This is a genomic window from Streptomyces sp. NPDC007346 (assembly GCF_040703535.1).
In the GTDB taxonomy this organism is placed as follows: Bacteria; Actinomycetota; Actinomycetes; order Streptomycetales; family Streptomycetaceae; genus Streptomyces.
The window spans coordinates 1-52359 of sequence record NZ_JBEYKR010000033.1; the positions used below are offsets into that span (position 1 = coordinate 1).

At 72.1% G+C, this 52359-nt stretch carries 47 protein-coding genes; 30 read left to right on the plus strand and 17 right to left on the minus strand.

The window, feature by feature from the left end; genetic code table 11:
* Positions 1 to 164 precede the first annotated feature (164 nt).
* From AB0917_RS11985 to ssuE, 3 genes are read left to right on the plus strand one after another with little or no spacing between them, the layout of a single operon-like run.
* The gene (locus tag AB0917_RS11985; protein ID WP_366819378.1) at positions 165 to 2246 is read left to right on the plus strand and encodes a molybdopterin oxidoreductase family protein; all 2082 of its coding nucleotides are present in this window, start codon (positions 165 to 167) and stop codon (positions 2244 to 2246) included.
* On the plus strand, positions 2243 to 3766 hold the full coding sequence (locus tag AB0917_RS11990) for an FAD-dependent oxidoreductase (protein WP_366819379.1): 1524 nt from the start codon (positions 2243 to 2245) through the stop codon (positions 3764 to 3766). The genes AB0917_RS11985 and AB0917_RS11990 overlap by 4 nt, the downstream gene beginning before the upstream one ends.
* A 16-nt stretch (positions 3767 to 3782) precedes the next feature.
* Positions 3783 to 4316: an NADPH-dependent FMN reductase gene (gene ssuE / locus AB0917_RS11995; RefSeq protein ID WP_366819380.1), complete on the plus strand. Its 534-nt coding sequence runs from the start codon at positions 3783 to 3785 to the stop codon at positions 4314 to 4316.
* A 279-nt stretch (positions 4317 to 4595) separates the two neighbouring features.
* Here ssuE and AB0917_RS12000 read toward each other — a convergent pair whose 3' ends face one another.
* Positions 4596 to 5789, minus strand: a complete 1194-nt coding sequence (locus AB0917_RS12000; protein ID WP_366819381.1) for an MFS transporter — start codon at positions 5787 to 5789, stop codon at positions 4596 to 4598.
* A gap of 53 nt (positions 5790 to 5842) precedes the next feature.
* Here AB0917_RS12000 and AB0917_RS12005 point away from each other — a divergent pair, with 53 nt between their 5' ends.
* A complete protein-coding gene (locus tag AB0917_RS12005; protein ID WP_366819382.1) occupies positions 5843 to 6598 on the plus strand; it encodes a helix-turn-helix transcriptional regulator in 756 nt (251 codons plus the stop codon).
* Here the strand turns inward: AB0917_RS12005 and AB0917_RS12010 are convergent.
* From AB0917_RS12010 to AB0917_RS12035, 6 genes are all read right to left on the minus strand, one after another.
* The gene (locus AB0917_RS12010; RefSeq protein ID WP_366819383.1) at positions 6556 to 7257 is read right to left on the minus strand and encodes a 4'-phosphopantetheinyl transferase superfamily protein; all 702 of its coding nucleotides are present in this window, start codon (positions 7255 to 7257) and stop codon (positions 6556 to 6558) included. The genes AB0917_RS12005 and AB0917_RS12010 overlap by 43 nt on opposite strands.
* A gap of 8 nt (positions 7258 to 7265) precedes the next feature.
* Positions 7266 to 8054: an IclR family transcriptional regulator gene (locus tag AB0917_RS12015; protein ID WP_366819384.1), complete on the minus strand. Its 789-nt coding sequence runs from the start codon at positions 8052 to 8054 to the stop codon at positions 7266 to 7268.
* 240 nt (positions 8055 to 8294) lie between these two features.
* On the minus strand, positions 8295 to 9689 hold the full coding sequence (locus AB0917_RS12020) for a pyridoxal-dependent decarboxylase (RefSeq protein ID WP_366819385.1): 1395 nt from the start codon (positions 9687 to 9689) through the stop codon (positions 8295 to 8297).
* A gap of 255 nt (positions 9690 to 9944) precedes the next feature.
* Entirely contained in the window at positions 9945 to 10337 is a 393-nt protein-coding gene (locus AB0917_RS12025) for a hypothetical protein (RefSeq protein WP_366819386.1), read from the minus strand.
* Positions 10338 to 10566: 229 nt separating this feature from the next.
* On the minus strand, positions 10567 to 10971 hold the full coding sequence (locus AB0917_RS12030) for an FKBP-type peptidyl-prolyl cis-trans isomerase (protein ID WP_366819387.1): 405 nt from the start codon (positions 10969 to 10971) through the stop codon (positions 10567 to 10569).
* A gap of 109 nt (positions 10972 to 11080) precedes the next feature.
* The gene (locus AB0917_RS12035; protein WP_366819388.1) at positions 11081 to 11503 is read right to left on the minus strand and encodes a YjbQ family protein; all 423 of its coding nucleotides are present in this window, start codon (positions 11501 to 11503) and stop codon (positions 11081 to 11083) included.
* Between the two features lie 74 nt (positions 11504 to 11577).
* Between AB0917_RS12035 and AB0917_RS12040 the strand changes: the two genes are divergently transcribed.
* The 6 genes from AB0917_RS12040 (at position 11578) to AB0917_RS12065 (ending at position 17183) form a co-directional block, all read left to right on the plus strand.
* On the plus strand, positions 11578 to 11679 hold the full coding sequence (locus AB0917_RS12040; RefSeq protein WP_311586523.1) for a putative leader peptide: 102 nt from the start codon (positions 11578 to 11580) through the stop codon (positions 11677 to 11679).
* A gap of 259 nt (positions 11680 to 11938) precedes the next feature.
* Positions 11939 to 12826: an ABC transporter permease gene (locus AB0917_RS12045; RefSeq protein ID WP_366819389.1), complete on the plus strand. Its 888-nt coding sequence runs from the start codon at positions 11939 to 11941 to the stop codon at positions 12824 to 12826.
* Entirely contained in the window at positions 12799 to 13638 is an 840-nt protein-coding gene (locus AB0917_RS12050; RefSeq protein WP_366819390.1) for an ABC transporter ATP-binding protein, read from the plus strand. Before AB0917_RS12045 ends, AB0917_RS12050 begins: the two co-directional genes overlap by 28 nt.
* A 59-nt stretch (positions 13639 to 13697) precedes the next feature.
* Entirely contained in the window at positions 13698 to 14729 is a 1032-nt protein-coding gene (locus tag AB0917_RS12055) for an ABC transporter substrate-binding protein (RefSeq protein WP_366819391.1), read from the plus strand.
* Complete coding sequence (locus tag AB0917_RS12060; protein ID WP_366819392.1) at positions 14726 to 15934, plus strand: LLM class flavin-dependent oxidoreductase; 1209 nt, start codon at positions 14726 to 14728, stop codon at positions 15932 to 15934. The genes AB0917_RS12055 and AB0917_RS12060 overlap by 4 nt, the downstream gene beginning before the upstream one ends.
* 151 nt (positions 15935 to 16085) lie before the next feature.
* Positions 16086 to 17183 (plus strand): NAD(P)-binding domain-containing protein, encoded by a 1098-nt coding sequence (locus tag AB0917_RS12065; RefSeq protein ID WP_366819393.1) that lies wholly within the window; start codon positions 16086 to 16088, stop codon positions 17181 to 17183.
* A gap of 12 nt (positions 17184 to 17195) precedes the next feature.
* Here AB0917_RS12065 and mltG read toward each other — a convergent pair whose 3' ends face one another.
* Positions 17196 to 18047: an endolytic transglycosylase MltG gene (mltG, locus tag AB0917_RS12070; protein WP_366819394.1), complete on the minus strand. Its 852-nt coding sequence runs from the start codon at positions 18045 to 18047 to the stop codon at positions 17196 to 17198.
* A gap of 420 nt (positions 18048 to 18467) precedes the next feature.
* Positions 18468 to 20285: an ABC transporter ATP-binding protein gene (locus tag AB0917_RS12075; RefSeq protein WP_366819395.1), complete on the minus strand. Its 1818-nt coding sequence runs from the start codon at positions 20283 to 20285 to the stop codon at positions 18468 to 18470.
* A gap of 199 nt (positions 20286 to 20484) precedes the next feature.
* Here AB0917_RS12075 and AB0917_RS12080 point away from each other — a divergent pair, with 199 nt between their 5' ends.
* The 5 genes from AB0917_RS12080 to AB0917_RS12100 all read left to right on the plus strand — a co-directional run bounded on the left by AB0917_RS12080 (position 20485) and on the right by AB0917_RS12100 (position 29588).
* Positions 20485 to 20904 carry a MarR family transcriptional regulator gene (locus AB0917_RS12080; protein WP_366819422.1) on the plus strand — a complete coding sequence of 140 codons (420 nt, stop codon included), beginning with the start codon at positions 20485 to 20487 and terminating at the stop codon, positions 20902 to 20904.
* A gap of 187 nt (positions 20905 to 21091) precedes the next feature.
* Positions 21092 to 24037, plus strand: a complete 2946-nt coding sequence (locus AB0917_RS12085; protein WP_366819396.1) for an FAD-binding and (Fe-S)-binding domain-containing protein — start codon at positions 21092 to 21094, stop codon at positions 24035 to 24037.
* A gap of 241 nt (positions 24038 to 24278) precedes the next feature.
* The gene (locus AB0917_RS12090) at positions 24279 to 25754 is read left to right on the plus strand and encodes a Gfo/Idh/MocA family oxidoreductase (protein ID WP_366819397.1); all 1476 of its coding nucleotides are present in this window, start codon (positions 24279 to 24281) and stop codon (positions 25752 to 25754) included.
* Positions 25755 to 25917: 163 nt separating this feature from the next.
* On the plus strand, positions 25918 to 27810 hold the full coding sequence (locus AB0917_RS12095; protein WP_366819398.1) for an ABC transporter ATP-binding protein: 1893 nt from the start codon (positions 25918 to 25920) through the stop codon (positions 27808 to 27810).
* Positions 27807 to 29588 (plus strand): ABC transporter ATP-binding protein, encoded by a 1782-nt coding sequence (locus AB0917_RS12100; protein ID WP_366819399.1) that lies wholly within the window; start codon positions 27807 to 27809, stop codon positions 29586 to 29588. Before AB0917_RS12095 ends, AB0917_RS12100 begins: the two co-directional genes overlap by 4 nt.
* A gap of 12 nt (positions 29589 to 29600) precedes the next feature.
* On the opposite strand, the gene AB0917_RS12105 is transcribed toward AB0917_RS12100, so the two are convergent.
* Positions 29601 to 31139, minus strand: a complete 1539-nt coding sequence (locus tag AB0917_RS12105) for a fused MFS/spermidine synthase (protein ID WP_366819400.1) — start codon at positions 31137 to 31139, stop codon at positions 29601 to 29603.
* A 173-nt stretch (positions 31140 to 31312) separates the two neighbouring features.
* Between AB0917_RS12105 and AB0917_RS12110 the strand changes: the two genes are divergently transcribed.
* Positions 31313 to 32338 (plus strand): aminoglycoside phosphotransferase family protein, encoded by a 1026-nt coding sequence (locus AB0917_RS12110; RefSeq protein WP_366819401.1) that lies wholly within the window; start codon positions 31313 to 31315, stop codon positions 32336 to 32338.
* A 126-nt stretch (positions 32339 to 32464) separates the two neighbouring features.
* Complete coding sequence (locus AB0917_RS12115; RefSeq protein WP_366819402.1) at positions 32465 to 33826, plus strand: FAD-dependent oxidoreductase; 1362 nt, start codon at positions 32465 to 32467, stop codon at positions 33824 to 33826.
* Positions 33827 to 33952: 126 nt separating this feature from the next.
* Here the strand turns inward: AB0917_RS12115 and AB0917_RS12120 are convergent, their stop codons facing one another.
* Entirely contained in the window at positions 33953 to 35488 is a 1536-nt protein-coding gene (locus AB0917_RS12120) for an ATP-dependent DNA ligase (RefSeq protein ID WP_366819403.1), read from the minus strand.
* 56 nt (positions 35489 to 35544) lie between these two features.
* Complete coding sequence (locus AB0917_RS12125) at positions 35545 to 36336, minus strand: metal-dependent hydrolase (protein WP_366819404.1); 792 nt, start codon at positions 36334 to 36336, stop codon at positions 35545 to 35547.
* Between the two features lie 137 nt (positions 36337 to 36473).
* On the opposite strand from AB0917_RS12125, the gene AB0917_RS12130 reads away from it, so the two are divergent.
* Together AB0917_RS12130 and AB0917_RS12135 are read left to right on the plus strand one after the other, a co-directional pair.
* On the plus strand, positions 36474 to 38987 hold the full coding sequence (locus tag AB0917_RS12130; protein WP_366819405.1) for a DUF3516 domain-containing protein: 2514 nt from the start codon (positions 36474 to 36476) through the stop codon (positions 38985 to 38987).
* 34 nt (positions 38988 to 39021) lie between these two features.
* Positions 39022 to 39894 (plus strand): acyl-CoA thioesterase II, encoded by an 873-nt coding sequence (locus AB0917_RS12135; protein ID WP_366819406.1) that lies wholly within the window; start codon positions 39022 to 39024, stop codon positions 39892 to 39894.
* A 1-nt stretch (position 39895) separates the two neighbouring features.
* Here AB0917_RS12135 and AB0917_RS12140 read toward each other — a convergent pair whose 3' ends face one another.
* Positions 39896 to 40132 carry a DUF6011 domain-containing protein gene (locus AB0917_RS12140; RefSeq protein WP_366819407.1) on the minus strand — a complete coding sequence of 79 codons (237 nt, stop codon included), beginning with the start codon at positions 40130 to 40132 and terminating at the stop codon, positions 39896 to 39898.
* Between the two features lie 97 nt (positions 40133 to 40229).
* Between AB0917_RS12140 and AB0917_RS12145 the strand changes: the two genes are divergently transcribed.
* Complete coding sequence (locus AB0917_RS12145) at positions 40230 to 40754, plus strand: GNAT family N-acetyltransferase (RefSeq protein ID WP_366819408.1); 525 nt, start codon at positions 40230 to 40232, stop codon at positions 40752 to 40754.
* A 51-nt stretch (positions 40755 to 40805) separates the two neighbouring features.
* Positions 40806 to 41294, plus strand: a complete 489-nt coding sequence (locus AB0917_RS12150) for a glutathione peroxidase (protein ID WP_366819409.1) — start codon at positions 40806 to 40808, stop codon at positions 41292 to 41294.
* A gap of 67 nt (positions 41295 to 41361) precedes the next feature.
* On the opposite strand, the gene AB0917_RS12155 is transcribed toward AB0917_RS12150, so the two are convergent.
* On the minus strand, positions 41362 to 42588 hold the full coding sequence (locus tag AB0917_RS12155) for an acyl-CoA dehydrogenase family protein (RefSeq protein ID WP_366819410.1): 1227 nt from the start codon (positions 42586 to 42588) through the stop codon (positions 41362 to 41364).
* A 187-nt stretch (positions 42589 to 42775) separates the two neighbouring features.
* On the opposite strand from AB0917_RS12155, the gene AB0917_RS12160 reads away from it, so the two are divergent.
* Complete coding sequence (locus AB0917_RS12160) at positions 42776 to 43459, plus strand: TetR family transcriptional regulator (RefSeq protein WP_366819411.1); 684 nt, start codon at positions 42776 to 42778, stop codon at positions 43457 to 43459.
* A gap of 15 nt (positions 43460 to 43474) precedes the next feature.
* Here AB0917_RS12160 and def read toward each other — a convergent pair whose 3' ends face one another.
* Entirely contained in the window at positions 43475 to 44020 is a 546-nt protein-coding gene (gene def, locus AB0917_RS12165) for a peptide deformylase (RefSeq protein WP_366819412.1), read from the minus strand.
* Positions 44021 to 44134: 114 nt separating this feature from the next.
* Here def and AB0917_RS12170 point away from each other — a divergent pair, with 114 nt between their 5' ends.
* From AB0917_RS12170 to AB0917_RS12200, 7 genes are all read left to right on the plus strand, one after another.
* Entirely contained in the window at positions 44135 to 45373 is a 1239-nt protein-coding gene (locus tag AB0917_RS12170; RefSeq protein WP_366819413.1) for a MurT ligase domain-containing protein, read from the plus strand.
* 34 nt (positions 45374 to 45407) lie between these two features.
* The gene (locus AB0917_RS12175; RefSeq protein WP_366819414.1) at positions 45408 to 46136 is read left to right on the plus strand and encodes a glutamine amidotransferase; all 729 of its coding nucleotides are present in this window, start codon (positions 45408 to 45410) and stop codon (positions 46134 to 46136) included.
* Between the two features lie 141 nt (positions 46137 to 46277).
* Positions 46278 to 47303, plus strand: coding sequence for a 6-phosphofructokinase (locus AB0917_RS12180; protein WP_366819415.1), 1026 nt, complete (start codon positions 46278 to 46280; stop codon positions 47301 to 47303).
* Positions 47304 to 47414: 111 nt separating this feature from the next.
* Positions 47415 to 48362: a cytochrome c oxidase assembly protein gene (locus AB0917_RS12185; RefSeq protein ID WP_366819416.1), complete on the plus strand. Its 948-nt coding sequence runs from the start codon at positions 47415 to 47417 to the stop codon at positions 48360 to 48362.
* Positions 48363 to 48428: 66 nt separating this feature from the next.
* The gene (locus tag AB0917_RS12190) at positions 48429 to 48587 is read left to right on the plus strand and encodes a hypothetical protein (protein WP_366819417.1); all 159 of its coding nucleotides are present in this window, start codon (positions 48429 to 48431) and stop codon (positions 48585 to 48587) included.
* A 195-nt stretch (positions 48588 to 48782) separates the two neighbouring features.
* Positions 48783 to 49499 (plus strand): lysophospholipid acyltransferase family protein, encoded by a 717-nt coding sequence (locus AB0917_RS12195; RefSeq protein ID WP_366819418.1) that lies wholly within the window; start codon positions 48783 to 48785, stop codon positions 49497 to 49499.
* Positions 49500 to 49585: 86 nt separating this feature from the next.
* Positions 49586 to 50617: an NAD-dependent epimerase/dehydratase family protein gene (locus AB0917_RS12200; RefSeq protein ID WP_366819423.1), complete on the plus strand. Its 1032-nt coding sequence runs from the start codon at positions 49586 to 49588 to the stop codon at positions 50615 to 50617.
* 69 nt (positions 50618 to 50686) lie between these two features.
* On the opposite strand, the gene AB0917_RS12205 is transcribed toward AB0917_RS12200, so the two are convergent.
* Both AB0917_RS12205 and ureG read right to left on the minus strand, forming a co-directional pair.
* Positions 50687 to 51475 carry an urease accessory protein UreD gene (locus AB0917_RS12205; RefSeq protein WP_366819419.1) on the minus strand — a complete coding sequence of 263 codons (789 nt, stop codon included), beginning with the start codon at positions 51473 to 51475 and terminating at the stop codon, positions 50687 to 50689.
* Positions 51472 to 52149: an urease accessory protein UreG gene (gene ureG, locus AB0917_RS12210; RefSeq protein ID WP_366819420.1), complete on the minus strand. Its 678-nt coding sequence runs from the start codon at positions 52147 to 52149 to the stop codon at positions 51472 to 51474. Before ureG ends, AB0917_RS12205 begins: the two co-directional genes overlap by 4 nt.
* Here ureG and AB0917_RS12215 point away from each other — a divergent pair.
* Positions 52148 to 52359 (plus strand): hypothetical protein (locus tag AB0917_RS12215; protein WP_366819421.1); only part of this gene is annotated, 212 nt, incomplete at its 3' end. The two genes, ureG and AB0917_RS12215, sit on opposite strands and share 2 nt — an antisense overlap.

The window sequence follows — 52359 nt, forward strand, 5'->3', positions numbered from 1 at the left end:
CAGGGCCAGCGCCGCGAGGGCGTTGGACTGGTTGTGCGCACCACGGATCTTCAGCTCGCGCACCGGCATCAGGGTCTGGAACTCGAACGCCAGGTCCCACCCGCCCGTCCCTCCGCTCCGGCCGGTACGTCGGCCGGAGCTGACCACCATGTGAGGAATTGAGGATGGTCAGGACACACTGCCCCTACTGCGCCCTCCAGTGCGGAACCAGACTCGAGGTCTCACCGCATGAGGGGGTCACGGTCCAGGCGGACGAGGACTTCCCGGTCAACGCGGGCCGTTTGTGCGCGAAGGGATGGACGGCCCCCCGACTGCTCTCCGTGCCGGACCGGCTGACCTCGCCCCTGCTGCGCCACGGCCCCCAGGCCGCCCACCGCCGGGTCAGCTGGCCGACCGCCCTGGACCACACCGCCGCACGGCTGCGCCGGATCGTCGACGCGTCAGGGCCGGATGCGGTGGCCGTCTTCGGCGGCGGCGGGCTGACCAATGAAAAGGCCTACATGCTGGGCAAGTTCGCCAGGGTCGCCCTGGGCACGTCGCAGATCGACTACAACGGCAGATTCTGCATGTCCTCGGCCGCGGCGGCCGGCGCCGCCGCCTTCGGCGTGGACCGAGGTCTTCCCTTCCCGGTCACCGATCTGGCGGCAGCGGATGTGGTCCTGCTCGCCGGTGCGAACGTGGCCGAGACGATGCCTCCGCTGATGCAGCACCTGGAGCGGGCCGATCTCATCGTGATAGACCCCCGGTACTCGGCCACGGCCGAGCGCGCGGCCCTCCACCTGCGCCCGGCGCCGGGTACGGATCTGGCTCTCGCGCTGGGTCTCCTCCACGCGGCCGTCGCGGACGGCCACCTGGACCGCTCGTACGTCGCACGCAGGACGACCGGCTTCGAGGAGGCGTGGCGCCGGGCCTCCGAGTGGTGGCCGGAGAGGGTCGAGCGGGTCACGGGCGTGCCCGTGGCGGACCAGTACACCGCGGTGAGGATGCTGGCCGCCGCCGAACGCCGCTACCTGCTCACCGGACGCGGCGCGGAACAGCACTCCAAGGGAACCGACACGGTGGCCGCCTACATCAATCTGGCGCTGGCGCTCGGCATGCCCGGACAGGAGGGGTCCGGCTACGGATGTCTGACCGGGCAGGGCAACGGCCAGGGCGGCCGGGAGCACGGGCAGAAGGCGGATCAGCTGCCCGGCTACCGCAGGATCACGGACCCGGCGGCCCGCGCCCACGTGGCCGGGGTGTGGGGCGTGGACCCGGGCGAGCTGCCGGGCGCGGGGCCCAGCGGCTACGAACTGCTGCGGTCCCTCGGCCGTCCCGGCGGGCCCCGGGCCCTGCTCGTGTTCGGTTCGAACCCGGTGGTCTCAGCTCCCGACGCCCGGCAGATCACCGCCCGGCTGGCCGCCCTCGACCTGCTCGTGGTCGCCGACTTCGTCCCCTCGGAAACGGCCGGGATGGCGGATGTGGTGCTGCCGGTCACCCAGTGGGCCGAGGAGGACGGCACGATGACCAACCTGGAGGGGCGAGTTCTTCGCCGCCGCCGCGCTGTCGACCCACCGGACGGCGTCCGCAACGACCTCTGGGTGCTGCGCGAACTCGCCCTCCGCCTGGGGCAGGCGCCTGAACGGTTCCCCGCCGAGCCCCGCGAGGTCTTCGCCGAGCTGCGGCGCGCCTCAGCCGGCGGCCCCGCGGACTACGGCGGCATCGACTTCGACGGTCTCGACGCTCCCGTGCACTGGCCCAGCCGAACCGAGGGCGAGTCCACACCGCGGCTCTTCCTGCACCGCTTCGCCCACGACGACGGCCGCGCCCGGTTTCGTACGGTGACCCACCGTGACGCCGCAGAGCTCCCCGACGCCACGTACCCGCTGCACGCCACCACCGGCCGGGTGCTGGCGCACTACCAGAGCGGCGCTCAGACACGGCGCGTCCCCGAGCTGGTGGCGGCCGCGGCTGAGGCGTTCGTCGAGGTCCATCCGGAGACCGCCCTGCGGGCCGGAGTCCACGACGGTCGCCTGGCCCGCGTCGTCTCCCGCCGGGGCGCAACCGTCGCACGGGTACGCACGATCGCCTCGTTGCGCACCGACACGGTCTTCCTGCCCTTTCACTTTCCCGGCGCCGGGCGAGCCAATTCGATGACCAACTCCGCCCTGGACCCCACATCGGGTATGCCGGAATTCAAGGTGTGCGCGGCGCGTCTGGAACCCATGGACGACGACCGCGGCATACCGGGAAGTGATCAGCTGTGAGCCGTCGCATCGTCATCGTCGGCAACGGGCCGGCCGGGCACCGCCTCGCCGAACTGCTCGGTGCGCGCGCCCCCGGCACCGACGTCACCGTTCTGGGCGCGGAGTGCGAACCGGCCTACAACCGGGTGCTGCTGCCCTCGGTCCTCGCGGGCCGGCTGACCGCCGAGGCGACGTACCTCGCACAGCACCCCGAAGGGAGGGTCCGGGTCCGCACCGGTGTGAGCGTGGCCTCCATCGACCGGCAGCAGCGGAACGTACGGACCGGCGAAGGCGTCGTCCTCCCCTACGACCATCTCGTTCTGGCGACCGGCGCGGCGTGCTTCCTCCCTCCGCTGAGGGGACTGGCCGACGAGGAAGGGCAGCCCGCCAAGGGGGTCGTCGCTCTGCGCACCCTGGCCGACTGCCGGCTCGTGGAGGACCGGCTGCCCGTGCGGGGCCGTATCGCCGTCCTGGGCGGCGGCGTGCTGGGTCTGGAGGTGGCTCGCGCCCTGACCGAGCGCGGGTACGGCGTCGAGGTCGTGCACGGCGGGGCCCATGCGATGGACCGTCAGCTGGGCCCCGCCGCCGGAGCGCTGCTGGAGGGGGCCCTCGACGGCCTTCGGGTACGTGTCCTCGCCGGGCGCACCGCCACTGCCTGGACCGGTGACCGGCTCGCCCTCGACGACGGTTCCTCCGTCCCGGCCGACCTGCTGATCGTCTGCGCGGGGGTCGTGCCGGAAACGTCACTGGCCCGCGATGCCGGGCTGCGGGTCGGACGCGGTGTCGTGGTGGACGAGTACCTGCGTACCAGCGACCCCCGTATCCACGCCCTGGGGGACTGCGCGGAGGTCGGCGGTGAGGTCAGCGGGCTCATCGCCCCGGCCTGGGAGCAGGCAGAGGTGCTCGCGGGGGTGCTCACCGGTGAACCGCGCCCCTACACCGGCACCCGTACGATCACCCGGCTCAAGGTCCGTGGCGTGGACCTTGCCGTCATCGGCGTGGGCGAACGTGAAGTCGCCGGCGCCGAGACCGTCGTCCTCACCGACCCCTCGCGTGGCCAGTACGCCCGGTTGTCGGTGCTGGACTCTCAGGTCGTCGGCGCTGTGCTGCTGGGCTTCCCTGACTCCGTCGCGGCTGTCGGTCAGCTCTTCGACTCCGGGGCCGCCGCGCCCAACGACCGCCTCTCCCTGCTGATGGGGCGCGCCGTGGCCGGCCCCGCGCCGGATCCGGGGGCCCTCCCCGGGCAGACCGTCATCTGCCGTTGCAGCAACGTCACCAAGAACGATCTCGCCACCGCTTGGCTGCGGGGCGCGCGTGAGGAGGCCGAACTCGCCCAGGCCACTCGGGCCACTACGGGCTGCGGGGGATGCCGCGGCTCGGTGCGGGAGATCTGCCAGTGGCTCCGTACGAAGCACGACCAGCCCGACGCCGACGCCGGGAGGACCGGCGAAGAGCCGGACCGTCCGGTGGACCGCCTCTCCCCGTCCCACCCGCGGCGGGACGCCCACCACGACCCGGTGCCGGAACTGCTGGCCCCCTGATACCCGAGGAGTGACTATGTCCAAGATTCTGGTGATCTCCGCAAGCCCGTCGCCCACCTCCAGGACGGAACGTCTGGGTGAACTCGTGGCGCAGCAGCTGGGCAGGTACGAATGGCATACCGAGCATCTGAAGGTACGCACCCTGCCGGCTGCGCCGCTGCTCGGCGCGGAAGTCGCGCATCCGGCGGTTTCCGCCGCGGTGGAGCAGGTCGCCCAGGCGGATGGGATCGTCCTGGCCACCCCCACCTACAAGGCCAGCTTCTCCGGCCTGCTGAAGACCTTCCTGGACCTGCTTCCCCAGTTCGGCTTCTCGGGAAAGGCCGTGCTCCCACTGGCCACCGGGGGCAGTACGGCACATGTGCTGGCTCTCGATTACGCGCTGCGCCCGGTGGCCCACTCGTTGGGGGCCCGCCATGTGGTGCAGAGCTTCTTCCTGCTGGACAAGCATCTGGACGTCAGCAGCGGAACGCTGCGCATTCTGCCGACGAGCACGGAGGGCCTCGAGGATGTGATGGAACAGTTCCGCAAGGCCTTACTGGCCCCTTCCTGACGCCCTCTCCTCTTCACGGCGCCCGCTCGTCCGGGATGAAGGCCGATAACTCGCCGTTGTGGAGAATGACCCTCGCCCCGCAGGAGCACCGGCAGTATTCGATCTCGCCCTGTGAGGTCGGGTGGGTGGACTCCAGCCGCCAGGAGGGCTGGGCCGGCGTGGCTCGGCATCCGCGATTGCGCAGCGGGCACGCGTCCCGCGCCGGTATCGCGTCGTGGTCCGCGCGGGTGTGTTCCCGTGCCGGTGCGACGTCCCTCCCGGAAGGGCGTGAGGAGGACATCAGCTCTTCACCTCCTCCGAGGCGGGGGTGGCGGTCGCCGCGGTGAGCCGATCGGGCGTCGCCGGCTCCGCGAGGGTCCAGAACAGCAGCCAGGCCAGACCTGGCAGGGCGATCAGCGGCATGAGGGCGGTCTGCAGGGAGGTGGCGTCGGCCAGACGTCCGATCAGCGGGCTGAACAGGCCACCGATGCTGATCGTCAGGCCCAGGGTGATGCCGCTGGCGGTGCCGACGCGGTTGGGCAGGTAGTCCTGGCCGAGCGTGACCTGCAAGGAGAAGGGGATGTAGAGCCCGGCGGAGGTCAGCGCCACGAACAGGTAGATGGCAGGGCCCGGTACGAGGACGAGCCCTGCCACGGCGACGACGGTCAGGAGGTACGACTGACGCACCACGGGGACGCGGTCCCAGCGGTCCGCCAGCTTGCCTCCGAGGACGGTGCCCACCGCGCCACCGAGATAGAGCACGAACAGCGCGGCCGTCCCGGCTGCCATGCCCCCGCCCGTACGCGCCCGTACGTAGAACGAGACGAAGGTGCTCAGGCCGATGAAGACGATCGACCGGCAGACCACGGCGAGAGCCAGTTTCGTGAAGGACGGCCAGTCGTCGCGCTGGGCGGGTGCCTGCGCCGGGGCGCCGGAGGTGGCGGCCGTACGTTCCAGCCCGCGCAGTACGGGAAGGCACAGGGCGCTGCCGATCAGGGCGGGAAAGATGAGCAGAGGGGAGAGCCCCAGGCCACCGGTTCCCACGACCACGGCGATCAGGATCGGGGCGAAGGCGAACCCGAGGTTGCCGCCCAGGGAGAACCAGCCCATGGCTGTGTTGCTGCCCTTGCTGGCGATGCGCGCCACGCGGGCGGATTCCGGGTGGTACGCGGCGACACCGATGCCGCCCACGGCGACGAAGACGAGGGTCAGGGCGTAGGAGCCGCTCAGTCCGCTCAGCGCGATGCCCAGGCCTCCCACGATCGTGCTCACGGGGAGCAGCCAGGGCATCGCACGCCGGTCGGTGAGCACCCCGAACAGAGGCTGCGCCACCGAGGACAGAAGCGATGCGGCGAGGACGATGCCTGAGGCCGCGGCATACGTGTACGCGCGTTCGGCTACGAAGTACGGGACCAGCGCGGCCACGGCGCCCTGGTACACATCGACGCAGGCGTGTCCGATCGACAGCAGAGTGATTGCTCGATTCTTTGCCACCGGACCATCGTCGCCCTGGACTCATCGGCGCGCTTCCGATAAAAGGACAAGTAATGAAGAATATTCGCCATGAGCCCATCGCTCCGACGCGCACCCAGTGGCTGGCGCCCGGAACGGACATCGACGCCCATCGTCATGATGATCATCAGATCATCTATGCCGCGCGCGGTGTTCTGGCCATCACGACGGACATCGGGACCTGGATCGCACCCGCGACCCGGGCGATCTGGGTGCCGGCGGGCACGGTGCACGCGCACCACGCCCACGGGGCGCTCGACCTGCGGCTGGTGGGTCTGCCCGCGACGGACAATCCGCTACGGCTGGACGCGCCGACCGTGTTGACGGTGAAGCCCCTCCTGCGCGAGCTGATCCTCGCCTACACACGTGATCCGGACGACGACGGTGCCGAGCGTCGCCGGCTGCGGGCGGTTCTGCTGGACCAGCTGGCGGCGTCCAAGCAGCAGGCACTGCATCTTCCGGCACCCACCGACACCCGCCTCAAGGAGATCTGCGACATCCTGCGGGCGAACCCCAGCGAACAGCGCACTCTGGCAGCGCTCAGCAAGGAGGCCGGCGTCAGTGCTCGCACGCTGTCCCGCCTGTTCACGTCCGACCTCGGCATGACGTTCCCTCAGTGGCGCACCCAACTGCGCCTCTACCAGGCCTTGGTGCTGCTGGCCGAGGACGTACCGGTGACGACGGTGGCACACCGGTGCGGCTGGTCCTCCGCCAGTGCCTTCATCGATGTCTTCCGCCAGGCCTACGGTCACACCCCGGGCAGGCACCGGGCAGGCGGCGCGAAGGCCTGACGACCGGTCCGGACCGCGACGGCCGCGGCGTAGCCCCGGGCCACGTCCAGGCTGGACAGCGCCCACCCCCGCGGGGAGGCCGCGGAAGCCCGCAGGCCGAGGTAGTCGGCGTCCAGCGCGCGGCTCAGCCCCGTGCCGATGCCTTTGAGGTAGGCCTCCTTCCTCGTCCAGATGCGGGCGAACGCCAGGGGCACGTCATCGTCCGCGGCGATCTCCGCCGCCTCCGCCGGATGCAGCGCACGGGCGAGCGTGCGCGCTCTCGCGGCCTCGGGTACGGGTTCGATGTCCACCCCCACCGGCTGGGCGGCGATCCCGATGAGCACGAGATCGCCGCCGTACGAGAGGGAGAAGTGGGTCCGTCCGGTCGGGTCGAGGACGGCCGGCCGGCCCTGCCGCGACCCGCTCCCCCCGGGGCCGGGTTCGCGGGTGAACCGGACGTTCGCGGCCGGAACCCCGATCCGCTCCCCCAGCAGCCGGCGCAGCCAGATGTGCGCGGCGGCGTACCGCACGCCGGTCCTGACGTCGCCGATCCGACGCAACGTACGGCGTTCCTCCTCGCTCAGGAGTGTGAGGTCGAGGGCCGGTTCGCCTGCCGCGTGGGGCTCCAGCAGCCAGGTCTCCGCCTCCTCGGCCGCCGGGGCGGAGGGCTGAGCCGGCACCCTTCGGATCACGGCGTGAGGGGCCGTTCGGCGCTCAGGCCGGCGTTGCGGGGGGCGCCGAGGTCACGGGAGAGGCTTCGGGCTATCTCCCGCGTGGCGATGGCTCCTTCGTGGTGTGCGGACTCGTCCAGGAAGCGCTCGACCGGGCCCACCAGCGCGATGGCGCCGGCCACTTGCCCGGTGTGGTCGAAGACCGGCGCCGCCACGGAGGCGTCCCCGAGGGTGGACTCCTGGCTGTCCAGCGCGTACCCGATCTCGCGTACGCCGGTGAGCTGCTTGTCCAGAACCTCCGGGTCATCGATGCTGGCTCCGGTCACCCGGGCCAGTTCCGCGCCCAGGAGGGCGGTGCGCTGCTCGGGCGGAAGGAACGCCACGATCGCCTTGCCCAGGGCGCAGGTGTTCCAGGGGAGGCTGGCTCCGGTGTCCAGGGTCTGGACGGCGGCACCGGGGCGGGAGGCGTGGTGGATCACGAGGACCTGCCGGTCCACCATGACCCCGACCCAGACCGCGGATCCCGTGCGGGTGGCGAGGATGTCCGCCCAGGTGACGGCCCGGATGCGCAGCTTGTGGGAGTCCAGGTAGGCGTTGCCCAGCGTGACGAGTCCGGGTCCCAGCTGGTACTTGCTGGTCTCCTCGTCCTGCGTGACCAGCCCCTCCGACTCCAGCGTGCGCAGCAAGGCATGGGCGGTGGGCTTGGCAACGTTGAGCCGGATCGCCAGCTCACTCACTCCGAGCCGTTGAGTCCCGGTCGCCAATTCCTTGAGTACCTGGACCGCTCGGTGCACCGCTTGAACCATGGATTTTCCCCTTGGAAGTCACAGCCGAACACGCCTACCGAATTTCTTTAATCCTGTTCGCACATGACTCTAGTTGTGCGCACTGCCGAAAGGGTACCGTTCGAATATCGTAGTGGTTACGAACAGCGTTCGGTCGGGGCGGTCTACCGCACAGAGAGCTGAGGTGCGAGAGGGCGCGCCGCACCGACCGGAGGCCGGGCAGTGCGCCCCCTCGTCGAAGGGCCGGCCCTCAAGGGCGCCTCATACCCCCGACGGGCCGTCAGGCACGCTTTCTCGCAGGGTTTCGAACACTGTACGAACGTCCGCTTCGGTGGTCCGCCAATTGCTGAACGCGGCACGCAACGCGGGAACACCCGCGTAGACGGTCGGGGTGAGGAAGGCGCGATCGGCCGCTTTCCGGGCGAGGGCGGCCAGCCGGTCAGCGGTGGGGTTCTCGGCGAGGGTGAAGCACACGACATTGAGCCGGACCGGAGCCAGCAGCCGCAGGTCCGGGCAGGCGTCGATGGACACGGCCAGGGAGCGCGCGCACGCCACGCACCGTTCGACGATCTCGCGGTGCCCGTCCCGCCCGTAGGCACGCAGGGTGAACCAGGCCGCCAGCGCGCGCAGCCGGTGGGAGTTCTCCGGTGTCTGGTGCACACGTTCGACCCCGTCCCCCACCGGGCCGAGGTAGGCCGCGGCGTTCTGGAAGACACGGACCTGAAGATCCTGACGGCGGGTGAACTGCACCGCGCTGTCGTACGGCACGTTCAGCCACTTGTGGAGGTCCACGCAGACCGAGTCGGCGCCATCCATGCCGTCCACCAGGTACGCCGACGCGGGTGAGAGCGCGGCGAACCCGCCGAAAGCGGCATCCACATGGAGCCAGAAGTCGTAGCGGCCGCGCAGCCGCAGGATGGCGCGGAGGTCGTCGAAGTCGCCCGAGTTGACGGTGCCCGCGTTCGCCACCACGATGCACGGGCCGTCGGCCTGCTCGAGTGCCGCCTCCAGCGCGAGAGGATCCACCGCCTCCCTCCCGGCCAGGGTGGGAACCAGGGCCAGCGACGCCCTGCCCAGGCCCAGCATCGACAGGCTCTTGGGCACACTGGAATGAGGGCTGCCCGACAGCACCCGCACGGTCCCCAGCACGCCCGCTCCCGCCTCGGCGGGCGAGACGCCGAGCTGCTCCCCGAGCCATTCCCGGGCTACGGCGAGGCCGACCATGTTGGACATCGTCGCCCCGCTGACCAACGTTCCCTCGTGCTCAGCGGAGAGCCCGAACAGATCGCGGAGCCAGGAGACCGTCTCCCGTTCGAGTTGCCGCCCCGCGCCGTCGAGCGACGAGATGGAGTTCTGGTCCACCGCGGCCGTCAGCCAGTCCCCCGCGAGAGCGGCCGGGGTCACGCCACCGGTGACGAAGCCCAGGTACCGCGGGCCCGCACTCGCCGAGAGACCGGGCTCCCAGCGCTCCGCGAAGTCCTCGAGCGCGGCCCGCAGTCCGCTCCCCCGTTCAGGAAGAACAGCGTCCTGCGGGACCTGAAACGACGGAACGACTTCCCGCTCCTCCAACCCGTCCAGGAAGGTCGTCACGTGCTCCCGGACGGACCGCAGGATCGAGGGGAGCCGCTCCAGATCCGCCGCCAGGTCAGGATGCACACTGCACTCCGTTCGTCACACCGAAAAGGTAACGGCCCTTGCACACCCAGCACATCCAGCGTGACCGGCTTCCCGGACACGGAACCGGAGCCCGCCGTCCGCCGGTCGGACCAACTCGTCCCAGCGGCTGAGTTGTTCGGCCTCTCCGGCCTACAGTCTCAGCCCGGCGCGGCGGGTGGCAATCGTGACACCCCGGTCCCGTCCCGGCCGCCGCCGGAACATCTGACGGAAGTTCTGCCGGCCCGGCAGGGGCGGTCAACTCCCGTCCTCGGACAGGCCGATGCCATAACGCCGCGGGATCAGGCAGGCTTCCGCAGCCGGGGCGAGATCGACGACCAGACGCTCCCCCACACCGGAGGCCGTGGTGGCGTCCGGGGAGAGGTAGCGGAGGCTGCGCAGCTCGCCGACCGCCTTGCGGAAGGCCTCGCGGCCCTCGGCAGCCAGACGCTCGTCGCGGGTGAGGGAGACCAGCTCACTGATCGTGGGTTCCTGCCCGGGGGTGTAGCCAACGGCAAGTTCGGCCAGGATCCCGCGGGCACGCCACGTCAGGCGCATGTCCCGCATCGCCCGCGCGAACAGGGCGGGGTCGTGGGCGGGCGGGGCGGGAGGTACCGGCCACCGCGGGGGGAGAGTGTCGGGGGTGCTCATGCGGATGGGGGTCCTTCGGTGAGGCTCATGACGTGTACTGGCCTGAGCTGCGGGGCGGTGCCCAGCAGGTGTCGGTGTGCGGCTCCGCTCTCCTCCCGCTTCGCTCTCCTTCCTCGATGACGACGGGAACCGCTCCTCGATGAGGTGTCTGTCGGTGAGTGCGTCTGTCCTTCCGTACGAGCAACGAGGTCCCCAGCCCTTGGGAAGCGCCGAGTTCAGGCCGATCCCGTCAAGCGGGGCCTCGCTCCGGCGGGCCGCCGACCACCGTGAGCAGGTCCACGACGAAGATCAGCGTCGAGCCCGCCGGGATCAGCGAAGAGGGTGACTGACTGCCGTAGCCGAGACGCGGGGGAACGATGATCTCGCGCCGGCCGCCGGCCTTCATTCCCCTGACGCCCCGGTCCCAGCCCTTGATGGCCCTGCCACCGCCCACGGCGAACTTGAACGGCCGGTCCCGCTCCCAGGAGGAGTCGAACTCCCTCCCGGACGCGAACGTCACCCCTACGTAGTGCACCTGGACGACCCTGCCCGGCCGCGCCTCGGGGCCGTCCCCGACCACGAGGTCCCGGATCGTCAGTTCGGTGGGCGCGTCACCCTCCGGAACCTCGACCACGGGTTTCGTCAGTTCGCTCATCACGGTCCCATCGCTCGCCACCGGATTCCCTCGCAGGGGCCGACCGGACACATGGACCTTCCATGCGGCAGGCGATCACGCTACGCCGGAGTTCCCCTCGGCCGTCCCCCTAACCGAGGAAGCTCAGCCGGACCTGGCGGTCGGCATTGTCCCTGTTGGTGTCCACCAAGCACACCGACTGCCAGGTCCCCAGCTCCAGCGCTCCCCCGATCACCGGCAGGGTGGCGTGGGGCGGGACGAGGGCGGGGAGTACGTGGTCGCGGCCGTGGCCCGGACTGCCGTGGCGGTGTTGCCAGCGGTCGTCCGCCGGGAGCAGGTGGTGGAGGGCGGCCAGGAGGTCGTCGTCGCTGCCCGCGCCCGTCTCCAGGACGGCGATGCCCGCGGTGGCGTGGGGGACGAAGACGTTCAGCAGGCCGTCCCGGCCGGCCGCCGCCCGGGTGAGGAACTCCTCGCACTCCCGCGTCAGGTCCGTGACGCTCTCGGCGGTACCCGTGGTGATGTTCAGGACAGTGGTGGTGAAGGAATCGGACATGCCTCCATCTTCCCTTTCAGGGGGCGAGATGACACGTCCACGCTCCGAGACACCATTGACCGTGTCCTGACCGGATGACTACGTTCATCGCCATGTTCCGATCAGCTCTGCTCACCTCGCGCGGTCACATCGACCTGCTGCGGGTGGCATCCGCCGCCTGTTGTCGCGGCTGCTGACGTTCCTTCAGCCCCATTCGGGCCACTTCTGACCGGGCCTTTGCGCCCGCTGCGCCCCATCGGCCGTGTCTTCCGCCCCGCACCTCCGTGCGGGCCGCTTCGGCCTGTCGACAGCCGGTTCCGACGCCTTTGATCCGTCGGCTCCGGCCTGCCGGTCCCCTGACACGTGTCCGGGTCACCCGGTGTGCCGCGACCCGGGGCGCCGAGGTGTGGCTCCGTTGCCGATCGCCACCTCCGTACGACCTCCCGTGGAGCCCTCGTGACCATCAGCCACGCACCACCCGACCTGCCCGTCGGCCTGGAGAAGACCCCGGCCCCCGGCAGCCGTACGCCACCCGCCCTGGAGCCGATCGTCCCGGCGTCCGTACGCCGGGTGCGGCTGCGGTCCGTGCCCCGGTGGCTGCGGCGCACCGTGGGGCCGTTGCTGCTGCTCGCCCTGTGGCAGGTCTTCAGCGCCACCGGGGTCCTGCACCCGGATGTGCTCGCCTCGCCGGGAACCATCGCCCGTGCGGGCGGCGGCCTGATCGCGGACGGAACGCTGCCGGCCGCCATGGGCGTGTCGCTCCAGCGGGTGGCCGTGGGACTGGTGCTCGGCGGAGTCGTCGGGACGGTGCTCGCGCTGGTCTCGGGGCTCTCGCGGCTTGGTGAGGACCTGGTCGACGCGACCGTGCAGATGCTGCGCACCGTCCCCTGGGTGGGGCTGATCCCGCTGTTCATCATCTGGCTCGGGATCGGCGAGGCACCGAAGGTGGCGCTCATCGCGCTCGGGGTCGCCTTCCATCTGTACGTGAACGTGTATGCGGGGATCCGTGGTGTGGACGCCCAACTCATCGAGGCGGGTGAGTCGTTGGGGCTCAGTCGCTGGGGGCTCGTACGCCATGTGGTGCTGCCGGGGGCGCTGCCCGGCGCCATGACCGGGCTGCGCTACTCGCTGGCCACCGCGTGGCTGGCGCTCGTCTTCGGTGAGTCCATCAACGCCGATGCCGGGATCGGGTTCCTGATGAACCAGGCCCGGGAGTTCTTCCGGACCGACGTGATCGTCGTCTGCCTCGTCGTCTACGCCTTCCTCGGCCTCACCGCCGACGTCATCGTCCGGACCCTCGAAAGGCTGCTGCTGCAATGGCGACCGACCTTCACCGGCCAGTGAGCGCACCGGTCCCCTCCCCGGCCGGGGCACCCGAGGCCGCCGTACGGGTCGAAGGGCTCACCCGGGCCTTCGACGGGCGTGCCGTCATCGACGGCCTCGATCTCACCCTCGGGACAGGGGAGTTCACCGCGCTGCTGGGGCGCAGCGGGTGCGGCAAGTCGACCCTGCTGCGGGTGCTGGCCGGTCTCGACCGCGAGATAGCGGGCACGGTCCTGGTGCCCCGACGGCGCGCCGTGGCCTTCCAGGCGCCGCGTCTGATGCCCTGGAAGCGGGTCTGGCGCAACGTCCTGCTGGGGCTGCCGGGGAAGCCCGAACGGGGCTTGGCCGAGAAGGCGTTGGCGGAGGTCGGGCTCACCGACCGGGCGGGCGCCTGGCCCAAGACGCTCTCCGGCGGCGAGGCCCAACGAGCCTCGCTGGCCCGCGCGTTGGTACGGGAGCCCGATCTGCTCCTGCTCGACGAGCCGTTCGGCGCGCTGGACGCCCTGACCCGGATCAAGGCGCAGCGGCTCGTGGCCGAGCTCTGGCAGCGGCGCGGCTGCGCGGTCCTGCTGGTCACCCATGACGTGGACGAAGCGTTGTTGCTGGCGGACCGGGTCCTGGTGATGCGGGAGGGGCGGATCGCGTACGACACGCCCGTCGCGCTGGACCGGCCGCGCGGTGTCGGTGCCGCCGGGTTCGCCTCCCTGCGTTCCCGTCTGCTGACCGAGCTGGGCGTCGAGGGCGGGCCCGATGCCGGTGCCGGTGCCGGTGCTGAGAGCAGCGCGCGGCAGGCAGCGGGGGTGGCCGCGCCTGCCGCAGCCCCGGGCGGTTGAGCCGCGCCCCCTTCCCCCGTAATCACCTCGCACGTACACCCTCATCACGGAGAACCGTCATGAAACGCCGCACCCTGCCCGCCCTGCTGCTTCCGCTCGCCCTGCTGCTGGCCGCCTGCGGTGGCGGCGCCTCCTCCACCGGGTCGGGTGGCGGCACCGACGGCAAGGGCAGCGTCACGCTCAACGTCGGTGACCAGAAGGGTGGTTACGAAGCCATCCTGCGGGCCTCCGGAGAACTCGACGACCTGGACTACCGCATCACATGGTCCACCTTCACCTCCGGCCCACCCTTGCTGGAGGCCGTGAGCGCCGGGGCCGTGGACATCGGAGGGGTGGGCAACACCCCTCCCGTCTTCGCCGCCGGGTCGGACTCGAACATCGTCGTCGTGGGCGCCAACCACGGTTCGTCGGCCGGTGAGGCCATCGTCGTTCCGAAGGACTCGCCGCTCAGGAAGCCCGAGCAGCTCAAGGGCCGGTCCATCGCCGTGGCGCAGGGCAGTTCGGCCCACTTCCAGCTGGTCGCCTCGCTCAAGAAGGCCGGTCTCTCCATCAAGGACGTGAAGCTCAACTACCTCCAACCGGCGGACGCCTTGGCCGCGTTCAGCCGCGGCAAGGTGGACGCCTGGGCGATCTGGGACCCGTACACCTCGCAGATCCTGCGGGCCGGGAACGCCCGGGTGCTGACCACCGGCGAGGGCGTCGTCAACGGCCTCGGTTTCCAGGTGGCTTCGCCCGCCGCGCTCAAGGACGAGCAGAAATCGCAGGCCATCGGTGATCTGCTCGTACGGCTGGAGCGGGCGCAGAGCTGGGTCTTCGAGCACCCGGAGGAGTGGGCGAAGGTGTGGGCGAAGGAGACCGGGCTCCCCTACGAGGTGGCGCTGGACGCGGTGAAGCTCACCTACGGCACCCGCGTCCCCGTGGCGATCGACGACGCCGCCATCGCCTCCGAGCAGGAGATCGCCGACACCTTCGCCGAACTCGAGCTGATCCCCCGGCGGTTCGACTTCAAGGACTACGTCGACACCCGCTTCAACCGCAACCTCCCCGCCTCCTCCACCGCACCCCGCTCGTACGGAAAGGCCTCGTCGTGAACGTACATCTGCACTGGTTCCTGCCCACCGGAGGTGACGGCCGGACGCTCGTGGACCGGCACGCGTACACCGACGGCGGGATCAAGCGCGACCGGATCACCCCGGTGAGCGGGGTGCGCGCCCCGGACATCGAGTATCTGGCGCAGATCGCCAAGGCGGCCGAACAGCTGGGATTCGAGGCCGTGTTGACGCCGACCGGTACGTGGTGCGAGGACGCCTGGCTGACCACGGTGGCGCTCGCCCAGCACACCGAGCGGCTGAAGTTCCTGGTCGCCTTCCGGCCGGGGGTCATCTCGCCCGTGCTCGCCGCCCAGATGGCCGCCACCTATCAGCGCATCACCCGGGGCCGGCTGCTGCTCAACGTGGTGACCGGGGGCGACTCGACCGAACAGCGGCGGTTCGGGGACCACTTGGACCACGACCGGCGTTACGCGCGCACCGCGGAGTTCCTGTCGGTGGTGCGGGGTGCGTGGAGCGGGCAACCGTACGACTTCGACGGCGAGCACTACCAGGTGGAGGGCGGGCTGACCGCGCTGCCGCCGGACCCGCTGCCCGAGATCTTCTTCGGCGGGTCGTCGGCGGCCGCCGGTCCGGTGGCGGCCGCCCATGCCGATGTCTACCTGACCTGGGGTGAGCCGCCGGCCGCGGTGAAGGAGAAGATCAACTGGATTCGGGGGCTGGCGCAGGAGCAGGGGCGTACGGTCCGGTTCGGCATCCGGCTGCACACCATCTCGCGGGACTCCTCGGCCGAGGCGTGGGCGACGGCCGACCGGCTGCTGGGCGACCTCGACGCGGACACGATCGCGGCGGCGCAGCAGGCGCTGGGGCGGAGCGAGTCGGTCGGGCAGCAGCGGATGCTGGCGCTGCACGGCGGTTCGCGGGACAGGCTGGAGATCGCGCCGAACCTCTGGGCGGGCGTCGGCCTGGTGCGCGGCGGGGCCGGGACCGCGCTGGTGGGCAGCCATGCGGAGGTCGCCGACCGGATCGAGGAGTACCACGCGCTGGGTGTGGAGCACTTCGTGCTCTCGGGCTATCCGCACCTGGAGGAGGCGTACTGGTTCGGTGAGGGCGTGACGCCCGAGCTGGCGCGGCGCGGACTGCTGTCGACCGTTCCGGCGTCCCCGCGGCTGGGGGCGCCCGGCGGCGAGAGGCGGGCGGCTCCGGCTCCCGGCGGGGCGCCGCTGCTGGTCGCCGGCGGGCGCTGAACCGCGCACCGGTGCGGGAGGCCGGGCGCCCTGGAAGGCCCAGGGCGCCCGCAGCGGCTCCCGGCGGGGCCGTCCCGGGCGTCCGGAACGGCCCCCTCGCGGGAAGAACTCGGGCGCCCCGCTAGTTGGTAGAAGCGTGAACATTACTGGGGTGCGCGAGCTGGACGTGGTCGTGATCGGCGCCGGGCAGGCGGGGCTGTCCGCCGCCCACCACCTGCGCCGCGTCGGTCTGGAGCCGGACCGCGACTTCGTGGTCCTGGACCACGCGCCCCGGCCGGGCGGGGCGTGGCAGTTCCGCTGGCCCTCGCTGACGTACGGCAAGGTCCACGGGATGCACGCGCTGCCCGGCATGGAGCTGACCGGCGCGGACCCCGACCGGCCCTCGTCCGAGGTGATCGGGGAATACTTCACGGCGTACGAGGAGCGCTTCGAGCTCCGCGTGCACCGGCCCGTCGAGGTCAGTGCCGTGCGGGAGGGAAGCGGCGGGCGGCTGCTGGTGGAGACCTCCGAGGGCAGGTACGCCCCTCGGGCGCTGGTCAACGCGACCGGCACCTGGGACCGGCCGTTCTGGCCGCGCTACCCGGGCCAGGAGACGTTCCGGGGGCGCCAGCTGCACACGGCGAACTACCCGGGGCCCGAGGAGTTCGCGGGGCGGCGCGTCGTCGTGGTCGGGGGCGGTGCCTCCGGTACGCAGCACCTGATGGAGATCGCCGAGTACGCCGCCGCGACCTTCTGGGTGACCCGGCGCGAGCCGATCTTCCGCGACGAGCCGTTCACCGAGGAGTGGGGGCGGGCCGCCGTGGCGATGGTGGAGGAGCGGGTACGTAACGGGCTGCCGCCGCAGAGCGTGGTGAGTGTGACCGGGCTGCCCGTCACCGACGCGGTGCGGCGCGCCCGTGAGCAGGGGGTGCTCGACCGGCTGCCGATGTTCGACCGGATCACCCCGACCGGGGTGGCCTGGGACGACGGCCGGAGCGTCGAGGCGGACGTGATCCTGTGGGCGACCGGCTTCCGGCCCGCGGTGGACCATCTGGCGCCGCTGAAGCTGCGCGAGCCGGGCGGCGGCATCCGCGCGGAGGACACCCGGGCCGTACGGGATCGACGCGTCCATCTCGTCGGGTACGGGCCGTCCGCCAGCACCATCGGCGCCAACCGGGCGGGGCGCACCGCCGTACGGTCGGTGCTGCGGCTGCTGGAGGAGACCGGTGGCCTGGACCGTACGCAGAAGGCCGGAGCGGCGGCCGTGTGACGGCCCCTCTCGTCAGCCCGTGGCCGCGCGGCGGTTGCTGTTGAACTCCTCGACATTTTTTTGCTGTTCGTCGTAGCTGTCGGTGAACCGGGTGTCCCCGGGCGCGACCGTGACGAAGTACAGCCAGGGGCCGGGTGTGGGGCTGATGGCGGCGCGCAGGGCCTCCTCCCCCGGGTTCCCGATGGGTGTGGGTGGCAGGCCCTTGCGCCGGTAGCTGTTGTAGGGGCTGTCCAGTTGGGTGTCGGCGGTCGTGGTGTCCAAGGTGGAGCGTTTCAGGGCGTAGTTGATGGTGGAGTCCATCTGCAACGGCATGTCCTTGAGCAGCCGGTTGTAGACGACCCGGGCGACCTTGCCCATGTCGGAGGCGGTGTCGGCCTCGGCCTGGACGATGCTGGCGATGGTGGCCGTCTCGTAGACGGTGACGTTGTTGCGCTGCGCTCCGGCGGTGATGTGGTCCGCCCCCAGCCGCTTGCGGGCGGTGTCCGCCATGTAGCGCAGCAGGCCGGCGGGCGTGGTCGTGGAGTCGAGCGGATAGGTGGCGGGGAAGAGGTACCCCTCGGGGTTGCCCTCGGCCTGCTCGGGCAGGCCCAGATCCACCGTCGCCGCGGTCTTGTGCGTGCTGCCGGGCTTCAGGCCGAGCGCCCGGTCGACGGCCGTGTACACCTGCGAGGCGCGCCAGCCCTCCGGGATCACCAGGGTGCTCTGCGGGCGCTCCTTCTTCTCCTCGTCCGAGCCGAGCAGGGAGAGCGGGACCAGCACGGCGGCCGACACGACGAGCAGCGCGGCGGCGACGAGGACGATCTTCCCGCGGCGGGTCGGGCGGAGTCTGCGACGGGGACGGGCGTCCGGGGACTCGTTCACCATGCGGGCACGTTAACCCGGGGTGCGGCCCCGGGCCGGTAGCCCGGCTGCGGCGTCGGCTCCGGCGACACGAACGCCGTACGCACGACCAGAACACACGAACAAGGGATCGGGTGTTCGCTGGAACGCGTGATCGTACGGGGATTCGTTGCTGATCTCCCCCGCCGGGCGTGATGATTGCAGAGCGCAGTCAACGGGCTGCAGACCGCTACCGCGCACGTCCCACACATGCACCACGCACAAGGAGAAGCACCAGATGAACATCCTGACCAACCTGCTGGCCGGCATCGTCCACTTCGTGGGTTGGCTCGTCTGACCATCGCTCCGCCCGGCGCCGTCGCTCCCCGTCCCACGGGAGCGGCGGCGCCGCTGCGTGTACGCCAGCCGGGGGGCGTCGGGGTCGTACGGTCGCGCTTCGGGGTCTCAGGAGGCCGGGACCGGGGCCTGGTGGGAGTCGCGGCGGATCAGGGCGGCGTAGCGGCCGTCCCGGCCGAGCAGCTCCTCGTGCGTACCGCGCTCGGCTATGCGGCCGCCGTCCAGGACGACGATCTGGTCCGCGTCGCGGACGGTGGAGAGGCGGTGCGCGATGGTGAGGGTGGTGCGTCCGGCGGAGAGTGCGTCGATCGCTTCCTGGACGGCGTGTTCCGTACGGGTGTCGAGGGCGCTGGTCGCCTCGTCGAGGATCAGCACCGGCGGGTCGCGGAGGATCGTGCGGGCGATGGCCAGGCGCTGCTTCTCGCCGCCCGAGAAGCGGTGGCCGCGCTCGCCGACGAGGGTGTCGTACCCGTCGGGCAGGGAAGCGATGTGGTCGTGGATCTGCGCGGCGCGGGCCGCGGCCTCGATCTCCTCGTCGGTCGCCTCCGGCTTGGCGAAGCGCAGGTTGTCGGCGACCGAGGCGTGGAAGAGGTAGGTCTCCTGAGAGACCACGCCGACCGCTCGGGCCAGCGTGTCGAAGTCCAGGTCGCGGACGTCGACCCCGTCGAGCGTGACCCGGCCGCCGGTGACGTCGTAGAGGCGGGGCACGAGATGGCTGAGCGTGGACTTGCCGGAGCCGGTGGGGCCGACGACCGCCAGGCTGTGGCCCGCGGGGACGGTCACGTCGATGGAGCTGAGCGTGGGGCCGCTCGTCTCGTCGTAACTGAAGTCGACGTCCTCGAAGGCGATCTCGCCGCGGATCCTCTCCAGCCGGACGGGCTTCTCCGGTTCGGTGATGTCCACCGTGAGGTCGAGGTATTCGAAGATCCGCTGGAAGAGGGCGAGGGAGGTCTGCATCTGCACGCCGGTGGAGAGCAGGCTCACCGCCGGGCGGAAGAGCCCCTGCTGAAGGGTGACGAAGGCGACCAGCGTACCGATGGAGACGGCGGAGCCGCCCGGCTGGAAGGTGAGGCCGGCGACCCAGTAGATGACGGCGGGCATGGCGGCCATCACGATGCCGATGGTCGACATCCGCCAGCGGCCGGCCATGTTGGAGCGCACCTCCAGGTCGACCAGGCGCTCGGACTCCTCGGCGAACCCCTTGGTGAGGGAGTCGGAGCGGCCCATCGTGCGGCCGAGGAGGATGCCGCTGACCGACAGCGACTCGGTCACCGTCGCGGCCATGGCGGCCATCTGCTTCTGGCGCTGGGTGGTGATCCTCTTGCGCTCCCGGCCGACGCGGCGGCTGATCGCGACGAACACCGGCAGCAGGAGCAGCGAGACGACGGTCAGGCGCCAGTCGAGCGCGAGCATGGCGACGACGGTGGCGATGACGGCGGTGAGGTTGGAGACGAGCGAGGTCGCGGTGGAGGTGACCGTCGCCTGCATCCCGCCGATGTCGTTGGCGATGCGGGACTGGACCTCACCCGTGCGGGTCCGGGTGAAGAAGGCGAGGGACATCCGCTGGAGCTGGGTGTACACGGCGGTGCGCAGGTCGTGCATGACGCGCTGGCCGACGGTGGTCGAGATCAGGGTCTGCAGGACACCGAAGACGCTGTTCATCACGGCGGTGAGGATCATGCCGAGGGCCAGCAGCGTCAGGAGCCCCGTGCGCCCCTGGGGAATCGCGGTGTCCAGGATCTCGCGGAGCAGGAACGGGGAGGCGACCGACACCAGGGAGGAGGCGCCGACCAGCAGCCCGACCACGGCGAGCCGGCCGCGGTAGGGACGGAAGAGGCGGAGGATGCGGCGCACCTCGCCGGGCGGCCGGTCGGAGGCGGCACGGGCATCGGGTGGGGGCGTCCACGTGAGTTCGTCGGGTTTCATGGGCTCCTTCAGGGGGCGTGAGGAACGGCCGGACCGGTCCGGATTTCAGAGCCTAGCTCATTGTTACCTATACTCACAATGAACGGTGTCCTGATATTGTTCCCGCATGGACGCCTCCGATTCCCTCGACGCCGACGCCGATGCCACGGACGCGGCAGCCGCCGAGCGGTCCCACGACCGTGACCGCGACTCCGACGGCATGCTCGCCGAGCAGCTGCTGCGGCTGACGCGCCGGCTGCACCGCATCCAGAGCCGCCAGCTGGGGCCGATCGGCATCACCCCGGCCCAGTTCCGGCTGCTGCGGACCGTCGCGAGCTACGACGCGGCCCCCCGGATGGCCGATCTGGCCCAGCGCCTGGATGTCGTCCCGCGCGCCGTGACGACGCTGGTCGACGCCCTGGAGGCGAGCGGGCGGGTCCGCCGCGCCCCCGATCCGGACAGCCGCCGGGTGGTCCGCATCGAGATCACCGACGAGGGACGCGCCACGCTGCGCTCCCTGCGCAACGCGCGCCGGGCGGCCGCAGAGGAGATCCTGGCTCCACTGACCGTCGGCCAGCGCGAGGTGCTCGGCGAGCTGCTCTCCGCGCTGGTCGACGGAATGCCGGAGCGCCACTGCTGAGACCGCGCGCCGGAGCCCGGACCAGGGGCACGGGTCTTCGGGGCCCGGAACCCGGGGGCCGGGCCTTCGGAGCCCGGCCCCTGGGGCCGGCTCCCAGGCCCCGGGACCTGGTGCCGGGACCCGTGACCGGGTACGAGCCACCGGGACCGTACGCCGACCCGTACCGACCGTCGAAGGGGACGCCGACATGCCGCTGCTGGAGCCCGACCCGGAAGCCCTCCGCCCCGGAACGGCACGGGAGCCCGCACCCGACCGGGTCACCGACCGGAGCGCGACCGGCACCCCGGAGCCCCTGCGCTCCGAGCTGACCGCCCTGCTCGGCGCCGACAAGGTGCTCTGGAAGATCTCCGACCTCGTGCGGTACGCCTCCGACGCCAGCCCCTACCGGTTCCTCCCGAAGGTCGTGCTGGTCCCCGAGGACATCGACGACGTCTCGGCGATCCTGTCGTACGCCCACGGCAAGGGCCGCGAGGTCGTCTTCCGGGCCGCGGGCACCAGCCTGAACGGCCAGGCGCAGGGCGAGGACATCCTCGTGGACGTCCGGCGTCACTGGACCGGCGTCGAGGTGCTGGACGACGGGGCGCGGGCCCGGATCCGCCCCGGCACCACCGTCATGCGGGCCAACACCACGCTCGCCCGCCACGGCAGGCTGCTGGGCCCCGACCCGGCGAGCGCCATCGCCTGCACGGTCGGCGGGGTCGTCGCCAACAACGCCTCGGGCATGACGGCGGGCACCACCCGCAACTCCTACCGCACACTGGCCTCGCTCACCTTCGTCCTGCCGAGCGGCACCGTCGTCGACACCGCCGATCCCGCCGCCGACGAGGAGCTGGCGCGGGCGGAGCCGGAGCTGTGCGCGGGGCTGCTGGCGCTCAAGGCGGAGATCGAGGCGGACGAGGAGCTGACGGCCCGCATCCGCGCCAAGTACGCGATCAAGAACACCAACGGCTACCGCCTCGACGCCTTCCTCGACGGAGCGACCCCCGTTCAGATCATGCGCGGGCTGATGGTCGGCTCCGAGGGCACGTTCGGCTTCATCTCCGAGACCGTCTTCGACACCCTGCCGCTGGACCGGCGGGTGACCAGCGCCCTGCTCTTCTTCCCCTCCCTCACCGCCGCCGCGGCCGCCGTGCCCCGGTTCAACGAGGCCGGGGCCATCGCGGTGGAGCTGATGGACGGCAACACCCTGCGCGCCTCGGTCAGCGTGCGGGGCGTTCCGGCGGACTGGGCCGCGCTGCCCCGGGGGACGGCCGCGCTGCTGGTGGAGTTCCGCGCCCCGGACGAGGCGGGCCAGGAGGCGTTCGAGGCGGCGGCCGCCGAGGTGATGCGGGGGCTGGACCTGGTGGTTCCGGCCCCGTCCGTCACCAACGCGTTCACCCGGGACGCGGGGACCATCGCCGGGTACTGGAAGGCGCGCAAGGCGTTCGTGACGGCGGTCGGCGGTTCGCGCCCCTCGGGTACGACGCTGATCACGGAGGACTTCGCGGTCCCGCCGGACCGGCTGGCCGACGCCTGCGAGGCGCTGCTGGAGCTCCAGTCGCGCCATGGCTTCGACGCGGCCGTGGCCGGTCACGCGGCCCACGGCAACCTGCACTTCCTGCTCGCCTTCGACGCGGCTGAGCCCGCCGACGTCGGGCGCTACGACGCGTTCATGCAGGAGTTCTGCGCCCTCGTCGTCGACCGTTTCGACGGGTCGCTGAAGGCGGAGCACGCCACCGGCCGCAATATCGCGCCGTTCCTGGAGCGTGAGTGGGGCCCGCGGGCGACGGAGCTGATGTGGCGGACGAAGCAGGTCGTCGACCCCCAGGGGGTGCTCGCTCCGCGCATCGTCCTCGACCGTGATCCGCGAGCCCATCTGCGGGGGCTGAAGACCATTCCGAAGGTGGAGGCGGTCGCTGACCCGTGCATCGAGTGCGGCTTCTGCGAACCCACCTGCCCCAGCGAGGACCTGACGACCACTCCGCGCCAGCGGATCGTGCTGCGCCGCGAGATGATGCGCCAGGCGGACGGCTCCCCGGTGGAGGCCGGTCTCCTCGACGCCTACGGGTACGACGCCGTGGACACCTGCGCCGGGGACTCCACCTGCAAGCTCGCCTGCCCGGTCGGCATCGACACCGGGGCGATGATGAAGGGGTTCCGCCGCCTCAGGCACTCCCCGCGCGAGGAGCGCGTCGCCGCGCTCACCGCGAAGAACTTCCGCGTGGTGGAGGCCTCGGCGCGGCTCGCCGTGGCGGCGGGCAACGCCATCGGGGAGCGGGGCGGCGGCCGGCTGCCGGCGGCGGTGACGCGGCTCGCCCGCAGGGCCGTGCGCCCCGATCTCGTACCGGAATGGCTGCCCCAGCTCCCCGGTCGGGCCGCCCGGGAGCTGCCGCGTACCGCGCGGTCCGGGGCGAGCGCGGTGTACTACCCGGCCTGTGTGAACCGGATCTTCGCCGGACCGGAGGGCGCTGGGGGCCCTTCCCTGGCCGAGGCCGTGGTGGCCGTGTCCGGGCGGGCCGGAAAGCCGGTGTGGATCCCCGAGGACGTCGCCGGGACGTGCTGCGCGACGATCTGGCACTCCAAGGGGTACGACGCGGGCAACAGGGTCATGGCCAACCGCATCGTGGAGGCGGCCTGGGGGTGGACGGCGGGCGGGGCCCTGCCGCTGGTCGTGGACGCCTCCTCCTGCACGCTCGGCATCGCCGAGGAGGTGGTGCCCTACCTCACCGAGGACAACCGGGCGCTGCACCGGGAGCTGACCGTCGTGGACTCGCTGGTGTGGGCGGCCGATGAACTGCTGCCGGAGCTGACGGTGTTCGAGAGGGCCGGCTCGGCCGTCGTCCACCCCACGTGCTCGATGGAACACCTGGGCGACACCGCCCAGTTGCGTGTTCTGGCCGAGGCCTGTGCCGAGGAGGTGACCGTCCCCGACGGTGCGGGGTGCTGCGCGTTCGCGGGCGACCGCGGCATGCTGCACAAGGAGTTGACCGATTCGGCCACGGCGAAGGAGGCGGCCGAGGTCAACTCCCGTGCGTACGACGCCTATCTGTCGGCCAACCGGATGTGCGAGATCGGCATGGAGCGGGCCACCGGGCACCCCTACCGCTCGGCCCTGATCGAGCTGGAGCGCGCCACCCGGCCGCCGGGCCGCTGAGCCCCGAAGGCCCCGGCCGAGCGCAGGTCAGATGCCCCAACTGGTTGAACCGGTTGGGGCATCGGCGTGCCCGGAGAAAAGTCCATGGTTTGAGTACGGGAGTCCAATCTGCTCCCTTGCGCACCATCAGCCTCTCCGTCCAGGGTCTACCGAGGCCCGGTCCCACGGCCCCTCCACGCTCGTACGGGACCGGGCGCGCTCGCGCACCGTCCAGAACCCCCACACCCCACCTGGAGGCTCGATGAACGACGACGCACGGCCCGGACAGGCACCGCAGGACCTCCCCCCGCAGCACACCGGCGATGACGCCGACCGGCAGGATCCCAGCCGCCGTTCGGTGTTGTGGACCACGGCGGGTGTGGCCGGCGCCGGACTCGGCCTGGGCTCCCTGACGGGCGGGACCGCGTCGGCCGCCGGGAGCGCCGCACCGGAAGCCGTGGCGGAAGCCGTGGCGGCCGCCCCCGCCCGCCAGGGCCGCACGATGGCCGACGTGCCCTTCGAGCCGCGCTCGACCGTACGGGTCGGCATCGTGGGCCTCGGCAACCGGGGCGACAGCATGATCGACCTCTTCCTCGCGGTCCCCGGCGTCCGGGTCGTCGCGGTCTGCGACCCGGTCCGGGAGAAGACGGTGAAGGCCGCCGCCAAGGTGACGGCGGCCGGGCAGCCCGCCCCCGCGGTGTACGCCAAGGGCGAGGACGACTACGTCGACCTGTGCCGGCGCGGGGACATCGACTTCGTCTACGTGGCCACGCCCTGGGAGCTGCACTTCCCGATGGCCAAGGCCGCGATGGTGAACGGCAAGCACGTCGGTGTGGAGTGCCCGATCGCGATGCGGCTGGAGGAGCTCTGGCAGCTCGTCGACCTCTCCGAGCGCACCCGGCGCCACTGCATGCAGCTGGAGAACTGCTGTTACGGCAAGAACGAGATGCGGGTGCTGCGGATGGCGCACGCGGGTCTCTTCGGGGAGCTGCTGCACGGCGCGGGCGCGTACAACCACGACCTGCGCGGGCTGATGTTCGACCCGGACTACTACGAGGGCCCGTGGCGGCGGCTCTGGCACACCCGGCTGCGCGGCGACCTCTACCCCAACCACGGGTTCGGGCCGGTCGCCAACTACATGGACGTCAACCGGGGCGACCGGGCCGTCTCCATCACCAGCGTCGGCACCCCCGCCCTGGGCCTCGCCGAGTACCGCAAGGAGCACATGCCTCCCGGCGACCCGAGCTGGAAGGAGTCGTACATCGGGGCCGACCGGACGATCAGCCTCGTGCGGACCGCCAAGGGCCGGGTGATCCGGCTGGAGCACGATGTGTCGACGCCGCACCCGTACTCCCGTATCAACAGCCTCGGCGGCACCCGGGGCGTCTTCGAGGACTACCCGGAGCGGATCTACCTCGAGCCCGACCACACGGACGACCGCTGGGCCGACTTCTCGACGTACGCCGAGTGGGACCACTGGCTGTGGAAGGAACACGCCAATCCGCCGGGCGGCCATGGCGGGATGGACTACATCATGGTGTTCCGGCTGATGCAGTGCATGCGGCTCGGGCTGGTCCCGGACTTCGATGTGTACGACGCGGCGACCTGGACGGCCCCGGTGCCGCTGAGCCACCTCTCCATCAAGGCCAAGGGCGCGCCGCTGCCCATACCGGACTTCACCCGGGGCGCGTGGAAGAACGCCAGGTCCGGCATGGATTCGGAGAAACCGGCCGCCTGACGGCCGCGGGGTCCCGGGCGGCTCGGCCCGGGACCCCGCGGGGCGGCGGGGCCGACGCGAAAACCGGTTGCCCCGAGCGGGGGCGGGAAGCGAACCTTGCACGGTTTGGTCACCCCGTTCTTCGAGGCCCGCACGGGCCTCGCGCACCGACCCCTGGGACGTCATGCAGATTCGCGATCTTCCGTATTCGGATCCCGGCGACCCCGATATACGGTCGGGCCCCCGCTTCCTGTACTGGCTCGGCCGCAATCAGCTCGGCGGTCAGCTGAAGTCCCTCGGCTGGGGACTGCTCCACCAGTTGAGCATCGCCGGGTTCCCCGTCACCGTCGGCCTCGCCGTCCAGGCCGTCGTGGACCGCTCCGGCTCGCGCCTCGCGCTGGCCTGCGGTCTGGTCGCGCTGCTGGGCGTCACGATCGCGGTGGGCGACACCATGCTGCACCGGACCGCCGTCACCAACTGGATCACCGCCGCCGCCCGGGTGCAGCAGCTCCTGGCCCGCAAGACCGCCGAGCTGGGCGCCGCCCTGACCCGGCGGGTGGCGGCCGGTGAGGTCGTCGCCGTCTCGACGGGCGACGTGGAGAAGATCGGCTGGTTCGTGGAGGCGCTCTCGCGCTTCGCCGCCGCCGCCACCGCCCTCGTGCTCGTCTGCGTGGGACTGGTCATCTACCTCCCGGCCCTCGGCGTCCTGGTCGCCGTCGCCATGCCGGTGCTGGCCCTGGGCGTACTGCCGCTGCTCCCCCGCGCCACCCGGCGCGCCGACGAGCAGCGTGAGAAGGCCGGCAAGGCCACCGAGCTGGCCTCGGACACCGTGGCCGGACTCCGGGTCCTGCGCGGCATCGGCGGCGAGGAGCTGTTCCTCGGCCGCTACCGCCGCGCCTCCCAGGAGGTCCGCAAGGCCGCCGTGCGCTCCGCCCGGATGTGGGCGCTGATCTCCTCGATCCAGGTGCTGCTGCCGGGCCTGCTGCTGATCTCCCTGATCTGGTACGGGGCGACGCTGGTGCGGGACGGCCGCATCGAGGTGGGCCAGTTGGTCACGGTCTACAGCGCGGCCACCTTGATGATTTTTCCTCTCCGTCACTTCGAGGAGATCGCCATGGCCTACTCCTTCTCCCGGCCGTCCGCACAGCGCGCCGTACGGGTGCTGTCGCTGCGCCGCAGCGACCGGACGGCCACCGAGGCGGGGGTCCCCTCGGGCGACCTGTACGACCCCGCCACCGGGCTGATGGCCCCCCAGGGGAAGTTCACCGCCGTCGTCTGCGGCGACCCGGACGAGGCGGGGCGGCTGGCCGAGCGGCTCGGCGGCCACGCCCAGTACGACGACTCCCGGTACGACGACTCCCGGACCGGCGGCTCTCCGGCCGGCGACGACGACACCCCGGCGAAGGAGCAGGCCCCCTCGGTCCTGCTCGGCGCCGTCGCGCTGGACGAACTGCCGCTGGACACCGCCAGGACGGCGGTCCTGGTCCAGGACAAGGACCCGGTGCTGCTCTCCGGCACGCTCCAGGAGCTGCTGGACGTGCCGTCCTCGGGCCTGGTCACCGCCGAGGACGCGTTGGAGGCCGCGCAGTGCGGCGATGTGCTCGCCGCCCTGGCCCAGGCGTCCCCGGACGACGACCGGGACCCGCTGCGAACCCGGATCACCGAGCGGGGCAGGTCCCTCTCCGGCGGTCAGCGCCAGCGCCTCGCGCTGGCCCGGTCGCTGATCACCGATCCGGAGGCGCTGGTGCTCGACGAGCCGACCTCCGCCGTCGACTCGCACACCGAGGCGCGCGTCGCCGCCGGGGTGGCGGGGCTGCGCCGGGGCCGTACGACGGTCGCGTTCGCCTCCTCGCCGCTGCTGCTGGACGTCGCCGACCGGGTCGTCCTCGTCCATGAGGGCACGGTGGTCGCCGCGGGCACCCACCGCGAGCTGCTGCGCACCGAACCGCGCTACCGGGCCGTCGTCACCCGCGAGACCGACGACGAGGCCGCGGCGAACGCCCTGAAGGGCGTCGAAACCGTCCCCGCCATGAAGAGCGCCCCGAAGAGCACCCAGGAAATCGAGGAGAGGGCATGATCGGCGTCGCACCACCGGCGTACGACCCGGCCGCCCCGGAGTCGGCCACCACCCTGCCCGTGGGCAGTCCCACGACCGTACGGAGTTACGTACGGCACCTGCTGCGGCGTCACCGCAAGGCCTTCGTCCTGCTGATCGGCGCCAACGCGGTGGCGGTCGTCGCGTCGATCGCCGGACCGTACCTGCTCGGCTCGGTGGTCGAGGACCTGTCCAACGGGGTCACCGACCTGCATCTGGAGCGCACCGCGGCGATCTTCGCCCTCGCGCTGGTCGTCCAGACGGTGTTCACCCGGTCCATGCGGCTGCGCGGGGCCATGCTGGGCGAGGAGATGCTCGCCGACCTGCGCGAGGACTTCCTCGTACGGTCGGTGGGGCTGCCGCCCGGGGTGCTGGAGCGGGCCGGGACCGGTGATCTGCTCTCCCGGATCACCACGGACATCGACCGGCTGGCCAACGCGATGCGGGAGGCCGTGCCGCAGCTGGCGATCGGCGTCGTCTGGGCCGGGCTGCTGGTCGGCGCGCTCACCGTGACCGCTCCCCCGCTGGCGCTGGCCGTGGTGGTCTCGCTGCCGGTGCTGATCGTGGGCTGCCGCTGGTACTTCCGGCGCGCGCCGTCCGCGTACCGCTCGGAGGCCGCCGGTTACGCGGCCGTCGCCGCCATGCTCGCCGAGACCGTGGACGCCGGGCGGACCGTGGAGTCGCACCGGCTCGGCGCCCGCCGGGTGGCGCTGTCGGACCGGCGGATCACCGAGTGGACGGCTTGGGAGCGCTACACCCTGTTCCTGCGCTCGGTGCTCTTCCCGGTCGTCAACGCGACGTACGTGACGATCCTCGGCGCGGTCCTGCTGCTCGGCGGCTGGTTCGTGCTGGAGGGCTGGCTGACGGTCGGGCAGCTGACCACGGGGGCGCTGCTGGCCCAGATGATGGTCGACCCGATCGGCCTGATCCTGCGCTGGTACGACGAACTCCAGGTCGCCCAGGTGTCGTTGGCGCGGCTGGTGGGCGTACGGGAGATCGAGCCGGACGCCGGTGACGCGGCGGTCGGGCCGGACGGCCGGGACGTACGGGCGGACGAGGTGCGCTTCGGGTACCGGGAGGGCGTCGACGTCCTGCACCAGGTGTCGCTGGAGGTGGCTCCGGGCACCCGGCTCGCCCTGGTCGGCCCTTCGGGCGCGGGCAAGTCGACGCTGGGCCGGCTGCTGGCCGGTATCTACGCCCCGCGCATCGGTGAGGTGACGCTCGGCGGGGCCGAGCTGTCGCGGATGACGGCGGAGCGGGTCCGGAAGCATGTGGCCCTGGTCAACCAGGAGCACCACGTCTTCGTCGGCTCGCTGCGGGACAACCTGCTGCTGGCCCGGGACGGGGCGAAGGACGCCGAGCTGTGGGCCTCGCTGGCCGCGGTGGACGCGGACGGCTGGGCGAAGGGGCTCGACAAGGGGCTGGACACCGAGGTCGGTTCGGGCGGGTTCGCGCTGACCCCGGCGCAGGCGCAGCAGATCGCGCTGGCCCGTCTGGTCCTGGCCGACCCGCACACGCTGGTGCTGGACGAGGCGACGTCGCTGCTGGACCCGCGGGCCGCCCGTCATCTGGAGCGTTCACTGGCCCGGGTGCTGGAGGGCCGTACGGTGGTGGCCATCGCGCACCGGCTGCACACCGCGCACGACGCGGACGTCATCGCGGTGGTGGAGGACGGCCGGATCAGCGAGCTGGGCAGCCATGACGAGCTGGTGGCGGCGGACGGCGCGTACGCGGCGCTGTGGCGGTCCTGGCACGGGTGAGGCCCGCCGGCCTCACCGTACCGTCCGGGTGCGGTGGGGCTGGAGGAGCTGGTCGACGGGTGCGTGGTCGTCGGTGAGGACCGGGGCGTCGCCGGTCCAGGCGGTCACGGTGTCGCCGGTGGCGATCCGCCAGCCGGTCTCGCGGGCGTCCAGGGCCTTCTGGATCGCGGGCGCGTCGACCGGACGGCCGGAGGCGACCACCAGCAGGTTGCCGCCCACGGGGGTGGCGGCCGGGTCGAGGCCGATGTCCGCGGGGGCGCCGATGAGGGCGACGTGCGCGAAGACCCGGGTGAGGGTGGCGGCCTCGGCGCGGGCGAAGGCCAGTTCGCCGTGGTCGATGAGGTTGGCGACGTACAGGCCGTCGTCCTTGAGCACCCGGCGGACCTCGCTCAGCGCCTCCGAGGTGGTGAGGTGCCACGGCACGCTGACGCCCCCGAAGGCGTCGCCGACGACGAGGTCGCGGCTGTCGGTGTCCAGCCGCTTCAGGCCGAGTCTGGCGTCCTCCACGCGTACGTCGATGCCGGCGGAGGCCCCCAGGCCGAGCTGTTCGCGGTCGATGCGCACGACGCCGCCGTCGATCTCGGAGACCAGGCTGCGGGTGCCGGGGCGCGCGGTGGCGAGGTAGCGGGGGAAGGTGAGGCCGCCGCCTCCGATGTGGTGGGCGGCGAGCGGCTCGCCCGCGGGGAACGCGGTGTCGACCACGGACGCGATGGCGCGCACGTAGGCGAACTTGAGGTGGGCCGGGTCGCCGACGTCGACGTAGGAGTGGCGCAGGCCGTCCAGGACCAGGGTGCGGCCGGTGGCCCGGTCGGGGTCGGCGACGACCTGGGCGCAGTGGTAGCGGGTCTCCGCGTCGCAGCCGCCGGGGGCGAACGCGGTGGCCAGGGAACCGGCGACGACGGTGGCCAGCGCCACGGCCGGGGCCCGGCGCAGGCGGCGCGCCTGCCACCCGACCAGCGCGGAGCCGAGCACCAGCAGGGTTCCGAGGCCGATCAGGATGGAGCTGACGGGCAGCCGCGAGATGAGGACGAACCCGGTGAGGACCGTGCCGACGATGGCGCCGAAGGTGCCCACGCCGGAGAGCCGGCCCACCACCGTCCCGGTCTCGGCGAGGGTGGTGAGCCGCAGCTTGGTCACGAGCGGGGTCACCGCGGAGAGCAGCGCGCCGGGCACGAGGAGGGTCCCCGCCGCGACCAGCAGGAGCAGCGGCGCGGCCCACTCGGCGGTGGTGCGCAGCAGCAGCGGGGTGAGCGCGACGACCACGCCCGAGACCCCGAGCGCGGGGCCGATGAGCCGGTGCGGATCGACCTGGTCGGCGGCGCGCCCGCCCAGCCAGGAGCCGAGGGCGATGGCGGTGAGGGCGATGCCGATCACCATGGTGCTGGTCTCGAGGGTGAGGCCGAGGTACGGGGCCAGCAGTCGCAGCGCGACGATCTCGACCACCAGGACCGCGGCCGAGGAGCCGAAGACGAGGACCGCCGCGGCTCGGGGGCCCAGGACCTGGTCGCGGGGCGGGCTGTCGGCCACGGGTGGGGAGGGCGGTGTGGTCACCGCAGCATCCTCGCATGCGGGCGCAGATCCGCGGGCGGCCGAACTCCCGCTGTCCTGAGGGGCGCAGGGGGCCCGCACCGTTCCCCGCGTACGGCCGGGGAGAGCGGGCGGCCCTCTCCGAGCAGCGGGAAATCGCGGTGCGTTCCCGCCCGGTCCGGTGATCCCATGGGCCGGTGAGCATCGACGACGAGGCCGTGGCCGACGAGACCGTGACCGTGGACCGGGGGCGCTTCCCGGATGCCGTGACCCCGTGGGAGGACCCCGTCTGGCGGGCGGAGGCCCTCGGCTGGATCGCCGAGGGGCTGGCCGCCCACGGGCTGGCGGAGACGGGCCCCCGGCGGGTGCGGCTGCGTCCCTGGTCGGTGCTGGTGCGACTGGCCGTCGCGGGGCGGGCTCCCGTGTGGTTCAAGGCGGTGCCGCCCGGCGCCGCCTTCGAGGCGGGGCTCACCCGGGCCCTGGCCCGCTGGGTCCCGGCGCACGTGCTCACCCCGCTCGCCGTCGAGGCGGAACGCGGCTGGATCCTCGTCCCGGACGGCGGCCCGGTGCTGTCGCGGGTGCTCGAGGCACAGCCGGACGATCCGGGGTACTGGGAGGAGCCGCTGCGCCAGTACGCCGCGATGCAGCGGGCGCTGACCCCGCACGCGGAGGCGATCGAGGCGTTGGGCGTGCCCTCGGCCCGGCCGCGCGCCCTGCCGGAGCTGTTCGACCGGCTGGTCGCACAGAACGCCGCGCTGACCCGGGAGGACCGGGTGGCGCTGGAGGCTCTGCGGCCCCGGGTCGCCGAGTGGTGCCAGGAGCTGGCGTCGTCGGGGGTCGCGGACTCGCTGGACCACGCCGATCTGCACGAGAGCCAGCTCCTCGCCCCCGCGCCCGGCCGGTTCGCCTTCTTCGACTGGGGCGACGCCCTGGTCGGCCACCCGTTCTGCAGCCTGCTGGTCCCCGCCCGTGCGGCCCGTGAGCGCTGCGGCCCCGAGGTGCTGCCCCGGCTGCGGGACGCCTATCTGGAGCCGTGGACCGGCGGGGGCGTCACGGCGGCCGGGCTGCGCCGTGCGGTGAGCCTGGCGTGGCGGCTGGCCGCGCTCGGGCGCGCCGCCTCGTGGGGGCGGATGTTCCCCGCCCCGCCCGGCCTGCCGGAGGCCCCGGGGCATGCCGAGGCCGCCTACTGGCTGCGGGAGCTCTCGGTCGCCCCGGCGCTGTGAGCGGCCCCCGTTTCACCCCTGCCGGGAGGCGGACTCGGTGGCATCCGGTGAGGATGAGGAGTGCATCGGCCGGTATACGGGGCAGGCGAGCGCAGAACCACGCAAGCCCGAGAAGGGACGCAGACCGTGGCACCACCCAGGATTCTCGTCGTCGGCGCCGGCTTCGCAGGTGTCGAATGTGTACAGCGGCTGGAGCGCAAACTCGCTCCGGGCGAGGCCGATATCGCGCTCGTCACGCCGTTCTCCTACCAGCTCTACCTGCCGCTGCTGCCCCAGGTGGCCTCCGGCGTGCTCACCCCCCAGTCGGTCGCGGTCTCCCTGCGCCGCAGCCGCCGCCACCGCACCCGGATCATCCCCGGCGGAGCGATCGGCGTGGACACGAAGGCGAAGGTCTGCGTCGTCCGGAAGATCACGGACGAAATCGTGAACGAGCCGTACGACTACATCGTGCTGGCCGCGGGCAGTGTGACCCGGACGTTCGACATCCCCGGGCTGCTGGACCACGCCCGTGGGATGAAGACCCTGGCGGAGGCGGCGTACGTACGCGACCACGTCATCGCCCAGCTCGATCTCGCCGACGCCAGCCAGGACGAGGCGGAGCGGGCCTCCCGGCTCCAGTTCGTCGTGGTCGGCGGCGGTTACGCGGGCACGGAGACGGCCGCCTGCCTCCAGCGCCTCACCACCAACGCCATCCGGCACTACCCCCGGCTGGACCCGAAGCTGATCAAGTGGCACCTGATCGACATCGCGCCCAAGCTGATGCCCGAGCTGGGCGACAAGCTGGGGCTGGCAGCCCTGGAGGTGCTCCGCAAGCGGAACATCGAGGTGTCGCTCGGGGTCTCCATCGCCAAGGCCTCCGCGGAGGAGGTGACGTTCACCGACGGCCGGGTGCTGCCCTGCCGGACCCTGATCTGGACCGCGGGGGTGGCCGCCAGTCCGCTGATCGCCACGCTCGGCGCGGACACCGTACGCGGCCGGCTGGCCATGACGCCGCAACTGACGCTGCCGGGCGCGGACGGGGTGTTCTCGCTCGGTGACGCGGCCGCCGTGCCCGACCTGGCCAAGGGTGACGGGGCGGTCTGCCCGCCGACCGCGCAGCACGCGATGCGCCAGGGCAAGGTGGCGGCGGACAACCTGATCGCCTCGCTGCGCCGTCAGCCGCTCAAGGACTACGTCCACAGGGACCTGGGGCTCGTCGTGGACCTCGGTGGCACGGACGCGGTCTCCAAGCCGCTGGGCATCGAGCTGCACGGGCTGCCCGCCCAGGCCGTGGCGCGCGGCTACCACTGGTCGGCGCTGCGGACGAACGTCGCCAAGACCCGGGTCCTGACGAACTGGATGCTCAACGCGGTCGCCGGTGACGACTTCGTACGGACCGGGTTCCAGTCCCGCAAACCGGCCACGCTGCGGGACTTCGAGTACACGGACGCCTATCTGACGCCCGAGCAGATCAAGGAGCACACGGAGTCGGCGGTCATCAAGCACTGACCCGCCCGGTGAGCGCGCCCTGTGCGGACGGGGCGCGCTCAGCGCTGTGTGCGGACGGGAGCGCGCTCACCGCCGTCTGTGCGGACGGGGGCGCGCTCACCGCAGTGTGGGGACGGGGGCGCGCGCTCAGCGCTGCCGGGAGAGGACCGTCTCCACGGTGTCCGCCTCCTGCGCGGTCTTGTCCTCGCGGTAGCGCAGGACCCGGGCGAAGCGGAGGGTGACGCCCGCCGGGTAGCGGGTGGAGCGCTGGAGTCCGTCGTAGGCGATCTCCACGACGAGTTCCGGGCGTACGGTCACGACGTGCCCCTCCTCGCCGGTCGCCAGCTCCCGCAGCTTCCCGGTCTGCCACTCCAGCAGGGCGTCGGTGAGTCCCTTGAAGGTCTTGCCGAGCATCGCGAACGTACCGTCGGGGCGGCGCGCGCCCAGGTGGAGGTTGGAGAGCTTCCCGGTGCGCCGGCCGCTCCCCCATTCGGCGGCCAGCACCACCAGGTCCAGGGTGTGCACCGGCTTGACCTTGAGCCAGGAGGCGCCCCGGCGGCCGGCGCTGTAGGCGGCGGCCAGGTCCTTGACCACGACCCCCTCGTGACCCCGCTCCAGGGTCCGGGCGAGGAACTCCTCGGCGGCCCGGCGGGCACCGGCGTCCGCCGGGTCGCTCACCAGGGCGCGCCGGACCCGCAACGTCTCGGGGAGCAGCCGGGCCAGGATGGCGTGGCGCTCGGCGTAGGGGAGGTCGAGCAGGTCCTCGCTGTCGGCGGAGAGGGCGTCGAAGAAGACGGGGACCACGGGTACGCCGGCGGCCGCGGCGGCCACGTCACGGCGTGAGCCCACCCGGGCGGCGGTCTCCTGGAAGGGGCGCGGCCTGCCGTCCTCCCCCAGCGCGATCACCTCGCCGTCCAGGATGAAGCGCCCGGTCTCCAGCGCGGTGACGGCGGTGACGAGTTCGGGCAGCCGGTCGGTGATGTCGTCGAGGGTCCGGGTGTAGGCGCGGACCCGGTCGCCGTCCCGGTGGACCTGGACCCGGATGCCGTCGAGCTTCTCCTCCACGGCGCAGGGGCCCAGCTTGTCGACGGCCTCGGTGACGGAGGCCGCGGTGTGGGCCAGCATCGGCTGGACGGGCCGGCCCACGGTGAGGCGGAAGGCGGCCAGCGCGGCGGGTCCGTCCGCGAGGAGGGTCCGGGCCACCTCCTGGAGCGATCCGGCGAGCATCACGGCCCGGCGGACGTCGGCGGGCGGGGCCTCGGCGGCGCGGGCCAGCGCGTCGGCGGCGACGGCGTCCAGGGCGCCTTGGCGGAGTTCCCCGGTGAGCAGGGCCTTCAGGAAGTGCTGCTCGTCGGCGGTGGCGGCGGCGAACAGGGCGCGCAGCCGCTCGCCGCGCAGGGCCTGGGAGCCGGGGCCGGAGACGGCCGCCAGTGCGGTCAGCTCGGCGTCGACCTCGGTGACGGTGAGGGTGGCCACCGCGGCGGGCTCGACGGGGTCGCCCAGGCTCCGCCGGCCGACGCCGATGCGGCCCTGGGGCAGCCGTCCGGCGAGGTACGGGATGACCACGGGTACGTCGTCGGGGCCGGTGTCCCGGAAGAGCGCGGCCAGGAGCGCCACCTTCCTGGACCGGGCGGAGGTGGCGGCGACCTCCAGGGAGACCTGGGCGAGCTCGGCGAGCAGCATGCGGCCATGGTGCTACGGGGCCGGGCGGGCCGCCCGCCCGCAACCGGGCCGGTGCGTCATATGTAGTTGAGGGCGGCTGCCCCGCCCACTGTCCCGAGCACCATGAATCCGGGCATCAGCACCTTCATCTCCACCCAGCTGCCGGCCCGGAACCGCATGGCCTTCGGCGGTCCGATCGGGTACCAGCGCCTGCGGCCGATCGGGATGGGCCACAGGATCGGGCAGCCCGAGACGGTCAGCGCGTCCCCGATGTCGTGGACCAGGGCGCCGAGCACGATGGGCAGGCCGAGCCACATGTACTCCTGGCCGGGGGCTTCGAAGAACCAGTTCGCCCCGTTGCCGGGCTGGTCCAGGACGCCCGCGAGGATCCAGGCGCTGGTGGCGCCGAGCAGCCAGACCAGGACGTCGCTGGAGACCCGGGCGGCGCGCCAGAGCAGCCCCTCGACCGCGAGCACCAGGTGGACGAAGAGGATGCCGAGGACGGCCCAGCGGCCGCCGAAGATCGCGGCGGCGGAGGCGCCGCCACCGACGAGCACGGCCCAGACCCAGGTGTGGGTCAGCGTCCGGTGGCCTCCGGTGCGGCGGGGGTCGCCGGGGCCCCTGGTGGCCTTGTAGACGCTGTAGGAGAGCTTGTCGACGATCTCGCAGAGCCCCTTGGAGATGGGGCCGAAGGCGCGGGAGATGGTCGCGGACTTGTGGTCGAGGTCGGGGGCGAGGGCGGCGCCCGCGCAGATCAGCGCTCCGACGACGAGGACGGGCCAGGGCATCGTGTGGCCCGCGGCGGCCGCCGCCGCGCCCACCCCCAGCCAGGCCGCCGCCCCTGACAGAGAGTGTGCCGGTCCCATCATGGCTTGTTCCGCCCCCAGAGCATGGTGCGCCCATCACCGGTGCGGCATGGGCTGGTTGAGTGCGCAGCGTATCGTCCGTGATCTTCCTGCCGTCCGCCGGTTCCCTCATCCGGGCGGAAGGCAGGCAAGATGGGGGCGTGACCCTCATCGACCAGCTGCCGCAGACCGCCGACCCGGACGCCCTCTTCGAGGCCTTCTCGTCATGGACCGAGAGCCAGGGCATCACGCTTTATCCGGCTCAGGAGGAGGCGCTGATCGAGGTGGTCTCCGGGGCGAACGTGATCCTTTCCACCCCGACCGGCTCCGGGAAGAGCCTGGTGGCCGCGGCCGCGCACTTCACCGCGCTGGCCCAGGACAAGGTCACCTTCTACACCGCGCCGATCAAGGCGCTGGTCTCGGAGAAGTTCTTCGACCTGTGCAAGCTCTTCGGTACCGAGAACGTCGGCATGCTCACCGGTGACGCCTCGGTCAACGCGGACGCCCCGGTGATCTGCTGTACGGCCGAGGTGCTGGCCTCCATCGCGCTGCGCGACGGCAAGTACGCCGACATCGGCCAGGTCGTGATGGACGAGTTCCACTTCTACGCCGAGCCGGACCGGGGCTGGGCGTGGCAGATCCCGCTGCTGGAGCTGCCGCAGGCGCAGTTCGTGCTGATGTCGGCGACGCTCGGCGACGTCTCGATGTTCGAGAAGGACCTGACCCGGCGCACCGGGCGCCCCACCTCCGTGGTGCGCTCGGCGACCCGCCCGGTGCCGCTGAGCTACGAGTACCGCTTCACGCCGATCACCGAGACGCTCACCGAGCTGCTGGACACCCGGCAGTCGCCGGTCTACATCGTGCACTTCACGCAGGCGGCGGCGGTCGAGCGGGCGCAGTCGCTGATGAGCATCAACATGTGCACGAAGCAGGAGAAGGAGAAGATCGCCGATCTGATCGGCAGCTTCCGCTTCACCACCAAGTTCGGCCAGAACCTCTCCCGGTACGTGCGCCACGGCATCGGGGTGCACCACGCGGGCATGCTGCCCAAGTACCGCCGCCTGGTGGAGAAGCTGGCCCAGGCGGGGCTGCTGAAGGTGATCTGCGGGACGGACACGCTCGGCGTCGGCGTCAACGTACCCATCCGTACGGTGCTGTTCACGGCGCTCACCAAGTACGACGGGACCCGGGTGCGCACGCTGCGGGCGCGGGAGTTCCACCAGATCGCGGGGCGCGCCGGGCGGGCCGGGTTCGACACGGCCGGGTTCGTGGTGGCGCAGGCCCCCGAGCACGTCATCGAGAACGAGAAGGCCGTCAAGAAGGCGGGCGACGACCCGAAGAAGAAGCGCAAGGTGGTCCGTAAGAAGGCCCCCGAGGGGTTCGTCGCCTGGTCGGAGACCACGTTCGACAAGCTGATCCAGTCCGAGCCGGAGCCGCTGAGCTCCCGGTTCCGGGTCACGCACACGATGCTGCTCGCGGTGATCGCCCGCCCCGGCAACGCCTTCGAGGCGATGCGGCATCTGCTGGAGGACAACCACGAGCCGCGCCGGGCGCAGCTGCGGCACATCCGCCGGGCCATCGCCATCTACCGTTCGCTGCTGGACGGCGGGGTGGTGGAGCAGCTGGAGACGCCCGACGCCGAGGGGCGGATCGTGCGGCTGACGGTCGACCTCCAGCAGGACTTCGCGCTCAACCAGCCGCTGTCGACGTTCGCACTGGCCGCGTTCGACCTGCTGGACGCCGAATCCCCCTCGTACGCGCTGGACATGGTCTCGGTCGTGGAGTCGACGCTGGACGATCCCCGGCAGATCCTGGCCGCCCAGCAGAACAAGGCGCGCGGCGAGGCCGTGGGGCAGATGAAGGCGGACGGGGTCGAGTACGAGGAGCGGATGGAGCGGCTCCAGGAGGTCACGTACCCCAAGCCGCTGAGCGAGCTGCTGTGGCACGCCTACGACGTGTACCGCACGAGCCACCCGTGGGTGAACGACCACCCGGTGTCGCCGAAGTCGGTGATCCGGGACATGTTCGAGCGGGCCATGACCTTCACCGAGTTCACCTCGCACTACGAGCTGGCCCGGACCGAGGGCATCGTGCTGCGGTATCTGGCGAGCGCGTACAAGGCGCTGGAGCACACGATCCCGGACGACGTGAAGTCCGAGGACCTCCAGGACCTGATCTCCTGGCTCGGCGAGATGGTCCGCCAGGTGGACTCCAGTCTGCTGGACGAGTGGGAGCAGCTGGCCAACCCGGAGGTGGAGACGGCCGAGCAGGCGCAGGAGAAGGCGGACGAGGTCAAGCCGGTCACGGCCAACACCCGCGCCTTCCGGGTGCTGGTGCGCAACGCGATGTTCCGGCGGGTGGAGCTGGCCGCGCTGGACCGGGCGCGTGACCTGGGTGAGCTGGACGGCGACTGCGGGTGGGACGAGGACGCGTGGGGCGAGGCCCTGGACGCGTACTGGGACGCGCACGAGGAGATCGGTACCGGTCCGGACGCGCGCGGTCCGAAGCTGCTGAAGATCGAGGAGGACCCGGCGCACGGGCTGTGGCGGGTCTGGCAGGCGTTCGCGGACCCGGCGGGCGACCACGACTGGGGCATCAAGGCCGAGGTGGACCTGGCCGCCTCCGACGAGGAGGGCCGGGCGGTCGTCCGGGTCACCGAGGTCGGCCAGCTGTGAACGGATCCCTGACACGGAAGCGGAGAGCGCACGCATGACGAACCCGGCGGAGGGCCTGGTCGACCTTCTCGACCTGGAGCGGATCGAGGTCGACATCTTCCGGGGCCGCAGCCCGGAGGAGTCCCTGCAACGGGTCTTCGGCGGGCAGGTCGCGGGCCAGGCGCTGGTGGCGGCGGGCCGCACCACGGACGGGGACCGCCCGGTGCACTCGCTGCACGCCTACTTCCTGCGGCCGGGGCATCCCGGGGTGCCGATCGTCTACCAGGTGGAGCGGGTGCGCGACGGCCGGTCCTTCACCACCCGGCGGGTGACGGCCGTCCAGGAGGGCCGGACGATCTTCAACCTGACGGCCTCCTTCCACCGCCCCGAGGAGGCGGGCTTCGAGCACCAGCTGCCGCCGGCCCGGATCGTCCCGGACCCGGAGGAGCTGCCCACGGTCGCCGACGAGGTGCGCGAGCACCTGGGCGAGCTGCCGGAGGCGCTGGAGCGGATGGCCCGGCGCCAGCCCTTCGACATCCGCTACGCCGACCGGCTGCGCTGGACGCGTGAGGAGATCGAGGACGCCGATCCGCGCAGCGCGGTGTGGATGCGGGCGGTGGGCCCGCTGGGCGACGACCCGCTGGTGCACACCTGCGCGCTGACGTACGCGAGCGACATGACGCTGCTGGACGCGGTGCGCATCCCGGTGGAGCCGCTGTGGGGCCCGCGCGGCTTCGACATGGCGTCCCTGGACCACGCCATGTGGTTCCACCGGCCCTTCCGGGCGGACGAGTGGTTCCTGTACGACCAGGAGTCGCCGATCGCGACGGGCGGGCGCGGTCTGGCGCGCGGCTGGATCTACGACCGCTCGGGGCAGCTGCTGGTGTCGGTGGTGCAGGAGGGGCTGTTCCGGCGGCTGGAGGGGTAGCTCAGGTGCCGGGCAGGGTGTCCTGCTCGACCTCGTGGCGGCGGGTGCGGATGTCGGGCGGCGCGGGGTGCAGTTTGGCGTCGCAGGACGGGCCGAGGCCGGTGCGGCGGGAGTCGGCTCCGGTGAGGGGGCGGCCGCAGAGGCGGCAGCGGATCAGGCGGCGGGTCGGGGCGTCACCGGAATGCTCCTCGCGGTCGACTGCGGGCAGCGGTTCGGGAAAGGGTTCGGGAGACTGCACAGGGGAGATCCTTCCTCATCGGGAGCCGTATCGGGCCCTGACCGGTGCGCCCGACGTCCGCACCGTGACCGTTCCGCTTGAAAGGACCCCGTACCCCATGACCGAGATCGTCCACGTGAGCGCCCCCGAGCTGGTCACGTACGCCGATGAGATGGCCGAGCTGCTGGTGGAGACCGTCGAGGAGGGCTCCTCAGTGGGCTTCCTGGCCCCGCTGGACCGGGAGAAGGCCGCCGTCTGGTGGCGGGAGCGCGCGGCGGCCGTGGAGCTGGGAGAGGTCTCCATCTGGATCGCCCGGGAGGGCTGTCGGGTCGCCGGAACGATCGCCCTGCTCCGGGCGCCGCTGCCGAACGCCCGCCACCGCGCGGAGGTCGCCAAGCTGATGGTCCGCCCCGCCGCCCGTGGCCAGGGCCTCGGCCGGGCGCTGCTGGAGGCCGTGGAGGCGTACGCGCGGGTGGAGGGGATCACGCTGCTGATCCTGGACACCGAGCGCGGCAGCCTGGCCGAACAGGTCTACCGCAAGGCCGGCTGGACGGAAGTGGGCTCCGTGCCGGGATACGCGGCCGACCCGGCGGGCAGCCTCAAGCCGACCACCTTCTACTACAAGGAGCTCGCCGCCGCATGAGCGGCGGGCCGCACGACGAGCACCACGCACGCGATGATCAGGGAGAGCTTCATGACGCTGCACGACATTCCGCTGCACACCCTCACCGGTGAGCCGACCACCCTGGGCGCCTGGAGCGGCCGGGCCGTCCTGCTGGTGAACGTGGCGTCCAAGTGCGGGCTCACCCCGCAGTACGAGGGCCTGGAGCGGTTGCAGCAGACGTACGGGGACCGGGGCCTGACCGTGCTCGGTGTGCCGTGCAACCAGTTCGCCGGGCAGGAGCCGGGGAGCGCGGAGGAGATCCGGACCTTCTGCTCGACGACGTACGGCGTCACCTTCCCGCTCCTGGAGAAGGTCGACGTCAACGGGGCGGAGAGGCACCCGCTGTACACGGAGCTGACGAAGCTGGCGGACGCGGACGGGGAGGCCGGGGACGTCCAGTGGAACTTCGAGAAGTTCGTGATCTCGCCGGCCGGTGAGCCGGTGGCCCGCATCCGGCCGCGCAGCGAGCCGGAGTCGCCGGAGGTCGTGGCGGCGATCGAGGCCCAGCTGCCCGGCTGAGCGGAGGCGGGGCAAGGGGGCCGTCCAGGACGTGTGTCCCGGGCGGCCCCCTTCCGCCTGCCCGCCGCTAGCGGATCGGCATGCCCGACAGGGTGCGGGCGATCACCAGGCGCTGGATCTCGCTGGTGCCCTCGAAGATGGTGTAGATCGCCGCGTCCCGGTGCATCCGCTCGACCGGGTACTCGCGGGTGAAGCCGTTGCCGCCGAGGATCTGGATGGCCTGCGCGGTGACCGTCTTGGCGGCCTCGCTGGCGTAGAGCTTGGACATGGAGCCCTCCGCCGAGGTGAACGGCTTCCCGGTGGCCGCCATCCAGGAGGCGCGCCAGACCAGCAGCCGGGCCGCGTCGATCCGGGTGCGCATGTCGGCGAGCTGGAAGGCGATGCCCTGGTTGTCGATGATCGGGCGGCCGAACTGGCTGCGCGTCTTCGCGTAGTCGAGGGCGACCTCGTACGCGGCGCGGGCGGTGCCCACGGCCATGGCGCCGACGGCCGGGCGGGAGGCCTCGAAGGTGGCCATCGCCGCGTTCTTGACGCGCTCGCCGCCGGACCTGGCGCGCTCGCGGGCGCGGGCGAGGCGCTCGTCGAGCTTCTCCTTGGAGCCGAGCAGGCAGTGGCCGGGGACGCGGACGTCCTCCAGGACCACCTCGGCGGTGTGCGAGGCCCGGATGCCGTGCTTCTTGAACTTCTGGCCCTGGGAGAGGCCGGGGGTGTCCGGCGGCACGATGAAGGAGGCGTGCCCCTTGGAGCCGAGGTCGGCGTCGACGACGGCGACCACCACGTGGACGTTGGCTATGCCGCCGTTGGTCGCCCAGGTCTTGGTCCCGTTGAGGACCCACTCGTCCTTGGCCTCGTCGTACACCGCGCGCGTACGCATCGAGGCGACGTCGGATCCGGCGTCGGGCTCGGAGGAGCAGAAGGCGGCGACCTTCACGTCGTCGGCGTCGCCGTACATCTGCGGGATCCAGGTGCCGATCTGCTCCTCGGTGCCGTTGGCGAGGACGCCGACGGCCGCCAGGCCCGTACCGACGATCGACAGGGCGATGCCCGCGTCGCCCCAGAAGAGCTCTTCCATGGCCATGGGGATGCCGAGCCCCGTAGGGTCGAAGAACTGCTGGGCGTAGAAATCGAGGGAGTAGATGCCGACCTTGGCCGCCTCCTGGATGACGGGCCAGGGCGTTTCCTCACGCTCGTCCCACTCCGCGGCCGCGGGGCGGATCACCTCGGCCGCGAAGCCGTGGAGCCAGTCACGGACCTGCTTCTGGTCATCGTTGAGATCGAGCGTGAACTCGGCCATCTTCCCCTCCATGCACTGCCGTGAAAAACATGCGTTACTTGCGGTAACCACAGTCTGTTACCGGACAGTAGGTACTGTCAACCGCCCTGGAGCTGATCGACATCGACGCCGGACAGGGTGTTACGTTGCGCAGGCGCGAAGAAGCAGACGTGAAGAAGTTGCACGGCCAGGGGCGGGAGAGGACGACATGGAGACCACACGCGGCGCCGAGCGAACGCGGACGGCGGCCGAGGCCCGCCGCCGTGAACTGCTCGAAGCAGCGGACCGGGTGGTGCTCAGGGACGGCCCGCAGGCGTCGATGAACGCGATCGCCGCCGAGGCCGGGATCACCAAGCCCATCCTCTACCGCCACTTCGGGGACAAGGGCGGCCTCTACCGCGCCCTGGCCAAACGCCACACCGACGCCCTCCTCGGCGCCCTGCGCGCCGCCCTGGACGCCCCCGCCGAGCGCCGCGAGCGGGTGGAGTCCACGCTCGACACCTACCTCGCCGCGATCGAGGCCCGCCCCCAGGTCTACCGCTTCCTGATGCATCCCGCCGACGGAGCGGCCGACTCCGCCACCTCCGCCGGCATCGCCCTCTCCTCCGAGCAGGGCTTCGACGTCGGCCGCCACTCGGCCCCGCTGCTGCGCCGCCTCGGCGAGGAGCTGGGCCAGGTGATCGCCGAGCGGGTGGACCTGGGACCCGACAGCGAGCAGATGGCCCGCATCTGGGGCCACGGCATCGTCGGCATGATGCACGCGGCCGGCGACTGGTGGCTCGGCGACCGGCCCTGCTCCCGCGAGCGGCTGGTGCGCAGCCTGGCCGACCTGCTGTGGGGACGGCTGGCGGAGGCGGGCGACCGCGACGTCCAGGGCGGCCCGGGGTTCTGACCCCCTACGGCCTTCTCAGGCGTTACGCGCCCAGCGGGCCCGGCGCGCGGCCCGCAGCGCCCGGGACCTCCGCAGCCCGGTCAGCCGGTCGGTGTAGACCAGGCCCTCCAGGTGGTCGCACTCGTGCTGGAGGCACCGGGCGAACCACCCCGTCCCGGCGATCCGCACCGGCTCCCCCGTCATCGTCAGCCCCTCGACCACCGCGTGGTCGAAGCGTTCCGTGCCCGCCTCCAGGCCCGGAAGTGACAGACAGCCCTCCGGTCCGCGTACGGTGAGTCCGTCCGCCTCGACCAGTTCGGGGTTGACGACGTGTCCCAGGTGACGGACGTCGTCGTCGTCCGGACAGTCGTAGACGAACACTTTGAGCGGGACGCCGATCTGGTTGGCGGCGAGCCCGACACCCTGTGCGGCGTACATCGTGGCGAACATGTCCTCGACCAGCTTCGCGAGCGAGGGCCCGAACTCCGTGACGTCCTCACAGGCGCGGTGGAGCAACGGGTCGCCGAGCAGACTCATCTCACGGACGAGTCCGGAACTGCCGGGGATCGGGCGGTTTCGCATGCGCTCAAGCGTACGTTCCGCCGCTGCCCGGGAGTTCCCGTGGTGCCGCGGTACGGCCGCCGCGCCGGACATCGATAGGCTGGGCGCGGACCGATGCAAGGAGGATCTAGGACGATGGCAGGCAACACGGAGCCGTTGTCGCCGCGGGCCAAGCTGGCCGTGACGGCGGGCAAGGCCGCGGCGGCGGTGTCACGCGCCGCGGGGCGGGGCAGCGGATCGGTGATCGGCGGCCGGGTGGCGCTCAAACTCGACCCCGACCTGCTGGGGCGGCTGGCGCAGCACCTGGACGTGATCCTCGTGTCGGCGACGAACGGCAAGACGACGACCACCCGGCTGATCGCCGAGGCACTGCGGGCCGCCGGGCCCGTCGTGTCCAACGCCCTCGGCGCGAACATGCCCGCGGGCATCACCTCGGCGCTGGCCGGCGGCTCGGACGCGAAGTTCGGCGTGATCGAGGTCGACGAGAAGTACCTCGCCGGTGTCGCCCGCGACACCACCCCCAAGGCGATCGCGCTGCTCAACCTCTCCCGCGACCAGCTGGACCGCGCGGCGGAGACCCGGATGATGGCCGAGCACTGGCGCGAGGGCCTCTCCGGCTCGAAGGCCGTGATCATCGCCAACGCGGACGACCCGCTGGTCGTCTGGGCGGCCTCGTCCTCACCCAACGTGGTGTGGGTGGCGGCCGGACAGGCGTGGAAGGACGACGCCTGGTCCTGCCCGTCCTGCGGCGGTGTGATGCAGCGCCCCGGCGACGACTGGTTCTGCGGGCAGTGCGGCTTCCGCCGCCCCGCCCCGAGCTGGGCGCTCAACGGCGACTACGTCCTGGACCCGCACGGTTCGGCCTGGCCGATCCACCTCCAGCTGCCCGGCCGCGCCAACAAGGCCAACGCCACCAGCTCGGCCGCCGTCGCCGCCGTCTTCGGCGTGCCGCCGCAGGTCGCGCTGGAGCGCATGTACCAGGTGCAGGCGGTGGCCGGACGGTACGACGTCGTCACCTTCCAGGACCGTGAGCTGCGCCTGCTGCTGGCGAAGAACCCGGCCGGCTGGCTGGAGACGTTCTCGCTGATCGACCCGCCGCCGACGCCGGTGATCCTCTCCGTCAACGCCCGCGGCGCCGACGGCACGGACACCTCCTGGCTCTGGGACGTGGACTACACCCAGCTGGCCGGCCACCCGATCTTCGTGCTCGGCGACCGCAAGCTGGACCTCGCGGTCCGCCTCGAGGTCGCCGGTCTCGACTTCCGGGTCTGCGAGAACCTCGACGAGGCCGTGCGGTACGCCCCGCCCGGCCGTATCGAGGTCATCGCCAACTACACCGCCTTCCAGGATCTGCGCCGTCGTGTCGGCAACTGACCCCGGCCCCGGCCACCTCCGGAGAGGACGAAGCATGAGCAACAACGGTCTGCGTCTGGTCTGGGTCTACCCCGACCTGCTCAGCACCTACGGCGACCAGGGCAACGCCCTGGTCGTGGAGCGGCGGGCCCGGCAGCGCGGTCTGGACGTGCAGCGCGTCGACGTGCGCAGCGACCAGCCGGTGCCGACGTCCGGCGACATCTACCTGATCGGCGGCGGTGAGGACCGGCCCCAGCGCCTGGCGGCGGAGCGGCTGCGCCGCGACGGCGGGCTGAGCCGGGCCGCCTCCAACGGCGCGATCATCTTCTCGGTCTGCGCGGGCTACCAGATCCTCGGCCACGAGTTCATCAACGACCTCGGTGAGCGCGAGCAGGGCCTCGGTCTGCTCGATGTGGTCTCCACCCGCGGCGAGGGCTCCCGGTGCGTCGGCGACGTACTGGCGGACATCGACCCGCAGCTCGGCCTGGAGGCGCTGACCGGGTTCGAGAACCACCAGGGCGTCACCCATCTCGGCCCGACGGCACGGCCGTTCGCCCGGGTGCGGTTCGGCCGGGGCAACGGCACCGGGGACGGCACGGAGGGCGCGTACAACGACACGGTCTTCGGCACGTACATGCACGGCCCCGTGATGGCCCGCAACCCGCAGATCGCCGATCACCTGCTGAAACTGGCCCTCGACGTGAACGCGCTGCCGCCCACGGACGACCGCTGGTACGAGGCGCTGCGCGCCGAGCGGATCGCGTCGGCGACCCAGCCCGCCTGAGGCCTTTTCCGCTCAACGGAGCGCCCGTCCAGCAGGCGGACGCCCGGTTCGGTCCCGCCACCCCGCGCCGGTAGGGTGGCGGGACTCCAACCGGACGACGTGGTCCGGTCGTCGACTTAACGTTGCAAAGGTTCTCGGGCCATGCGCATTGGCGTACTCACCTCCGGCGGCGACTGCCCCGGCCTCAACGCCGTCATCCGTTCCGTCGTGCACCGCGCGGTGGTGGACCACGGCGACGAGGTCATCGGCTTCCACGACGGGTGGAAGGGCCTGCTGGAGGCCGACTACCGCAAGCTCGACCTCGACGCGGTGGGCGGCATCCTGGCCCGCGGCGGCACGATCCTCGGCTCCTCCCGGGTCCAGCCGGCGCATCTGCGCAACGGTGTCGAGCAAGCCCGCGGGCATGTCGCCGACCTCGGTCTGGACGCCATCATCCCGATCGGCGGCGAGGGCACGCTGAAGGCGGCCAACCTCCTCTCCGAGGCCGGGCTGCCGATCGTCGGGGTCCCCAAGACCATCGACAACGACATCGCCTCCACCGACGTCACCTTCGGCTTCGACACGGCCGTCGGGGTCGCGACCGAGGCGCTGGACCGGCTGAAGACCACCGCCGAGTCGCACCAGCGGGTGCTGATCGTCGAGGTCATGGGCCGTCACACCGGATGGATCGCCCTGCACTCCGGGATGGCGGCCGGCGCCCACGCCATCGTCGTGCCCGAGCGCCCCTTCGACATCGACGAGCTGACCGAGCTGGTCGGCAAGCGCTTCTCCGCGGGCAAGAAGTTCGCCATCGTGGTGGTCGCCGAGGGCGCCAAGCCGCGCGCGGGCTCCATGCAGTTCGAGCAGGGCGTCAAGGACGTCTACGGCCACGAGCGGTTCGCCGGGGTGGCCACGCAGCTCTCCGGGGAGCTGGAGCAGCGGCTCGGCAAGGAGGCCCGCCCGGTCATCCTCGGCCACGTCCAGCGCGGCGGCACCCCCACCGCGTACGACCGCGTCCTGGCGACCCGGTTCGGCTGGCACGCGGTGGAGGCGGCGCACCGGGGCGAGTTCGGGATGCTGACCGCACTGCGCGGCACCGACATCGTGATGGTCCCGCTGGCGGAGGCGGTCGAGACGCTGAAGACCGTCCCGGCCGAGCGGTACGCCGAAGCGGAGTGCGTGCTCTAGCCGTCGCGCCCCCCGGAACTGCCCCCGGCCGCGACCGCGGCCGGGGGCAGTTCTACGCTGTACCGGACAACCGGCACGAAACGGGGACGTGTCCCCAGCGGGAGTGAACAGATGGATCACAGCGGGCACGGCATGAACATGGATCTGCCGCCGTTCACGCTGGGGCGGGGGCTGGAGCTCTCACCCGACCCGTTCTTCCTGACCGGCTGCGTCCTGGCGCTGGCCCTGTACGGGTACGGCGTGGCGCGGCTGCGTCGGCGCGGGGACGGCTGGCCGGTGAACCGGATCGTCTTCTTCGTCGTGGGCGTGCTGAGCGTCGCCCTGGTGATGTGCACCAAGCTCAACGACTACGGCATGGTCATGTTCAGCGTGCACATGGTGCAGCACATGGTGATCAGCATGCTGTCGCCGATCCTGCTGCTGCTGGGCGCCCCGGTGACGCTGGCGCTGCGCGCGCTGCCGCCCGCCGCCCGGGGCCGGACCGGGCCGCGCGAGCTGCTCCTGAAGCTGCTGCACAGCCGGTACATGAAGATCATCACGCATCCGGCGTTCACGATCCCGATCTTCATCGCGAGCCTGTACGCGCTGTACTTCACGCCGGTCTTCGACTTCCTCATGGGCTCCAAGCCCGGCCACATCGGGATGATGGTGCACTTCCTCGCCGTCGGCCTGGTCTTCTTCTGGCCGATCATGGGTGTCGACCCGGGCCCGCACCGGCCCGGCTACGTGATGCGGATGCTGGAGCTGTTCGCGGGGATGCCGTTCCACGCGTTCTTCGGGATCGCGCTGATGATGGCGAGCACGCCGATGGTGAAGACGTACGAGAATCCGCCCGCCTCGCTCGGCATCGACGCCCTCAGCGACCAGAACTGGGCCGGCGGCATCGCGTGGGCGTTCAGCGAGATCCCCTCGGTACTGGTGCTGATCGCGCTCGTCTACCAGTGGTACCGCTCCGAGCAGCGCACGGCCAAGCGCTCGGACCGGGCCGCCGACCGTGACGGCGACAAGGAGCTGGCGGCGTACAACGCCTATCTGGCGTCATTGCAGGCGCGACAGTAGCGCGGGGGGCGCTCTCGGGGTGACCATGGGGTGAACGGCCGCGCGGCCGACGAGGAGGGTACGCGCATGTCCGGATCGACGAAGACCATGGGATACATGACCGCCGGGGCGCTGGTGACGGTGACGGCCTACACGGTGGCGCTGGGAAGCAGTGGCTGGCTCTGGTTCGCCTGGGTGGTGCTGGGGCTGTGCACGCTCGGCATGCTGGCCACCCAGGACACCTGACCCCCGCGGCACACGCCTGACGGGCCCTGCGGCGGGTACGAGCCGGGGGACGGTTCACCCCGGTCGCACGGGTCGTGCCGGGGCCTGCACCGACCGTCCCCGACCCTTCCCGGCACGACCATGACCTGGTGGTCCGCACGACCTGGCAGTGAGCGGCCCTGACGCCGACCCGGCAGAGCGAGGTGCACCCGCAAGGTGTTCTATTACGTCCTGAAGTACGTCGTGCTGGGGCCCTTGCTGCGGGTGCTGTTCCGCCCTCGTATCGAAGGGCTGGAGAACATCCCGGAGGAGGGCGCGGCGATCGTCGCCGGGAACCACCTCTCCTTCTCCGACCACTTCCTCATGCCCGCCATCATCAAGCGGCGCATCACCTTCCTCGCGAAGGCCGAATACTTCACCGGCCCGGGGATCAGGGGCAGGCTCACCGCCGCGTTCTTCCGCAGCGCGGGGCAGATCCCGGTGGACCGCTCGGGCAAGGACGCGGGACAGGCGGCGATCCGCGAGGGCCTGGGAGTGCTGAGCAGGGGCGAGCTGCTGGGGATCTACCCCGAGGGCACCCGCTCGCACGACGGCCGGCTCTACAAGGGCAAGGTCGGGGTGGCGGTGATGGCGATCACCGCGCAGGTGCCGGTGGTCCCGTGCGCCATGCTCGGTACGTTCGAGATCCAGCCGCCCGGCCAGGTCGTCCCGAAGATCAAGCAGGTCGCGATCCGGTTCGGTGAGCCGCTGGACTTCTCGCGCTACGCGGGCATGGAGAACCAGAAGGCCGCGATCCGGGCCGTCACGGACGAGATCATGTACGCGATCCTGGAGCTGTCGGGCCAGGAGTACGTGGACGAGTACGCGGCGAAGGTGAAGGCCGCCGAGCAGGAGGCCGCGCCCCCGAGGAAGTTCCCCGGGCTGCGACGCTGACGGCGAATTCGCCACCGGCAGAGCGGGCTGGTCCGGCCGGGCCCGCTCCCCCTAGCGTCGTGCGTATGAACCAGGGACACGTGTGGGTGCTGGGAGCGACGGGACAGATCGGGCGGGCCGCGGTGGACGCGCTGGCCGGGGACGGCTGGGAGGTGACCGCCGTATCCCGCGGCGGCGGCCGGGACGACCGGTGGGGTGACGGGGTCCGGGCCCTGGCGCTCGACCGGGACGAGGAGGGCGCGCTGGAGAAGGCGCTCGGCGACGGCTGCGACGTCCTGGTCGACATGGTGGCCTTCGGCGCGGCCCACGCCCGGCAGCTGAGGTCTCTGGCCGGGCGGGTCGGCTCGGCGGTCGTGATCTCCAGCGGCGCGGTGTACGAGGACGACCGGGGCCGCAGCTTCGACACCCAGGCCGAGCCCGACGGCTTCCCCCGCTACCCCGTGCCGCTGCCGGAGACCCAGCGCACGGTGGAGCCGGGAGACACCTCGTACGGGACCCGGAAGGTGGAGCTGGAGCGTGAGCTGCTGGCGGCGGGCGACGCCCTGCCGGTGACCCTGCTGCGGGCGGGCGCGGTCCACGGCCCGTACTGCCGCACACCCCGCGAGCTGTACTTCGTGAAGCGGCTGCTCGACGGCCGCCGGCGGCGCGTGCTCGCGTACGGCGGCGAGAGCCGCTTCCACCCGCTCCACGTCGCGAACGCGGCGGAGCTGATCCGGCTGGCCGCCCGCCGGCCCGGCTCGCGGGTGCTCAACGCGGCCGATCCGCAGGCGCCCACCGTCGCCGAGATCGGGGCGGCGATCGACGGGGTGCTCGGCCGGGAGACGGAGACGGTTCCGGTCGACGGTCCGCCGCCCGAGGAGAGCGTGGGCGATACGCCGTGGAGCGGGGCCCATCCCGTCGTGTACGACATGACGGCGGCGGAGCGGGAGCTCGGGTACCGGCCGGTGACGGGGTACGTGGAGTCGCTGCCGGGGACCGTCGAGTGGCTGGCCGGGGAGCTGGCGGGGCGGGACTGGCGGGAGGCGTTCCCGAAGATGGCGCGCAACTACGGGGAGGCGCTCTTCGACTACGCGGCGGAGGACGCGTGGCTGGAGGCGTACGACCGGGGGCGCCGCTGAGCGGGGCCCCCGGCCGTAGGCATCTTCTTCACCGGCCCATGGCCGACGAAGGGAGTCCGCTCAGCGGAGTCAGCCGCCGTCTCCCTCTGATGTGAGGCCTTCCAGCAGCTCGCGCAGGGCCTCGTCCAGGATGGCGCGCAGCAGGCGGGCGTCGGCGGCCACCGCTTGGACGAGAACGGCGGGGCCGGCGAGCGGGGTGAGGGCTGCCGTGGGGCCCAGGAGGCGGGCGGACCGTGGGGTGTCCTCGAAGGACGGGTCGGCCAGGAGGAGTTGGCCGGTCGCCCGGTGGCCGCCGAGGACGGCGGGGCCGTCCCAGTCACCGGGGGCGCCGGGTCCGTAGGACAGTTGCTGATCCAGGAGCGGGCGGCCTCCCCGGTGGACGGTGAGCCGGGTGGTGAGGGCGCCGGTGGGCTCGCCGTGGCGGCCGAGGATCTGTTCCTCGCGCAGCAACAGGCGTGCGGTGGGCGCGAGTTCGACGCGTGTGGTCTGGTGCAGGTGGCTGCCGTGGGCGGAGACGAGCTGTTCGGGGAGCCAGTGCAGGGTGGCGCTCTCCCCCACCCGCAGCTTGACGGTGTACGTGGACGGGTCGCCGTCCGTCCGTGGGCCCGGGAGCGCGACGGTGGCCGCCGCCGTGTCGACGGTGAGGTGGGCGCCGTCCGTGGCCTCGGCCTCGATCGCCAGGCGGTCGCCGTTGAGGGGGGCGCTCATCGCGCCGACCACGGTGACCCGGGCGTGGGCGGGCAGCGGTGAGCGGGTGCGGCGGAGCGCGAGCGGCCCGGCGCTCTCCAGAACGGGCAGGGCACTCCCTCCCCGGCCGTCGGGTTCGGCGCGGAGGCGGGCGGTGGCGCGGACGCTCATGCGGTCCAGGCGGCGAGCCGCGCCCGTACCCAGTCGGCGACCGGTCCGACGCCCTCTGCGGAGGTCAGGGAGGTGAAGAGCACGGGGAGGTCGCCGCGCTGCTCCTCGGCGTCGCGGGCCATCCGCCGGAGGTCGGAGCCGACGTAGGGGGCGAGGTCGGTCTTGTTGACGACGAGGAGGTCGGCGGTGGTGACACCCGGGCCGCCCTTGCGCGGGATGTCGTCGCCGCCCGCCACGTCGATGACGAAGACCTGGGCGTCGACGAGCCCCTTGGAGAAGGTGGCGGTGAGGTTGTCACCGCCGGACTCGACGAGGATCAGGTCGAGCGGGCCCACCGCGTCCTCCAGGTCCTCGACGGCTTCGAGGTTGGCGGAGATGTCGTCGCGGATCGCGGTGTGCGGGCAGGCACCGGTCTCGACGGCCTGGATCCGCTCGGGCGGCAGGACCGCGTTGCGCAGCAGGAAGGCCGCGTCCTCCTGGGTGTAGATGTCGTTGGTGACGACGGCGATGGAGAACCGGTCGCGCAGTTCGCGGCAGAGGGCGGCGACGGTGGCCGTCTTGCCCGAGCCGACGGGGCCGCCGAGGCCGATGCGCAGGGCGCGCCGGGTGCCGTCGGGGCGGGCGGCGTCGGAGCTGACGGCTGCGGGGCCGTCGTGGGGGTGGCCGAGGTGCATGGCGGGGCTCCTGGTGCTTGAGGGCGGGGGTCAGGGCGTGCCCGGTGGATCGGGGCCGGATGTGCCTCAGGAGGCGAAGAGGCGGACCGGCCGGGCCGCGTGCGCCTCGGCGGCGATCTATTTGCAGTGCAGCTTTCCGGGCTTTGCCGTGTGGGTGGAACGCGCCGCCTGCTTGAGCCAGACGACCTTGGCCCTGGACGGCGGCTGCGC

Coding starts and splice junctions, on each gene's coding strand:
- AB0917_RS11985 (WP_366819378.1), top strand. CDS start 165: ATGGTCAGGACACACTGCCCCTACTGCGCCCTCCAGTGCGGAACCAGA.
- ssuE (WP_366819380.1), top strand. CDS start 3,783: ATGTCCAAGATTCTGGTGATCTCCGCAAGCCCGTCGCCCACCTCCAGG.
- AB0917_RS12005 (WP_366819382.1), top strand. CDS start 5,843: ATGAAGAATATTCGCCATGAGCCCATCGCTCCGACGCGCACCCAGTGG.
- AB0917_RS12015 (WP_366819384.1), bottom strand. CDS start 8,054: ATGGTTCAAGCGGTGCACCGAGCGGTCCAGGTACTCAAGGAATTGGCG.
- AB0917_RS12025 (WP_366819386.1), bottom strand. CDS start 10,337: ATGAGCACCCCCGACACTCTCCCCCCGCGGTGGCCGGTACCTCCCGCC.
- AB0917_RS12030 (WP_366819387.1), bottom strand. CDS start 10,971: ATGAGCGAACTGACGAAACCCGTGGTCGAGGTTCCGGAGGGTGACGCG.
- AB0917_RS12035 (WP_366819388.1), bottom strand. CDS start 11,503: ATGTCCGATTCCTTCACCACCACTGTCCTGAACATCACCACGGGTACC.
- AB0917_RS12040 (WP_311586523.1), top strand. CDS start 11,578: ATGACTACGTTCATCGCCATGTTCCGATCAGCTCTGCTCACCTCGCGC.
- AB0917_RS12050 (WP_366819390.1), top strand. CDS start 12,799: ATGGCGACCGACCTTCACCGGCCAGTGAGCGCACCGGTCCCCTCCCCG.
- AB0917_RS12055 (WP_366819391.1), top strand. CDS start 13,698: ATGAAACGCCGCACCCTGCCCGCCCTGCTGCTTCCGCTCGCCCTGCTG.
- mltG (WP_366819394.1), bottom strand. CDS start 18,047: ATGGTGAACGAGTCCCCGGACGCCCGTCCCCGTCGCAGACTCCGCCCG.
- AB0917_RS12075 (WP_366819395.1), bottom strand. CDS start 20,285: ATGAAACCCGACGAACTCACGTGGACGCCCCCACCCGATGCCCGTGCC.
- AB0917_RS12080 (WP_366819422.1), top strand. CDS start 20,485: ATGCTCGCCGAGCAGCTGCTGCGGCTGACGCGCCGGCTGCACCGCATC.
- AB0917_RS12085 (WP_366819396.1), top strand. CDS start 21,092: ATGCCGCTGCTGGAGCCCGACCCGGAAGCCCTCCGCCCCGGAACGGCA.
- AB0917_RS12090 (WP_366819397.1), top strand. CDS start 24,279: ATGAACGACGACGCACGGCCCGGACAGGCACCGCAGGACCTCCCCCCG.
- AB0917_RS12095 (WP_366819398.1), top strand. CDS start 25,918: ATGCAGATTCGCGATCTTCCGTATTCGGATCCCGGCGACCCCGATATA.
- AB0917_RS12100 (WP_366819399.1), top strand. CDS start 27,807: ATGATCGGCGTCGCACCACCGGCGTACGACCCGGCCGCCCCGGAGTCG.
- AB0917_RS12120 (WP_366819403.1), bottom strand. CDS start 35,488: ATGCTGCTCGCCGAGCTCGCCCAGGTCTCCCTGGAGGTCGCCGCCACC.
- AB0917_RS12125 (WP_366819404.1), bottom strand. CDS start 36,336: ATGATGGGACCGGCACACTCTCTGTCAGGGGCGGCGGCCTGGCTGGGG.
- AB0917_RS12135 (WP_366819406.1), top strand. CDS start 39,022: ATGACGAACCCGGCGGAGGGCCTGGTCGACCTTCTCGACCTGGAGCGG.
- AB0917_RS12145 (WP_366819408.1), top strand. CDS start 40,230: ATGACCGAGATCGTCCACGTGAGCGCCCCCGAGCTGGTCACGTACGCC.
- AB0917_RS12150 (WP_366819409.1), top strand. CDS start 40,806: ATGACGCTGCACGACATTCCGCTGCACACCCTCACCGGTGAGCCGACC.
- AB0917_RS12155 (WP_366819410.1), bottom strand. CDS start 42,588: ATGGCCGAGTTCACGCTCGATCTCAACGATGACCAGAAGCAGGTCCGT.
- AB0917_RS12160 (WP_366819411.1), top strand. CDS start 42,776: ATGGAGACCACACGCGGCGCCGAGCGAACGCGGACGGCGGCCGAGGCC.
- def (WP_366819412.1), bottom strand. CDS start 44,020: ATGCGAAACCGCCCGATCCCCGGCAGTTCCGGACTCGTCCGTGAGATG.
- AB0917_RS12170 (WP_366819413.1), top strand. CDS start 44,135: ATGGCAGGCAACACGGAGCCGTTGTCGCCGCGGGCCAAGCTGGCCGTG.
- AB0917_RS12175 (WP_366819414.1), top strand. CDS start 45,408: ATGAGCAACAACGGTCTGCGTCTGGTCTGGGTCTACCCCGACCTGCTC.
- AB0917_RS12180 (WP_366819415.1), top strand. CDS start 46,278: ATGCGCATTGGCGTACTCACCTCCGGCGGCGACTGCCCCGGCCTCAAC.
- AB0917_RS12185 (WP_366819416.1), top strand. CDS start 47,415: ATGGATCACAGCGGGCACGGCATGAACATGGATCTGCCGCCGTTCACG.
- AB0917_RS12190 (WP_366819417.1), top strand. CDS start 48,429: ATGTCCGGATCGACGAAGACCATGGGATACATGACCGCCGGGGCGCTG.
- AB0917_RS12205 (WP_366819419.1), bottom strand. CDS start 51,475: ATGAGCGTCCGCGCCACCGCCCGCCTCCGCGCCGAACCCGACGGCCGG.
- ureG (WP_366819420.1), bottom strand. CDS start 52,149: ATGCACCTCGGCCACCCCCACGACGGCCCCGCAGCCGTCAGCTCCGAC.